At 71.3% G+C, this 57,671-nt stretch carries 33 protein-coding genes and 1 pseudogene (1 of these 34 running past the window's edge); 26 read left to right on the top strand and 8 right to left on the bottom strand.

Annotated features, from left to right (window positions below; genetic code table 11):
- The 3 genes from OV207_RS06820 to OV207_RS06830 form a co-directional block, all read left to right on the top strand.
- On the top strand, nt 1-442 hold a 442-nt coding region (locus OV207_RS06820), incomplete at its 5' end, for an aminotransferase class I/II-fold pyridoxal phosphate-dependent enzyme (protein WP_267553629.1).
- 19 nt (nt 443-461) lie between these two features.
- Nucleotides 462-1,190 (top strand): class I SAM-dependent methyltransferase, encoded by a 729-nt coding sequence (locus tag OV207_RS06825; RefSeq protein ID WP_267553632.1) that lies wholly within the window; start codon nt 462-464, stop codon nt 1,188-1,190.
- A 35-nt stretch (nt 1,191-1,225) separates the two neighbouring features.
- The gene (locus OV207_RS06830) at nt 1,226-2,200 is read left to right on the top strand and encodes a hydroxymethylglutaryl-CoA lyase (protein WP_193429669.1); all 975 of its coding nucleotides are present in this window, start codon (nt 1,226-1,228) and stop codon (nt 2,198-2,200) included.
- Between the two features lie 21 nt (nt 2,201-2,221).
- Here the strand turns inward: OV207_RS06830 and OV207_RS06835 are convergent, their stop codons facing one another.
- Complete coding sequence (locus OV207_RS06835; RefSeq protein ID WP_267553633.1) at nt 2,222-4,177, bottom strand: TIM44-like domain-containing protein; 1,956 nt, start codon at nt 4,175-4,177, stop codon at nt 2,222-2,224.
- A gap of 104 nt (nt 4,178-4,281) precedes the next feature.
- Between OV207_RS06835 and OV207_RS06840 the strand changes: the two genes are divergently transcribed.
- The gene (locus tag OV207_RS06840) at nt 4,282-5,058 is read left to right on the top strand and encodes an enoyl-CoA hydratase-related protein (RefSeq protein WP_193429671.1); all 777 of its coding nucleotides are present in this window, start codon (nt 4,282-4,284) and stop codon (nt 5,056-5,058) included.
- A gap of 122 nt (nt 5,059-5,180) precedes the next feature.
- Here OV207_RS06840 and OV207_RS06845 read toward each other — a convergent pair whose 3' ends face one another.
- Nucleotides 5,181-5,558: a YtxH domain-containing protein gene (locus tag OV207_RS06845; RefSeq protein WP_267553636.1), complete on the bottom strand. Its 378-nt coding sequence runs from the start codon at nt 5,556-5,558 to the stop codon at nt 5,181-5,183.
- Nucleotides 5,559-5,771: 213 nt separating this feature from the next.
- On the opposite strand from OV207_RS06845, the gene OV207_RS06850 reads away from it, so the two are divergent.
- The 14 genes from OV207_RS06850 (at nt 5,772) to OV207_RS06915 (ending at nt 19,479) form a co-directional block, all read left to right on the top strand.
- Nucleotides 5,772-7,301 (top strand): acyl-CoA carboxylase subunit beta, encoded by a 1,530-nt coding sequence (locus tag OV207_RS06850; RefSeq protein WP_193429673.1) that lies wholly within the window; start codon nt 5,772-5,774, stop codon nt 7,299-7,301.
- 35 nt (nt 7,302-7,336) lie between these two features.
- A complete protein-coding gene (locus tag OV207_RS06855; protein WP_193429674.1) occupies nt 7,337-8,482 on the top strand; it encodes an acyl-CoA dehydrogenase family protein in 1,146 nt (381 codons plus the stop codon).
- Nucleotides 8,482-9,345 (top strand): hypothetical protein, encoded by an 864-nt coding sequence (locus tag OV207_RS06860; RefSeq protein ID WP_267553638.1) that lies wholly within the window; start codon nt 8,482-8,484, stop codon nt 9,343-9,345. The genes OV207_RS06855 and OV207_RS06860 overlap by 1 nt, the downstream gene beginning before the upstream one ends.
- Before the next feature lie 16 nt (nt 9,346-9,361).
- A complete protein-coding gene (rnc, locus tag OV207_RS06865) occupies nt 9,362-10,162 on the top strand; it encodes a ribonuclease III (RefSeq protein WP_227027934.1) in 801 nt (266 codons plus the stop codon).
- A gap of 67 nt (nt 10,163-10,229) precedes the next feature.
- Nucleotides 10,230-10,970: a peptidylprolyl isomerase gene (locus tag OV207_RS06870; protein ID WP_267553640.1), complete on the top strand. Its 741-nt coding sequence runs from the start codon at nt 10,230-10,232 to the stop codon at nt 10,968-10,970.
- Nucleotides 10,967-11,521, top strand: a complete 555-nt coding sequence (locus OV207_RS06875) for a peptidylprolyl isomerase (protein ID WP_193429677.1) — start codon at nt 10,967-10,969, stop codon at nt 11,519-11,521. The genes OV207_RS06870 and OV207_RS06875 overlap by 4 nt, the downstream gene beginning before the upstream one ends.
- A gap of 91 nt (nt 11,522-11,612) precedes the next feature.
- A complete protein-coding gene (era, locus tag OV207_RS06880) occupies nt 11,613-12,566 on the top strand; it encodes a GTPase Era (RefSeq protein WP_120544187.1) in 954 nt (317 codons plus the stop codon).
- A gap of 73 nt (nt 12,567-12,639) precedes the next feature.
- Complete coding sequence (gene der / locus OV207_RS06885; protein WP_193429678.1) at nt 12,640-14,046, top strand: ribosome biogenesis GTPase Der; 1,407 nt, start codon at nt 12,640-12,642, stop codon at nt 14,044-14,046.
- Between the two features lie 93 nt (nt 14,047-14,139).
- The gene (locus OV207_RS06890; protein ID WP_415835325.1) at nt 14,140-14,946 is read left to right on the top strand and encodes a tetratricopeptide repeat protein; all 807 of its coding nucleotides are present in this window, start codon (nt 14,140-14,142) and stop codon (nt 14,944-14,946) included.
- Between the two features lie 48 nt (nt 14,947-14,994).
- Nucleotides 14,995-16,134, top strand: a complete 1,140-nt coding sequence (locus OV207_RS06895; protein WP_267553645.1) for a PQQ-binding-like beta-propeller repeat protein — start codon at nt 14,995-14,997, stop codon at nt 16,132-16,134.
- Entirely contained in the window at nt 16,131-16,580 is a 450-nt protein-coding gene (locus OV207_RS06900; RefSeq protein ID WP_267553648.1) for a (deoxy)nucleoside triphosphate pyrophosphohydrolase, read from the top strand. The genes OV207_RS06895 and OV207_RS06900 overlap by 4 nt, the downstream gene beginning before the upstream one ends.
- Nucleotides 16,580-17,455, top strand: a complete 876-nt coding sequence (locus tag OV207_RS06905; RefSeq protein WP_193429682.1) for a ribonuclease H-like domain-containing protein — start codon at nt 16,580-16,582, stop codon at nt 17,453-17,455. Before OV207_RS06900 ends, OV207_RS06905 begins: the two co-directional genes overlap by 1 nt.
- 8 nt (nt 17,456-17,463) lie before the next feature.
- A complete protein-coding gene (locus tag OV207_RS06910; protein WP_267553650.1) occupies nt 17,464-18,525 on the top strand; it encodes a hypothetical protein in 1,062 nt (353 codons plus the stop codon).
- Between the two features lie 69 nt (nt 18,526-18,594).
- On the top strand, nt 18,595-19,479 hold the full coding sequence (locus OV207_RS06915; protein WP_193429684.1) for a DUF3014 domain-containing protein: 885 nt from the start codon (nt 18,595-18,597) through the stop codon (nt 19,477-19,479).
- Between the two features lie 95 nt (nt 19,480-19,574).
- On the opposite strand, the pseudogene OV207_RS06920 reads toward OV207_RS06915, so the two are convergent.
- Nucleotides 19,575-20,365: pseudogene (locus OV207_RS06920) on the bottom strand (IS5 family transposase); the annotation flags it as partial.
- Nucleotides 20,366-20,410: 45 nt separating this feature from the next.
- On the bottom strand, nt 20,411-20,962 hold the full coding sequence (locus OV207_RS06925; RefSeq protein ID WP_193429685.1) for a hypothetical protein: 552 nt from the start codon (nt 20,960-20,962) through the stop codon (nt 20,411-20,413).
- Between the two features lie 236 nt (nt 20,963-21,198).
- Here OV207_RS06925 and OV207_RS37630 point away from each other — a divergent pair, with 236 nt between their 5' ends.
- The gene (locus OV207_RS37630; protein WP_324291503.1) at nt 21,199-21,447 is read left to right on the top strand and encodes a hypothetical protein; all 249 of its coding nucleotides are present in this window, start codon (nt 21,199-21,201) and stop codon (nt 21,445-21,447) included.
- A 373-nt stretch (nt 21,448-21,820) separates the two neighbouring features.
- On the top strand, nt 21,821-24,181 hold the full coding sequence (gene ppsA / locus OV207_RS06935) for a phosphoenolpyruvate synthase (protein ID WP_267553653.1): 2,361 nt from the start codon (nt 21,821-21,823) through the stop codon (nt 24,179-24,181).
- Here the strand turns inward: ppsA and OV207_RS06940 are convergent.
- A complete protein-coding gene (locus OV207_RS06940; RefSeq protein ID WP_267553654.1) occupies nt 24,126-26,678 on the bottom strand; it encodes a cation-translocating P-type ATPase in 2,553 nt (850 codons plus the stop codon). The two genes, ppsA and OV207_RS06940, sit on opposite strands and share 56 nt — an antisense overlap.
- Before the next feature lie 430 nt (nt 26,679-27,108).
- Here OV207_RS06940 and mgtA point away from each other — a divergent pair, with 430 nt between their 5' ends.
- Complete coding sequence (mgtA, locus tag OV207_RS06945) at nt 27,109-29,700, top strand: magnesium-translocating P-type ATPase (RefSeq protein WP_267553656.1); 2,592 nt, start codon at nt 27,109-27,111, stop codon at nt 29,698-29,700.
- 10 nt (nt 29,701-29,710) lie between these two features.
- Here the strand turns inward: mgtA and OV207_RS06950 are convergent, their stop codons facing one another.
- Nucleotides 29,711-31,147, bottom strand: coding sequence for a glycosyltransferase (locus OV207_RS06950; RefSeq protein ID WP_267553658.1), 1,437 nt, complete (start codon nt 31,145-31,147; stop codon nt 29,711-29,713).
- A gap of 414 nt (nt 31,148-31,561) precedes the next feature.
- Between OV207_RS06950 and OV207_RS06955 the strand changes: the two genes are divergently transcribed.
- Complete coding sequence (locus tag OV207_RS06955; RefSeq protein WP_193429688.1) at nt 31,562-33,655, top strand: S46 family peptidase; 2,094 nt, start codon at nt 31,562-31,564, stop codon at nt 33,653-33,655.
- A gap of 83 nt (nt 33,656-33,738) precedes the next feature.
- Nucleotides 33,739-34,518 (top strand): phytanoyl-CoA dioxygenase family protein, encoded by a 780-nt coding sequence (locus OV207_RS06960; protein ID WP_267553660.1) that lies wholly within the window; start codon nt 33,739-33,741, stop codon nt 34,516-34,518.
- A gap of 67 nt (nt 34,519-34,585) precedes the next feature.
- On the opposite strand, the gene guaA is transcribed toward OV207_RS06960, so the two are convergent.
- On the bottom strand, nt 34,586-36,145 hold the full coding sequence (guaA, locus tag OV207_RS06965; RefSeq protein WP_193429690.1) for a glutamine-hydrolyzing GMP synthase: 1,560 nt from the start codon (nt 36,143-36,145) through the stop codon (nt 34,586-34,588).
- 127 nt (nt 36,146-36,272) lie between these two features.
- Between guaA and OV207_RS06970 the strand changes: the two genes are divergently transcribed.
- The gene (locus OV207_RS06970) at nt 36,273-36,854 is read left to right on the top strand and encodes a hypothetical protein (RefSeq protein ID WP_267553662.1); all 582 of its coding nucleotides are present in this window, start codon (nt 36,273-36,275) and stop codon (nt 36,852-36,854) included.
- A gap of 60 nt (nt 36,855-36,914) precedes the next feature.
- Here OV207_RS06970 and guaB read toward each other — a convergent pair whose 3' ends face one another.
- Complete coding sequence (gene guaB / locus OV207_RS06975; RefSeq protein WP_267553663.1) at nt 36,915-38,372, bottom strand: IMP dehydrogenase; 1,458 nt, start codon at nt 38,370-38,372, stop codon at nt 36,915-36,917.
- A 160-nt stretch (nt 38,373-38,532) separates the two neighbouring features.
- On the opposite strand from guaB, the gene OV207_RS06980 reads away from it, so the two are divergent.
- Both OV207_RS06980 and OV207_RS06985 read left to right on the top strand, forming a co-directional pair.
- Entirely contained in the window at nt 38,533-40,809 is a 2,277-nt protein-coding gene (locus OV207_RS06980) for a TIGR02266 family protein (protein WP_267553665.1), read from the top strand.
- 143 nt (nt 40,810-40,952) lie between these two features.
- On the top strand, nt 40,953-57,671 hold part of the coding region annotated (locus OV207_RS06985) for a non-ribosomal peptide synthase/polyketide synthase (RefSeq protein ID WP_267553666.1) (this coding region is incomplete at its 3' end). The annotated region continues 9,746 nt past the right edge of the window; 16,719 of 26,465 annotated nt are visible.

Consider the following 57,671-nt stretch of genomic DNA (forward strand, 5'->3'; position numbering starts at 1 on the left):
GCCCCTGCGGGACGCCGTGCAGCGCGCGCACCAGTTCGTCACCTTCGCCACCGCGTCCCCGTTCCAGGCGGCCATGGCCGTGGCGCTGCGGATGCCGGACGCGTACTTCCAGGGGCTGACGGCGCTCTACACCGCGAAGCGTGAGCGGCTGCTCGCGGGCCTGCGCGCGGCGGGGCTCACCGCGCATTCCCCCGAGGGCAGCTACTTCATCCTCGCGGACATCGCGGGCTACGACTTCGAGGACGACGTGGCCTTCTGCCGGCACCTGGTGACGCAGGTGGGCGTGGCGGGCATCCCCCCCAGCGTCTTCTACGGCGCGGAGCACCGGCACCTGGGCCAGCGCTTCGCGCGCTTCGCCTTCTGCAAGACGGAAGGGGTGCTCGACGAGGCCGCGCGCCGGCTGCGCGAGAAGCTGCCCGCGCTCGCCGCGGCGAAGCGCTGAAGCCCCGCCCGGCGCGCCCGTGTCCGACGACTTCTTCGGGGAGCTGTACCTGCGCAGCACGCTGCCGTTCCTCTCCGAGGAGGTGACGGCCCGGGAAGCGGAGTACCTGGCCCGGGCGTTCGCGTCCGTGGACGGGCCCGTGGTGGACCTGGGCTGTGGCCACGGGCGTCATGCGGCGCGGCTCAACGCGGAGGGCGCGCTGGCCGGGCGGGTGGTGGGGCTGGAGCGGGATCCGCTGTCGCTGCGCCTGCGCCGGCCCGGCTTCCCGGTGGTGCGGGGCGACCTGCGGGCGCTGCCCTTCCAGGCCGGGTCGCTGGGGGGCGCCTACGCCTGGTATTCGACACTCTTCGCCTTCTCCGACGAGGAGCACGTCCAGGTGCTGCGCGAGGTGGCGCGGGTGCTCAGGCCCGGGGGGCTGCTCGTCTTCCAGACGGTGCCGTACGAGCGGCTGGCGCGATCCCCGGGCGCGGCGTTCCGGGAGCGGTTACCGGATGGGAGTCTCCTGGAGGAGGAGAGCCGCTTCGACGCGATGCGTGGGAGGGACGTGGGGCAGCGCCAATTGACGCTGCCGGAGGGACGCGTGCTGCGAGCGGCGTACGCCATTCGTTACTATCCTCTTGCGGAACTCAGGGGGCTGTTGGAAAGCACGGGCTTTTCGATGGCATGGGTGCACGGAGGCCTGGATGGCGGGCCGATGACACCCGACTCGACCGACCTCATCGTGGGAGCAGGGCTCCGGCAGGGCTGAACCAGGCCCGCGTACCGCGCCCAGGACACGTCCAAGTGGATCCGAAAGAACCAGCGCGAACGCGGGTCGGCCTGTTGGGGCAGCTGCCCCGCAAGGTCGACGTCTATGAGGTCGGTCCCCGCGACGGCCTCCAGAACGAACTGAGGACACTGCCCACCCGGGACAAGGCGCGGCTCATCAACGCGCTGGTCGCGGCGGGGGAGAAGCGCATCGAGGTGACGTCGTTCGTGTCACCCAAGTGGATCCCCCAGCTCGCGGACGCGGAGGAGCTGTTCAAGCTGGTGGGCCGCCGTCCGGGCGTCGTCTTCTCCGCGCTGGTGCCCAACCTCAAGGGCCTGGAGCGCGCGCAGGCGGCGGGCCTGGAGGAGGCCGCGGTGTTCATCTCCGCCTCGGAGGCCCACTCCAAGAAGAACATCAACAAGACCATCGCGGAGGCGCTGGCCGGCGCGAAGGAGGTCACCGCCGCCGCCCGCAAGGCCGGGATGCGCGTGCGCGGCTACCTGTCCACCGTCTGGGGCTGCCCCTACGAGGGCCACGTCCCGGTGGAGCGCGTGGTGGACATCTGCCGCCAGCTCGTGGACGCGGGCATCTACCAGCTCAGCCTGGGCGACACGATTGGCGTGGGCACCCCCCGGCAGACGGAGGAAATCCTGGGCGCCCTGCTGGCGCACATGCCGGTGGACACCCTGGCCCTGCACCTGCACGACACCCGGGGCACCGCGCTGGCCAACGCGCTGGTCGGCCTGTCCGCGGGCGTCACCACGTTCGACGCGAGCATCGGAGGGCTGGGCGGCTGTCCCTACGCCCCCGGGGCCGCGGGCAACCTGGCCTCCGAGGACGCCGTGTTCATGCTGCACGGCATGGGCGTGGACACCGGCATCGACCTGGACAAGCTGGTGGAGGCCGGGGAGATCGCCCAGGAGCTGATTGGCCGCAAGCTCGCGGGCAAGTACCTCCAGGCCGCGCTGGGCGAGCGGGAGAAGAAGTCCTCCCGCCGCGCGCAGACCTGAGCCCCCGGGGGACCGCGCTTCCTAGTGGTCCCCCAGCAGCTCCGGCAGGCGGGACTCGAGGCCCAGGTGCTGGGCCGCGATCTCCAGCATCTTGCGCTCCTTGCGGTCGATGCGGCCGTCGACGAGCGCCATCTCCACGATGTGGCGCAGGAACACCTCCGCCTCCGGGCTGCCGCGCGGCACCAGCCGCTCGAAGAGCTGGGGGCCGGCGTTGAGCGCCATCTCCACGTTGGCCCAGGACACGCTCCAGCGCTCCGCGCACAGCTTGAGCAGCTTGCGCTCGGCGTTGGAGACGTCGCCGTCGGACGCTGCGATGGAGGCCATCATGTAGAGCAGCCGCTCGCGCTCCTTCTGGTCCGTCATCACCCGGTCGCCGTCGGCCGGGGCCACCACCGCGCCGCGCTCCTCCGCGCGCGCCTGCTGGTGGCGGGCGGACGCGGCCGAGTGGCGCTGATCCTGCCGGACGTTCCAGGACTCGAAGGGGAGGGCGGACGCGAGCACCCAGTCCCGCTCGCCGTTGCCCAGCACGGTGCCGCAGAACTCGCAGGTGTTGGCGCCGGTGTTGGTGGTCGGCGCGTTGCACTGCGGGCAGCGGTCCGTGGACATGCCGGTGTCCGTGTTCGTCTTCGCGCCATGGCGGCGCACCAGCGTGAAGACCCAGCGCTGGGGCACGGTGGGGAGGCTCGGCGGCCGCTCGTTCACGGGCCCGATGCCCATGCGCGCGCTCCAGCGGATCTCCACCTGGGCCTCGTCGAACGAACCCGGGTGCACCTCCAGCGCGCGCACGTCCACCGCGCCCACCGCGCACTCCAGGAAGACGCGCCGGCGGCCCCGCTTGCCCAGCTCGTCCAGCTCCGACGACAGCCGGGTGATGGCCTCCGCGTTGGCGACCTTGGACAGGCGCTTCGTCTCGTTGCGGCTCTGCGCGTCGATCCACTTCCAGAACAGCAGCGACGCGCGGTCCTCCAGCATCTCCAGGTTGAGGGCCGGATCATCCGCGCGGGCCTGCATCAGGCCGTCCACCTGCTTGTGGTGGCGCACGTGCTCCACGCCCTGGGTGATCTCCGCCAGCGTCCAGTCGTAGTTGCCGGAGTTCACCACCGCGTCGCAGAAGCCGCAGGTGTTGGACGCGCCGCCCTTGTACGGGGCGCCGCAGTTGGGGCACTTGCCCTGGAACAGGTCCTCGCCGATGCGCGTCTGCGCCCCGGGCTTGCGCACGAAGGTCCACACCTCCGTGAAGGACTCCGCCGCGACCTTCTTCGCGGCGGCCATGGCCTGCGCGTCCGTCTGGTCCGCGGGCACGTCCGTGTCCCGGATGCTGGCGCGCACGCGGACGTGGATGCTGTCGTACCAGTTCGTCTGGTGCAGCCCGATGAGCTGCACGTCCTGCACGTCCATGTCCGCCAGCGCGTCGCGCACGCCCTGGGCGCGCATGAGCTCCAACTGCACGTTGAAGCGCTGCCACGTCGCGTCCGACAGGAAGGGGCGCACGGGCGTCATGTCGCGGCGGAACCACGACTTCTGCAGCTCCAGGAAGAGCCAGCGCACCTTGTCCAGCGTGGGCTGCAGCTCGAAGGACGGGTCCTTGAGCTTCAGCGCGTTGACCCAGCCCTGCACGTCGCGGCTGGACACCTCCGTGCGCACCTCCGCCTCGCGTTGATCCAACGCCCTCCGCGTGGTGGCCGTGGGGTGCAGGTTGCGCTTGTAGAGCCAGTACAGCCCGCCGCCCACCAGCAGCAGGGGCAGGGTGACCTTCGGGTACAGGAAGATCATCCGCACCAGGTCGAAGAGGAGCCAGAGGGGCAGGCCGTCGCCACCCCCGCCGCCACCACCCCGGTCACGCCCGGAGGTGTAGTGCTCGCCGCCGCCGCCGCGCGCCAGGGCCACCAGGGGGAGGGCCAGCACGAGCAGGGCGAGGACGGTGCGCAGTCCAGGCGACCATTGCCAGTGGCGTTTCGTCGGAGGGCACGAAGGCATGGGTGGAATCCTATCCGTTTACGGCTTGCCAGACTGGAGAACCGGTCGCAGGCTGCGCGCCATTCACGCGGGCCGCCCGACGCGGCCCGACACGGGGAGCGAAGATGCCGGAGTTCAAGGTCGACGCCCGCGGCGCCATCGAGATCTGGACCATCGACGGGGAGAGCCGCCGCAACGCCATCAGCCGCGCCATGCTCCAGGAGCTGGGCCAGCTCGTGGCCCGCGTGTCCTCCAGCCGCGACGTGCGCGCGGTCATCATCACGGGCGCGGGCGACAAGGCCTTCTGCGCGGGCGCGGACCTCAAGGAGCGCGCCGGCATGGCGGAGCCGGAGGTGCGCGCCTTCCTGGACGGCCTGCGCAGCACCTTCCGCGCCGTGGAGAAGAGCGACTGCGTCTTCATCGCCGCCATCAACGGCGCGGCCTTCGGCGGCGGCACGGAGCTGGCCCTGGCGTGCGACCTGCGCGTCGCCTCGCCCGCCACCGAGCTGGGCCTCACCGAGGTGAAGCTGGGCATCATCCCCGGCGGCGGCGGCACGCAGCGGCTGTCCCGGCTCATTGGCCCGGGGCGCGCCAAGGACCTCATCCTCACCGCCCGGCGCGTCAACGCGGCGGAGGCCTTCAGCATCGGCCTGGTCAACCGGCTGGCCCCGGAGGGGCACCTGCTCCAGGTCGCCTTCCAGCTGGCGGAGGCCGTCGTGGAGAACGCGCCCGTGGCGGTGGCCACGGCGAAGCACGCCATCGACGAGGGCACGGGCCTGGAGCTGGACGATGCGCTCGCCCTGGAGCTGAAGAAGTACGAGGAGGTGCTCAAGACGGAGGACCGGCTGGAAGGGCTCCGCGCGTTCGCGGAGAAGCGTCCCCCTGTCTATAAAGGCCGCTGAGCCGCGCGAAAGCGACAGGGGCGGCAAGCCCGCGGTCGCCCGCGGACCTTCCGCCCCTGACACCGCCCGTAAGGCGTCCTTCAGCGCGGGGTGACGGGTGCCTCACCCGTCACGGCGTGCGCTCAGGCGCTCGCGGTCTTCTCACCGCCGATGTTCACGCCCTGCTTGTTGATGTAGCCCATCGCCTTGTCCTTGACGGTGGTGCGCAGCTCGGTGCCCGGACGCGGCGCCAGCAGCAGGGCCACGACGCTGCCCGCGGCGGCGCCCAGCAGGAACGCGCCCAGGCCGCCCAGGCCCGTGCTCGCCGGCTTGTACGTCGTCAACCCCACATACCGCAGCGCGTCGTCGGGGTCGAAGTTGTCCCAGGACTTCCGGGCCCTCTTCGAGGCCTGTCCGGCGTACTCGGGAACCTGGTCAAGCAGCTGGTGCGCCAGGAACTGGCGGTAGATCTTGCTCTTGGCCAAAGCCTTCGCCTGCCACGTCTTCTTCGCTCCGAACATGGGTCCCTCCTGGGCCGGATGAATCACGGGTGGGGTGGCCCGCCTGGGTGCACCCCCCTCGTGCAACATCAAGGTAGGCAGGGAAGCCTCCGGTGCCAGCCCCCAGACGTGCTTCGTCGTAGCCCCATGCGTCGTCCGGTGGACGGCATGTCCGGTGGGACCCATGGCAAGAAGGCAGCCAGGCCAGGGGCTTTTTGGTATGTGGCCCGGGCCATGTCCTACGACCAGAAGCTGCTCGAGACGATCGCCCAGGTGGAGAAGGGTGGCGCGCCCAAGTACCACGCCAAGAACGCGGAGGCCGGCAAGCTCTTCGCCCGCGAGCGCATCCGCCTGCTGGTGGACGCGGACTCGTTCGTGGAGGACGGCAAGCTCGCCAACAACCTGGACGCGGATCTGCCCTCCGACGGCGTCATCACGGGGCTCGGGCGCATCGCCGGCCGCACCGTGGCCATCATGGCCAACGACTCCACGGTGAAGGCGGGAAGCTGGGGCGCCCGCACGGTGGAGAAGATCCTCCGCATCCAGGAGACGGCGAAGGCGTCCCGCTGTCCGCTGCTGTACCTGGTGGACTCCGCGGGCGCGCGCATCACCGACCAGGTGGACATGTTCCCCGGCCGCCGGGGCGCGGGCCGCATCTTCTACAACGAGGTGCACCTGTCGGGCGTGGTGCCGCAGATCTGCCTGCTCTTCGGACCGTCCGCCGCCGGCGGCGCGTACATCCCCGCGTTCTGTGACCTGGTCATCATGGTGGACGGCAACGCGTCCATGTACCTGGGCAGCCCGCGCATGGCGGAGATGGTCATCGGGGAGAAGGTCACGCTGGAGGAGATGGGCGGCGCGAAGATGCACTGCTCCGTGTCCGGCGTGGGCGACGTGCTGGTGAAGACGGAGCAGGAGGCCATCGCCGCGGCGAAGCGGTACCTGGCGTTCTTCCCGGAGAACTTCACGAAGCCGGCGCCGCGCGCGGAGCTGAAGGCCCCGAAGCACAGCGGCAAGCGCGTGGATGAGATCATCCCGCCGGATCAGAACAAGCCCTTCGACATGCACGCCCTCATCACGGAGCTCATCGACGAGGGCAGCTGGTTCGAGGTGAAGAAGCTCTTCGCCCAGGAGCTGATCACCGGCCTTGCGCGCATCGGCGGGCAGCCGGTGGGCATCGTGGCGAACCAGCCCAAGTACAAGGGCGGCGTGCTGTTCGTGGACAGCGCGGACAAGGCGGCCCGGTTCATCTGGCTGTGCGACGCGTTCAACATCCCGCTGCTGTACCTGGCGGACGTGCCGGGGTTCATGATCGGCACCAAGGTGGAGCGGGCGGGCATCATCCGCGCGGGCGCGAAGATGATCTCCGCGGTGTCGGAGGCCAGCGTGCCGCGCATCTGCGTGGTGGTGCGCAAGGCCTACGGCGCGGGCCTCTACGCAATGAGCGGCCCCGGCTTCGCCCCGGAGGCCACCCTGGCGCTGCCCCAGGCGATGATCGCCGTGATGGGCCCGGAGGCGGCGGTGAACGCCGTCTACTTCAACAAGATTCAAGAGCTGCCGGAAGCCGAGCGGCCGGCCTACGTCCAGAAGCTGCGCGACGAGTACAAAGAGGACGTGGACATCTACAAGCTGGCCAGCGAGCTCATCATCGACGCGGTCATCCCCGGGGATTCCCTGCGCGGGGAGCTGTTGCAGCGTTATGCGCTCTACGCGGAGCGCTTCCAGCCCCGCGCCGAAAAGAAGCACGGCGTCTATCCCGTTTGAGCCGTCCCCACCTGAGCTAGATTCCCGCCCCGACCATGGACTTCGAACTCCCCGACAGCCACCGCGCCCTCCAGGCCTCCCTCCGTGAATTCTGCGAACGCCGCGTGAAGCCCTATGCGCGCGAGTGGGACAAGGACGAGAAGTTCCCCATGGAGGTGGTGAAGGAGCTGGGCCAGCTGGGCGTGCTGGGCATGCTCGTCTCCGAGGAGTACGGCGGGGCGGCCATGGACTCGCTCGCCGTGGCGGTGGCGGTGGAGGAGATCGCCCGCTACGACGGCTCGCTCGCCCTCACGGTGGCCAGCCACAACGGCCTGGGCACCAGCCACGTCCGCGTCTTCGGAAACAAGGCGCAGCACCAGCGCTACCTGCCGAAGCTGGCCTCCGGCGAGTGGCTGGGCGCGTGGGGCCTCACCGAGCCGGGATCCGGTTCGGACGCGTCCGGCATGCGCACCACCGCGGTCCGCAAGGGCGACAAGTGGGTGCTCAACGGCGCCAAGATGTTCATCACCCAGGGCACGGTGGGTGACGTGTTCGTGGTGCTGGCGCTCACGTCGCCGGAGAAGCGCCAGAAGGGCATCACCGCCTTCGTGCTGGAGAAGGGCGTGCCGGGCTTCAGCCAGCGCGCCATCCACGGCAAGCTGGGCATGCGCTCCTCCGACACGGCGGAGCTCATCCTGGAGAACGTGGAGCTGGGCGACGACGCCATCGTGGGCGAGGTGGACCGGGGCTTCATCGACACGCTGAAGATCCTCGACAAGGGCCGAATCACCATCGGCGCGCTGTCGGTGGGCCTCCTGCGCGGGGCGCTGGAGGAGTCGGTGGCGTACTCGAAGGACCGCACCGCGTTCGGCCAGCCCATTGGCGAGTTCCAGGGCCTGCGCTGGATGATGGCGGACATGAAGACGGAGCTGGAGGCGGCGCGCCTCTTGGTGCACCGCGCGGCGCGGCTCGCGGACGCCGGCCAGCCCTATTCGGAGGAGGCCTCCATGGCGAAGCTGTTCGCCTCCGAGGCGGCCATGCGCGGCTGCAACAAGGCCGTGCAGATCCACGGCGGCTACGGCTACACGCGCGAGTTCCCCGTGGAGCGCTACCTGCGCGACGCCAAGCTCTGTGAGATTGGCGAGGGCACGAGCGAGATCCAGCGCACCATCATCGCCCGCGAAACGTTCAAAGGGGCCTGATGGACACCGCTCGGTTACGGGAGCTGGGGCTCCAGGTGCGGGAGGAGCCCTCCGGCATCGAGGTGATGCTGGACCTGGAGGCCGCGTCCCTGGTGAACCCCATCACCCGGGACTTCATCACCGAGGTGATCTTCCAGGTGGTGGGGGATCGGCTCATCCCCATCTCGCCCGCCGCCGTGGTGGGCATGACGCCCATCCTGCTGTCCGCCATCGACGCGGCGGAGGAGATGCAGGCGCTGCTGCTGGACACCTTCAGCGACCACGTCTTCCACCTGCAGCGCCGCTCGGAGGAGTTGCAGCTCCTAGGCCTGCCCGCGGACGTGGATCCCCAGTCCCTGGAGCTGTCCACGACGGTGAAGGAGGGCCACCTCGCGGTGAAGCTGGTGTCGGACCGGCAGGGCAACTTCCGCGTCGCGCAGGCGGTGCGCGGCGGTGAGGACCTGCCCACCGCGGCGGGCCACATCATCGAACTGTCGGAGTTCCGCGAGCGGGGCGCGCTGACGGGCTACCTGGCGGCGCTCTTCGGTGAGCCCACCCTCACCCGGACGCCGGTGACGGCGGGCGCGGGGCCGGTGCGCTTCGTGGAGATCGTGGAGAAGTTCGGCGCCCAGGCGCTGGTGCCGCCGCGCAGCAGCCTGGAGCTGCTGGCCCAGTTCCAGGTGGAGGGCAAGGCCTACCGCTTCGCCGCCGCGCGCATCGCCGGGCGCACCTTCCGGGGGATGCTGGCGGGCACGCAGGGCAAGGTGTGGGCGGGCCGCTTCGAACTGGACGAGTTCCCCGGCGTCGTGCGGATGGTCGCGGACCTGTTGAAGGTCGCCCCCGAGGCCGTGCGCCTCGTGGGCCCGGACGCCCCCCAGGAGTGAGACACCCGTGGAGAAGATGACCCTGGTGGAACGGGTGCAGGCGCTGGAGGGCCGGCTGGGCGTGACGTTCTCCCGGCGGGACCTGGCGCTGGAGGCCCTGACGCACAAGACGTACGCCAACGAGAACCGCGACCAGAACCTCAAGGACAACCAGCGCCTGGAGTTCCTGGGCGACGCGGTGGTGGACCTGGCGGTGAGCCACCGGCTCATGGACCGCTGCCCGGGCATGCCGGAGGGCGAGCTCACCAAGATGCGCGCCCGCATCGTCCACGAGGAGGGCCTGGCGCGCGTGGCGCGGGGCCTGCGCCTGGGCGACCTGCTGCTGCTGGGCCGGGGCGAGTCCCAGTCGGGCGGACGGGACAAGAACTCCATCCTCGCGGACGCCCTGGAGGCGGTGCTGGGCGCCGTGTACCTCAACGGTGGCCTGGAGCCGGCGCTGGCGCTGGTGGACCGCTGCTTCAGCGAGCCCCTGGAGGAGGTGGCCTCCGGCGCGGGCCGCCTGGACTACAAGACGCTGCTCCAGGAGATGTCCCACGAGCGGCTGAAGCTGTCGCCGCGCTACCGCGTGGTGGCGGAGTCCGGCCCGGAGCACTCCAAGGTCTTCGAGGTGGAGGTGTGCATTGGGGAGGTCGTGTACGCCCGCGCCTCCGGCCGCAACAAGAAGGAGGCCGAGCAGGCAGGCGCGCGCACCACGCTGGAGCGCCTGAAGACGGCGCCCGCGGCAGCCCCGGACACCGGGACAGACGTGCCACCCACGGTGGCGGTCGTCCCGGAGCTCCCGACGCCAGGGGTTCCCCCGGACGACCCTCCGGCGTGAAAGCCCTTGGAGGGGGAGGGGGGTGGGGGGTAGGGTCCGCGCCTTCGTGCCCTGGAGGGCGTTTCGTATGCACCGTCTTCTCGGTATCACCGTGGCCCTGTTCGCCGTGGGAGTCCTGGCCGCCGAGCCAGCCCCGGGCGCTTCCAGCGGCCCCTGGACCAGGAAGGTCCAGGCCGGCAAGGACCTCTACGCGACCCTGAAGACGAGCCAGGGCACGATCATCGTGCGGCTCTTCCCCAAGGAGGCGCCCAACACGGTGGCGAACTTCGTGGGGCTGGCGACGGGGGAGAAGGCCTGGACGGACCCCTCCACGGGCCAGCTGGTGACGAAGAAGCCCCTCTACGCGGGCACCGTCTTCCACCGCGTCATCCCGGGCTTCATGATCCAGGGCGGCGACCCCACCGGCACCGGCACGGGTGACCCGGGCTACCGCTTCGAGGACGAGTTCCAGGGCGGCCGCGGCTTCGACAAGCCGGGCATCCTGGCCATGGCCAACGCGGGCCGGAACACCAACGGCAGCCAGTTCTTCATCACCACCTCCACGCCCACGCACCTCACCGGCCGGCACACCATCTTCGGCGAGGTCGTCTCCGGCTATGACGTGGTGGAGAAGATCGGCAACGTGCCGCGCAGCGCGCAGGACCGGCCCCAGACGCCCGTCACGCTCGTCTCCGTCACGCTGAGCGACAAGGCGCCCAAGGGCGTCCCGGCGGCCAAGGCCCCGGCCGCCGCGAAGGACGCCGCGAAGGACGCCGTGAAGAAGAAGGTCCCCGCGGACGCCCCCGTCGCCCCGAGCCCCACGCCATGAGCTTCATGGCGCGGGCCCAGGCGGGCGAGGACCTGTACGGCACCCTGGATACAACGGAGGGTCGCATCGTCGTGCGCCTGTTCTCCCAGGACGCGCCGAAGACGGTGGAGAACTTCGTGGGGCTGGCGACGGGGGAGAAGGCCTGGACGCACCCCATCACCAGCCAGGCCATGCACGGCCGCCCGCTCTACGACGGCACGCTGCTCTTCCGGTGCATCAAGGACTTCATGATCCAGGGCGGGGACCCGACCAGCCGTGGCAACGGCGGCCCGGGCTTCCGGTTCGAGGATGAGTTCCAGGGCGGCCGGCGTTTCGACAAGAAGGGTGTCCTGGCCATGGGCAACACCGGCCCGAACACGAACGGCAGTCAGTTCTTCATCACCGCGGCTCCCACCCCCCACCTCAACAACCGACACACCATCTTCGGCGAGGTGGTGGAAGGGCAGGACGTGGTGGACCGCATCGCCAACGAGCTTCCCAAGGACTCGAACGACCGTCCCCGCCGGGACGTGCGCATCCAGACGTTGACCATCTCCACGGCGCGGCCCTAAGCAGCCCTCGTCGCCCCGTTCATCGCGGTACCGTCGTTTCCCCGGGGCCTTCCCGCAACTGTCGGAAGGCCCACTGATCATCTCCGGAAGTATGGCCTCCCAGTCCTCGCAGAAGAAAACCCGCGCCGGCTTCGCCGCGCTCATCGGCCGACCCAACGTGGGCAAGAGCACGCTGCTCAACGCGCTCACGGGCGAGAAGATCGCCATCGTCTCGCCCAAGCCGCAGACCACCCGCAACCGCATCCTGGGCGTGGTGACGCGTCCGGAGGGGCAGGTGGCCTTCCTCGACACGCCCGGCATCCACCAGGCCAAGGGGGAGCTCAACCGCTACATGGTGGAGGCCGCCCTCTCCGCGGCCGAGGAGGTGGACCTGGTCCTCTTCCTCATCGAGCCCCCCGCCGGGGAGACCATCGACGTGACGCCGGGCAACCGCGCCATCCTCGAGCGGCTGCAGAAGGTGGGCAAGCCCACCTTCCTGGTCATCAACAAGATCGACGCCATCCCGAAGGAGAAGCTCCTGCCGCTGATCTCGCTGTACGGCGAGCAGTTCCCCTTCGCGGAGGTGGTGCCCATCTCCGCCCGGGAGAAGGACGGCGTGGAGCACCTGTTCCAGGTGGTGCTGGGACACCTGCCGGAGGGTGAGCCGCTCTTCGCGGAGGACATGCTCACGGACCAGCAGGAGCGCGTGTTGGTGGCCGAGTACATCCGCGAGCAGGTGCTCCGGCACTGCCGGCAGGAGATTCCGTACTCCACCGCCGTGCTGGTGGACGTGTTCGACGAGTCCGAGCGCGAGCCGCGCCCCGGCACGCCCCCCGGGCAGCTGGGCGGCCTCATCCGCATCGCGGCGTCCATCTACGTGGAGCGCGACAGCCAGAAGGCCATCCTGATTGGCAAGCAGGGGCAGATGCTGAAGCTCATCGGTACGGACGCGCGCAAGTCGGTGCAGCGCCTGCTGGGCGCGCACGTCTACCTGGACCTGCGCGTGCGCGTGGAGGCCCGCTGGAGCGAGCGCGCCGCGGGCTTGAGGAAGCTGGGTTACGAGTGATGCGCCCGTCGTCGTCCGAGGGCTCGTCGTTCTTGTTGTCGCCGTCGTTGCCGTCGCTGTCGAAAGAGACTCCATGAAGCCGCTGGTCGCCATTGTCGGTCGCCCCAACGTGGGCAAGAGCACGCTGTTCAACCGCCTGGTGGGCCGCCGCGTCGCGCTCGTGCAGGACGAGCCGGGCGTCACCCGCGACCGGCACTACGCCGACGCGGACTGGGAAGGCCGGATCTTCACGCTCATCGACACGGGCGGCTTCGTGCCCGGTGAGAAGGACTCGCTGCTCAAGCAGGTGCGCGAGCAGGCGCAGTTCGCCGTGGAGGAGTGCGACGTCATCATCTTCGTCGTGGACGCCCGCGTGGGCATGTCCACGGCGGACGAGGCCGTCGCCAACTACCTGCGCAAGAGCGGCAAGCCGGTGGTCGTCGCGGCCAACAAGCTCGACAATGAGACGGGGCTGATGCAGTCGCTGGCGGGCGAGTTCTTCCGCCTGGGCCTGGGCGACGTGCAGGGCATCTCCGCCGAGCACAACCTGGGCATGGGCAGCCTGATGGACTCCGTCGTGGCGAAGCTCGCCCCGAAGGTGGAGGGCGAGGACGCCGAGGCGCCCCCCGACGACGGGAAGATCCGCGTCGCCATCATCGGCCGGCCCAACGTGGGCAAGAGCACCCTGGTCAACGCCATCCTCAAGGAGAAGCGCGTCGTCGTCAGTGAAGTCGCTGGCACCACGCGCGACCCCATCGACTCCGAGGTCACGTACAAGGGCAACGAGCTCATCCTCACGGACACCGCGGGCATCCGGCGCAAGAAGACCATCGCGCACCAGGTGGAGCAGTACTCCGTCATCGCCGCGCTCAAGGTGCTGGAGCGCAGCGACGTGGCGGTGCTCCTGATGGACGCCACCGAGCCGGCCGTGGATCAGGACGCGAAGCTGGCGGGCCTGTCCATGGACCGCGGCCGCGCGCTGGTCATCGTGGTGAACAAGTGGGATCTCATCGCGGAGGACAAGCGCAAGCAGGACGCGTTCCGCGACGACCTGAAGATCGCCCTGAAGTTCGTGGGCTACGCGCCGGTCATCTTCACGTCCGCCCTCCACGGCTCCAAGGTGGAGAAGGTGGTGGACGTGGCGGTGGAGCTGGCCAAGCAGTTCCGCTTCCGGGCGCCCACGCCGCAGCTCAACCGGCTGCTGGACTACATGGTGGACAACAACCCGGCGCCCATCGTGAAGAGCAAGCCGCTGCGCCTGTACTACATCGCCCAGGTGGCGGCGGCGCCGCCGACGTTCGCGCTCACGTGCAACGCGCCGGAAGGCGTGCCGGACATGTACAAGCGCTACATCACCAACCAGATCCGCAAGACGTTCGATCTGCGCGTGCCCATCCGGCTGCTCTTCCGCGAGCGTCCGGGCAAGGCCAAGCGCGAGGCGCGCAAGAACCCGAACCTGGCCAACAAGGGCAAGGGCGGGAAGCGGGCGGGGCGCGACTGACCGCGCTCGTTCGTTGACACTCCCAGCGGGCGCTCTTTACAGTGCGCCGCTTTCGCAAGCGAAGAGCACCGTCGAGCCGAGAGAGGTCCCCTCATCGTGGCCCAGCAGAAGACCGAGAAGATTCGCCAGCAGGAGCTTCGTCAGCCGGACGCCTTCCAGAAGGCGGGGGCGGACGCGCGCGACTGGCTGATGCAGCGCCAGAAGTTCCTCGCCATCGGTGCCGGTGTCCTGGTGCTGGGCGCGGTGGGCGTCGCCATCGCCAGCGAGGTCTCCAAGCGCGGCGAGGAGACGGCCTCCATGCAGTTCGGCCAGGCGCTCACCGTGCTGGATCGCCCCGTGACGGGCGTGGACCCGGCGGACCCCTCGTCCACGGAGCCCCCGTTCGCGACGGTGCAGGCCCGGGACGAGGAGATCGTCCGGTCGCTGGAGGCGTTCCGCAAGGAGTACGACGGCACGCGCGCGGCGACGACGGCGGCCCTGCCGCAGGCGAAGGCCGAGTTCCGGCTGGGCCGGTACGACGCCTCGCTGGCGTCCCTGGCCACGTTCCTCAAGGGCGTGCCGGAGAACGACGCCCTGCGCGCGGGCGCCCTGGAAGGCCAGGGCTACGCCTACGAGGCCAAGGGCGACTTCGCCAACGCCATCAGCTCCTTCGAGCAGATGGAGAAGGCGGACTCGGGCGAGTACCTGGCGGGCATGGGCCAGTACCACAAGGCGCGCATGCTCATCCTCCAGGGCAAGAAGGACGAGGCGGCCCAGGTCCTGTCGAAGATCCCCACGGACCACCCGAACAGCGCCGCGGCCCGTCAGGCCACGGAGCGCATGGCGGTGCTGGCCTCCGAAGGCGTGAAGGTGCCCACGCCGGCGCCGCCGCCGGCCGCCGCCACGCCGGATGCGGGGTAGCCGTCCGCTATGACCATGCGGCACGCTCGGTGGAAGCGGTGGGTGGGGATGTTGGCCGGGGTGGGGCTGGTGGCCGGCTGTGGCCGGGCGCAGCTCTACGGCAGCCCGGAGCTGCCCAGGGCTCCGCGTCAGCCGCCGGTGGAGTACTTCCGGGTGGACTGGTGGAAGGGGCTGGTCGACAAGGTCCCGCTGCTCGAGTACTCGCCGCGCGAGCCGGCCTCCCCGGTGTACGAGCCGGAGAGCCGCAACGTCATCGCGCAGACGCGCGACGGGTACATCCACGCGGTGGGCCCGGACGGCACCCTGTCCTGGTCCTTCCGCACCGGGGCCCGGGCGCTCGCGGGCGCCATGACGAGCGAGGGCGTCGTCTACGCGCCGGGCGGTGACGGGACGCTGTACGCGCTCGACGGCGCCACCGGGAAGGTGAAGTGGAAGTACCCGACCCAGGAGTCGCTGGCCACGGTGCCGGTGCTGGCGGACGGGCTGGTGCTGGTGGCCTCGGACACCGACACGGTGTTCGCGGTGAAGGCGTCGGACGGGACGTGGGTCTGGCAGTACCGGCGCGACCCTCCGTCGGGCTTCACCATCCGGGGCGCCTCCGCGCCGAAGGTGGACCAGGGCACCGCGTACGTCGGCTTCTCCGACGGCTTCCTCGTCGCGCTCAAGGTCGACGACGGCGGCGTCATCTGGGAGAAGGCCCTGTCGGGCACCGGGACGGAGTTCCTGGACGTGGACTCCACGCCGGCCATCGACTCGGCGGGGCGGCTCTACGTGGCCTCGTACAAGAACGGCCTCTACGCGCTGGAGGCGGACTCCGGCGCGGTGCTGTGGAACACCAGCGTGGGGGGCATGACGTCGGTGCTCGCCCGGGGTGAGGTGGTGTTCGCCGCCGGCGACAGTCGCGTGGACGCCTACCTGGGGGAGACGGGACGGCTCATCTGGTCGCTCCCCCTCAAGGACAAGACGGCCCTGGCTCCGGTGTTGGCTCGGGGAATGCTGCTGATCCCCAACCAGAACGCGCTGCTGTTCGTGGATCCGACGACGGGCAAGACGCGCATGGCGTGGAACCCGGGCCGGGGCATCTCCGCGCCGCCGTACGTCGTGGGCTCGCGGGTGTACGTGCTGTCCAACAACGCGTACCTGTACTCGCTGGACATGAACAACGTGGAGAAGGGGCCGCGCGGGTGACGCGCGCCGTGCCCCGGACGGTGCGGGTGGTGGCGGCGCTGATTCCCCAGCCCTTGAGGGACGGGGGCCCGGAGGAGGGTGGGCGCCGGTTCCTCGTCCAGCAGCGGCTCCCCGGAGGCAGCCGGGCGCTCCTCTGGGAGTTCCCCGGCGGCAAGGTGGAGGCCGGTGAGACGGACGAGGCCGCCCTGGCGCGCGAGTGCCGCGAGGAGCTGGACGTGGAGCTGTCCGTGGGCCGCCGCCTGTGGGAGGGCCGGCACGCGTATCCGGATCTCACCGTGGAGCTGGTGCTGTACGCGGCCACGCTGGTGTCGGGCGAACCGAAGCCCCTGGGCGCGCACACGCTGGCGTTCCACACGCCGCGGGAGATGCAGGCGCTGCCGTTCTGCGAAGCGGACGTGCCGCTCCTGGAGGACCTGCTGGCCGGAAGGATGGGTGCGCTCGATTGATGCTGCTGCACACGTTCCAGCACATTCCCGGCGTGGGTCCGTGGCGGGAGAAGGACCTGTGGTCCAAGGGCATCCGCACCTGGGATGACTTCCCGGACGGCGGCATCGTCATCAGCCGCAAGGCGGACGTGATTGCCCGCGAGCGCATCGCCGTGGCCCGCGAGGCGCTGGCCCGCAGGGACTTGAAGGAGCTGGCGCGGCTGGTGCCACCGCGCGAGCACTGGCGCCTGTTCCCGGAGTTCCAGGACGACGCCGTCTACTTCGACATCGAGACGGACGGCAGCCAGACGCAGGTGCCCACGGTGGTGAGCCTGTTCGACACCGCGGGCCTGCACGTCTTCGTCCAGGGCCGGAACATGGACGCGCTGCCGGAGGCCATGGCGGCGCGCCGGCTGTGGGTGACGTTCAACGGCTCCTGCTTCGACGTGCCGGTGCTGAAGGAGTACTTCGGCGAGAAGCGCTTCCCGGTGCCGGAGGCGCACATCGACCTGCGCTTCGTCACGCGGCGGCTGGGGTTGGGCGGCGGGCTGAAGGAGATTGAAGAGAAGCTGGGCGTGGGCCGGCCGCCGCACCTGAAGGGCGCCAACGGCTACGACGCGGTGCTGCTGTGGCGCGCGTACCTGCGCCGGGGGGACGTGGCGGCCCTGCGCTACCTGGTGGAGTACAACCTGTATGACTCGTTCCAGCTCCGGTCGCTGATGGACCTGGCCTACAACAAGGGCGCGGACGACCTGAACCTGGACGTGCCCCGGCTGAAGGTCTTCGAGCGCGGGGACCTGCTGTACGACGTGAGCCGACTGTTGTTGGAACTGGGGCCCACCCCAAGCGACGTGGACACGCTCGCTCGGGTGCGGGCCATGGAGCAGGATTCCTGAGCGGCCAGGTGGTCCCCTGGGTTGGCCGGCCGCGGCCCGGCGCCCCCTGGGGCATTCCCAGCCGCCGCGTGGAGCTCACCCGCGTCACCGCCTTGCCGGTGACGGACGCGGAGTGGGCCGGGGACGGCTTCGTCCTGAGTCCGGGCGGAGACGCGCTGGGGCTCGCGCTGAGTGCCCGCCGGCTCGCGGTGCTCCAGGCCGGCGAGGCGTGGCCACCCGAGCGTTCGCTGGAGCTGCCCCGGACCGCGCAGCTCGTCGCGCTGCACCCGTCGCTGAAGAGCGCGGCGGTGCTGGGGCCGGGGCGCATCGAGATGGTCGGCCTGGGGACGGACGGCGGCACCGCGGGCACGACGGCGCGCACCTGGACGCGGCCCACGCAGGCCATCGGGTTCGACAGCACCGGCCAGGGGCTGTGGACCAGCGATGTGGTGGACGGGCGGGCGTCCGTGCAGCTGGTGGACGCTCGGACGCTGTCCGACGTGGATGGGATGGACACGAGCCGCGACGCGCCGCTGGGCGAGGACGACGTGGACGGCCTGCACGAATGGATGCCGCACCCGAGCCTGCCGGTGATGGGCGCGGCGCTGAGCTGCGGCCAGGACGGCACGTGGCTGACGTTCCTGGAGCGCGGGGCGACGGGGCTCGTGCGGGGCGCGGAGGTGGCGTCGGCGGACGCGCCTTTCTACCCGGCGGGCTTCTTCCCGGATGGCGCGAGCTTCATCGGCGTGGGTGGCACCTGGGTGCGGCGCTGGTCCTACCCGGAAGGAACGATGGCGGCGGAGTTCATCCTGCCGGAGCAGGGAACGCTCGCGACGGGCTACACCGGGCTCGTGACGGCGCGCGCGGTGCTGGTGGCGGTGGAGGACCTGTTGGCGGTGGGGGAGTGGTACCTGCTCCAACTGGACCCGGTCACCCTCCGTCCGGTGTGCGCGTGGGAGCTGCCGTTGTCCACGGAGGCCGTCACGTCGCTGCACCTGTTGCCCGGGGGCTTCATCCTGTCGCCGGAGGATGGGCAGCTCTGGCGGTTGCCCGAGGAAGTGCTGGCCCCCGAGCCGGCTTCCGCCCGGTGAACACCGGTCGCGCGGATTGTTCACGCGCGCGTGGAATGGTCCCCGGGGCTGTCTGTAGGGTCCGGGACCATGAGCGATCCCAACTTCGTCAATCAGCCCCCGGGAGTCCCACCGCCACCGGACGCCGAGCCACCCAAGGCGCCGTCGCGGGGGAAGGTCCTGGGAATCCTGATCGCGGTGATGGTCCTGGGACTGGTGGGCTCGTATTTCGGGCTGAAGCGCCAGTCGGAGGCCGTGCCCGCGGCCGTGGTGCCCGCCGTGGCGGATGCGGGCGTGGCGGCGCCTGCGCCACCGGAAGTGTCGCTGCCGGAGAGCGACGGTCGGGTCCGGGAGCTGGCGCGCAAGCTGTCGGTGGATCCTGAGCTGGCGCGGTGGCTGGAGGAGCGCGACCTGACGCGCCGGTTCACGTCGTCCGTGAACAGCATCGCCGAGGGTGAGAGCCCCAGGCCGTCGCTGCTGTTCATGGCGCCGCCGGGAGGCTTCGAGGTGACCGCCCTGGGTTCCGAGGGCCGCACGGCGATCGCGCCCGCGAGCTACGCGCGCTACGACCTGGTGGCCCGGGTGCTGGGGTCGCTGGACGCCTCCGGCGCGGCGCTGGTGTACCGGGAGCTGAAGCCGCTCATCGACCAGGCGTACGGGGAGATCGCGCCGCCGGGACAGCGCTTCGAGGACACCTTCGGCCGGGCCGTCCAGCACCTGCTGGCGGTGCCGGTGTCGCCGGGGCCGGTGGAGGTGGAATCCAAGGGCGCGCTGTACGTGTACACGGCGCCGGAGTTGGAGGGCCTGAGCCGGGCCCAGAAGCACCTGTTGCGCATGGGCCCGGGGAACATCCGCATCATCCAGGCGAAGCTGCGGGAGATGCGCAAGGCGCTGGGGCTGCCCAGCCCGGAGCCCACGGCAGCGGAGCCGCTGCCGGATCAGGTGGTCCCGGGTGAGTCCCAGACCGGGCAGTAGCGGCTAGGCCGTGTCCGCAAACTAGAGCCAGAGGCGGATGGAGGCGATGTGGACCATCGCCAGATAGTTGGCGGCGCGCTTATGGAGGCGATGTGGACCATCGCCAGATAGTTGGCGGCGCGCTTTTCGTAGCGCGTCGCCACTCGCCGATTCTGCTTCAAACGGTTGAAGAGGCACTCGACGCGGCAGCGCTTGCGGTAGGCGGCACGCCGGAAGGTGCGTTGCCGGGGCTGGTTCGAGCGGGTCGGGATGATGGCCTGCACTCCGTGCTCGCGGCACCAGACGCGCAGGGTGTTGTAGCTGTAGCCCTTGTCGCCCACGAGCGCGTCGGGCAGGCGGCGCGGCGCACCCGGCGAGTGCGCACGCGGGACGCTTCCGCCCGTCATCAACGCTTCGAAGGCCTGCGTCTCGTGGCGCTGGCCCGCCGTCAGTGCGAAGACGAGCGGCCGGCCCTCTCCCTCCGCCCGGACGTGCAGCTTGGTAGAGAAGCCCCCCTGGCTGCGGCCAAGCGCTTCAGCTTCCCCCCTTTTGACGGCGTGCCTCGCGCGCCGGCCGCGTGCTGGTGGGCCCGAATGACGCTGGCGTCCATGAAGTGCAACGCCCAGTCCAAGTGCCCGTCCTCGTGCGCTTCGGCTTGCAACTGCCGCAGCACGCGGGCCCAGATTCCTGCCTCCTGCCACCGGTAGAATCGGCTGCTGAGCGTCTTCCAACTGCCGAATTGCTCCCGCGGCACGTCGCGCCATGGCGCGCCCGTGCGCAGCACCCAGAGGATGCCGTTGAGCACTTCCCGGTGGTCCTTGTTCGGGCGCCCCCTGGCTGGCTGCTGCGGTGGCAGCAGCCCGGCCAGTCGCTCCCATTGGGCGTCGGTCAACTCTCCTCGACTCATGCCCTCCTAACAACCGCACCCGCTCGAACTATTTGCGGACACGGCCTAGTTGCGCTTCTTCTTGCCGCCCTTGGCGGGGGGCGGCTTGGGCTTCTCTTTTTCGCCGGCGATCTGGAACGCGGCGCGGAGGTCCTCGACGTCGCGGCCGCGCGAGTCCTGGAACGCCGTGCCGGTCTGGGAGTCCACGACCAGCGTGTATGAGAAGCCCGTCTTGAGCGGCTGCGGCAGGTGGATGCGGTAGACGAGCCCGTCCTCGTTTTCGGTCACGGTGTCGTCGGAGACCATGGCCCGGTCGGCTTCGTCCATGAGCCGGACCCGGTAGTTCTTCAACAGCAGCGTGCTGCGCAGCTCCAGGTCGGAGGTCTGTTCGACGAGCGGCTTTTCCTCCAGGGCCAGCGGGATGAGCGCGAGGCCCGCGTCCGGCGCCTGGTACTGGAGCGTGAAGACCACCGTGTCCGGGGCCGCATCCGGGGTCACCGAGGTGCCGGTGACGCCGCCATCCAGGGGGGCCTCGGACGTCTTGTCGGGGCAGCCGGTGAGCAGGGCCGCGGTGAGGCCGCAGAGCACGGCGATGCCGGTTCGTCGGAAGAAGCGCATGGGGCGGCAACGTATGTGCCGGACGCGGACTCGGGAAGCCCGTGAACACGGGCCAGGGATCCCAAGGTCACTGGCGGACGGTCATCTGGAGGCCCATTCGTGGCGCACAGGGGACATCCAGGGGGCCTCAGGACCCGGAATCGAACCACCAGAATCCCTCAGGAACCCCTGGTCATGACGTCTGATAAGAAGCGTTATGTAAACTAACCGACCAATCTGCCCGGAAGACGCCCCCCTTGGGTGTTCGGTTAACCGGCCAATCCACCCCCGCTGCCGTCGCCGCCCCGCTGCTCTGGGCGTGGTCGTCGCTCAACTGGGTGGTGGGGCCGGTGCTGATGTTCGCGTTGGCGTGGCTCTTCCTGCCGGACCTGCCGCACTACCACAACGGCCTGGTGCTCATCGGCCTGGCCCGCTGCATCGCCGCCCGCGTCCTGGAACTGCTGACGCGCGAGGGCTGGGCCCGGTGGTGCCGAGTATGGGCCTGATGCTCCTCAGGACCCGTGCCCCCGCATTGAAGAAGATGATCTCCTGGGCATCGTTGGTGGCGATGATGGCATCGGCTACCTGAGAGACGATGTCGGCAATCCAGGCCTCGGGTACTGGCGGCTTCTTCATCACGTTCCCCCCCTGTTGCAATCAAAGCCTAGCGACTTGCCACGGCGTTGACAGCTTCCTCCCGGAAGCACGTCCTGCATCTGACCCCCGCTCTCCCTGGAAGACCGTGAACCGGCTGGGGCCGCAGGACACCTCGCCTGGCATGCCATGCCCCGTCTCCCTGAGGTGGTGCTGGCACGCCATGGCCGCTTCATGCGTCCGGCCCCAGGTTTCCGGGAGGACACCTCTGCCGGAGTTGAAATCATGGACCCCTCCCCCCACACCGAAAAGCCTGCCGAGATGCCGTCTCCGGTGCGGGCGAGTCCTCCATCCATCCTCTGGTTCGAGGCCCTGTCGCGCGAGGATGTGGCCTGGGCCGGGGGCAAGGGCGCGAACCTGGGGGAGCTGACGCGCGCCGGGTTGCCCGTGCCTCCCGGCTTCGTCATCACCGCCTCCGCCTTCCATGACGCCATGCGGCCGGTGCGCTCCCAACTGAGCGCGCTGTGGCGGCGCGTGGAGCCAGACGATGCCCGCTCGCTCGCCGAAGTCACGAAGGAGATGCAGAGCGTGGTGCTCAAGGCGCCCCTGCCTGATTGGCTGAGCACCGCCGTGCTCGCCGCGTACCACCAACTGCGGGAATGCACCGCTGTCGCCGTGCGCTCCTCGGCCACGGCCGAGGACACTGCGGCCACCTCCTTCGCGGGCATGCACGAGTCCTTCACCAACGTGGCGGGCGAGGAAGCGCTGTTCGACCGGCTGCGGGCGTGCTGGGCCTCCGCCTACGGACAGCGGGTGGTGGCCTATCGGAAGGCCCAGGGGCTCACGGATGAGCCAGAGATCGCCGTGGTGGTTCAAGCCATGGTGGACTCGACGCGCTCGGGCGTCATGTTCACCGCGGACCCCGCCACCGGCGACACGGGCCACCTCGTCATCGAGGCGGCCTTTGGCCTGGGCGAGGTCGTCGTGGGTGGACAGGTGGAGCCCGACACGTACCTGGTGGATCGGATGGGACCGCGCGTGCTGGAGACGCGCGTGGGGCAGAAGGCCTTCCGCCTGGTGCGCGACGGCGTGGGCCACGAGAAGCGTGAGACGCTCTCACCTGAAGAGGCCCGGCGGCGCGTGCTTGACGACGTGGAGGTCCTGGAGCTGGCGCGGCTGGGCCTGCGCGTGGAGCGACACTACGGCGCCCCCCAGGACATCGAGTGGGCGGAGGCGGACGGCCGGTTCTACCTCGTGCAGTCCCGGCCGGTGACGACCGGCCATGTCGCCACCCCCAATCCGCCCGCGCCCGTCGGGGCTCCGGAGCGACCGCGCGTGTCCGGCCTGGGTGCATCCCCGGGCCTCGCGACGGGCCGGGTGCGCGTGCTGCGCGACGCAAGCGAGGCAGCGCGGCTGGAGCCTGGGGAAATCCTCGTCGCGCCGATGACGTCTCCGGACTGGGTGCCCACGCTGCGGCGCGCGGCGGCGGTCGTCACCGACAGCGGCGGCATGACGTGCCACGCGGCCATCGTCAGCCGCGAACTGCGCAAGCCCTGCGTGGTGGGGACGCGCACCGCCACCCGGGTGCTCCATGACGGCGAGGAGGTCACCGTGGATGGTGGCGCGGGCACCGTGTGGCCGGGCCGTGTTCCGGACGCTTCCCCCAGCGTGGCGGTGGCCAGCCCCTCGGAGGCGTCCGCCACCGCTCGCACGGGCGAGGTGATGGCCCATCCCCACGAAGTGCTCGGCACGCGGCTCTACGTGAACCTGGCCCTTCCCGGCCAGGCCCGCGAGGCCGCGGCCCTCCCGGTGGACGGCGTGGGCCTGCTGCGGGCGGAGTTCATGCTCACCGAGGCGCTGGGCGGGGCGCACCCCCGAAAGCTCATCGCCGAGGGGCGCCAGCGTGAGTTCATCGAGCGGATGTCCGGCGCGCTGCTGGCCATCACCCACGCCTTCCGCGGGCGCCCGGTGGTGTACCGCACCACGGACTTCCGCACGAACGAGTTCCGGAATCTTCAGGGCGGAGCGGACTTCGAGTCCCCCGAGGCCAACCCGATGCTCGGCTTCCGCGGCTGCTACCGCTACCTGCGCGAGCCGGAGGTGTTCCGGCTGGAACTGGAGGTGCTCGCCCGGGTGCGGGAGCAGACGCCCAACCTCCACCTGATGCTGCCCTTCGTGCGCACGGCGTGGGAGCTGGAGGCGTGCCTGGAGGCCGTGGACGCAAGCCCGCTGGGACACCAGCGCGGGATGGAGCGGTGGGTGATGGCGGAGGTGCCCTCCGTCGTCTACCGCATCCCCGAGTACGCGCGCATGGGCATCACGGGCGTGTCCATCGGCTCCAACGACCTGACGCAGCTCATGCTAGGCGTGGATCGGGACTCGGAGCAGTGCGCGGAGCTCTTCGACGAGGAGGACGCGGCGGTGCTGGACGCCATCGTGCGTATCATCCGGGCCAGCCACGAGGCGGGCATCACGTCGTCGCTGTGCGGCCAGGCGCCGTCCAACCGCCCGGGCTTCGCGGAGCACCTGGTGCGCGCGGGCATCACCTCCATCTCCGTGGACCCCGGGGCCGTGGACGCCGCCCGGAGCGTCATCGCGGCGGCGGAGCGCCGGTTGCTGCTGGATGCGGCCCGGCCCCTTGCGTGACGGCCCCGGAAGGCCGGGGGGCGCGCGTTGCCGGGCGGTCCACGCGCGCGAGCGCCAGGAGCGTCAACGCGACGGCCACGCTCGCGAGGACGCGCACCCAGTCGTGCACGTGGAGCGGATGCAGCCCCACGCGCGTCGCCAGGGGCGGCCACTGGAGGAGCAGCACCGAAAACGCGAGCGTCAGCGCGCAGACCCAGCGCGACGTGCGCGTGCGCAGCCGGGTGAGCACGGCCGCGAAGCCGGCGCTCGAAAGCGACAGCGACGCCAGCGCCACCGCCCTGGCGTGCGCCACGTCGTGGCCGGCGCTCAGGCTCCGGTCATACGCCCAGACGAGCCCCACCGCCGTCAGCCCGCCCACCAGCAGGAGCGTGGCCCACTCGGACCGGGCGAAGAAGCGGGCGGGGACCCGGCCGCGCACGGGGGCCAGCCGCCCCGGCCGCGCGGACTCCTGGAAGGCCAGCATCGCGGTGGGATGGATGAGCAGCTCCAGCCAGACGATGTGGATGGGCAGGTACAGCAGCGGGTAGCCCGCCAGCGGCAGCAGCGCCGCGGTGCTCACCAGCGGCAGGTGGACGAGCAGCAGGTAGAGGAAGCAGTGCTGGAGGTTCTGGAAGAGCTGGCGGCCCTCCGCGATGGCGCGCACCAGCGTGCCGAAGTCGTCGTCGAGCAGCACGATGGAGGCCGCCTCGCGGGCACTGCGGGTTCCCCGCCCACCCATGGCGATGCCCACGTCCGCAGCCTGGAGCGCCGGGACGTCGTTCACGCCGTCGCCCGTGACGGCCACCACCTCGCCCTCGCGGCGCAGCGCCTTCACCAGCGCGTACTTCTGCGCCGGCACCGCGCGGGCCACCACGTCCACGGGCGGCACACGGCCTGCGTCGTCCAGTCGCGCCACCAGCGCATCCCCCGTGAGCACCCGGGGCGCCGTGCCCCCCAGTCCCAGGCGACGGGCCACCGCCAGCGCCGTGCGAGGGTGGTCCCCTGTCACCATCACCGTGCGCAGGCCCGCGTCGCGACACTCGCGCACCGCCGCCTCCGCCCCGGCGCGCACCGGATCCTCGCACGCCACGAGCCCCAGGAAGTGGAAGCCCCGCTCCGGCTCCCCGCCGCGCCAGTCCGCGGCGTCCAGCGTCTGGCTCGCGCATGCGATGACCTTGCGCCCCTCGCTCGCGAGCGCCGTCACGCGCCGCTCCCACTCCTCGCGCTCGCCGGCCGCCAGCGCGCACAGGTCCAGCACGCGCTCCGGCGCGCCCTTCACGCTGGCCATCAAGAGGCCGGCCCCCTCGCGCACCACGGACGTCTCGCGCTGGCGCTCCTCGGTGAAGGGGAACGTGGCCTCGCGCGCGCCGCCGGCCTCCGGTGAAGGGGCGCTCGCGGCCGCCTCCAGCAGCGCCGCGTCCAGCGGATCACCTCCCTCCTCCCGCGAAGCCCGCGCCGCGGCGCGCAGCAGCTCCCCGGTGGACACCTCCGGCGCGGGCAGCAGGCGCGCCACCTGGAGGCGGCCCTCCGTCAGCGTGCCCGTCTTGTCGGAGCAGATGCAGGTGACGCGGCCGATGTTCTCCACGGAGACGGCATGCCGCACCAGGGCCTGCCGCCGGGCCAGGCGGTAGACGCCCGCGCCCAGGAAGAAGGTGAGCGCCATCGGGAACTCCTCCGGCAGGGCCGCCACGCCCAGCGTGGCCGCGCTCAGCAGCGCGTCCATCCCCCCGAAGCCCTGGCGCCACCGCACGAACGCGAGCACCGCGCACAGCAGGGCGGCCACGCCCACGAGCACCGCCACCAGGTGGGCCACCGCCTGCTGCAGCGGCGTGCGCGCGCGGGCCTCTCCCCGCGCCGACCGGACGATGCCTCCGTACAGCGTGTCCTGACCGGTGAAGACGACGCGCATCCAGGCCGTCCCGGTGAGCAGGCGCGTCCCGGACAGGCCCCAGTGCCTGCCGTCCACGGCCGGCTCCTCTCCAGGAGGAAGGCGTTCCAGCGGACGCTTTCGCACGGGCAGTGACTCACCGGTGAGCGAGGACTCCTCCGCCTGCAGATCCTCGCCATGCACCAGCAAGCCGTCCGCCGGGAAGTGCTCTCCGGCGGCCACGCGCGCCAGGTCCCCCACCACCACGTCCTCCGCGGGCACGTCCACCTCGCGCCCGTCGCGCAGCAGAATCGCGCGGGCGGCCAGCCGGCTGCGCAGGCCCTGCGTGGACGCCTGGGTCCGGTGGTGCAGGAAGGCGTCCATGCCCAGCAGTGGGATGACCGCCAGCAGCATCCCCCACCCATTCGTGCGCTCGCCCAGGGCGAAGTAGAGCGTGCTGGTGCCCAGGAGGAACCAGAGCATGGGGTCCCCCAGCGCCTCGCGCAGCGTGTGGAGCGCCGGGCGGCGGGACGTGCCGCGCACGTCATTGCGGCCGTAGCGCTCGCGCCGCGCCAGGACCTCGTCCGCACCCAACCCCGTCACCGCGTCGAGGGCGCCAGACAGGCGACGGGTGGGAACAGGGATTCGCATGGGGCACGCACCAGGGGAACGCTGGAAGCAGGTGCCGCGAAAGGCAACCGGGCGCGGCGGCCGTGGGGAGCGCTCGACCGGGAGGGCCTTGCCCGCGCCGGGCGCGCTGCCCACGCATTGTCTGGCAGTGCCATCCCCCGAGGTCCGCCATGCGCGTCCTGATCACCTATGGTTCGAAGCGGGGCGGCACCGAGGAGATTGCCCGGTGGCTCGCACAGGCCCTCCGCGAAGAAGGGCTGGACGCGGAAGCAGCACGCTGGGGACTGGCGCGACATGGCGCAGATCCGGCGCTGGGCCGCGAGCCTGGCCGAGGCGCTGGCGTTGTCGGGCGACGTCGGCCCCGCGACGCGTGAATCGGAGCCCCTCCTCCCCTTCTGAAGCGGTCCGGACCGAACTCAACAGGGGCATGGCCCATGAGGAGTGCAACGCCATGGTGCCATCGCCCACGTCTCCCCATCCCCCGCCATTGTTTCCTCGCGCGACGTGGCGGCACCGGCGGCAGGCGGAGGCGGCGCGGGCGCCCGTCCCGCAGCGGTACTGGAGCCGTCCCCTGCCGGCCCTGCTCACGGCCCTGGCAACGACCCCAGGCGGACTGACGGACGCGGAGGCCGCGCGGAGGCTGGCGCGGGACGGCGCGAACGAGTTGGAGGCGTCCAGGGCCCCTTCCCGTCTGCGCGTCCTGTGGGCCCAGCTCAAGAGCCCGCTGGTCCTCCTGCTCGTCGTCGCGGCCGTAATCTCCGCGTTCACGGGTGAGTGGACCGACGCGGTCATCGTCCTGGCCATCGTGCTGTGCAGCGTCCTGCTGGGCTATTCGCGCGAATACAAGGCGCAGGTCACCATCGCGCGGCTGCGCGAGCGCGTCACCACCAGCGTCAGGGCTCTCCGCTCGGGCCGGGTGGCCACCGTTCCCCTCTCGCAGGTCGTTGCGGGGGACATCGTGCTCCTGTCCGCGGGGAGCATGGTGCCCGCGGACGCGCGCGTGCTGGAGGCGACGGACCTGTTCGTCAGCCAGGCGGTGCTCACGGGCGAAAGCTTCCCCATGGAGAAGCGACCCGGGGTGGCCGCCCCGGACGCGACGCTCGGCGAGCGTGACAACTGCGTCTTCCGGGGCACCCACGTCCGCAACGGCGCCGGCCGGTGCGTCGTGGTGGCCACGGGTCGCGACACGTCCTTCGGGGGCATCGCCCGGCGCCTGACGCTGCGCCCGCCGGAGACGGAGTTCGACCGAGGCATCCGGCATTTCGGCTACATGCTGCTCACCACGATGGCGGTCATGGTGGTGGGTGTCATCGCCGTCAACGGGCTGTTGCACCGGCCCCCCCTGGAGTCACTCCTGTTCGCCCTGGCGCTTGCCGTGGGGCTTAGCCCGGAGTTGCTCCCCGCCATCCTCAGCGTGAACCTCTCGGCCGGCTCCCAGTCGATGGCCGCCAAGGGCGTGCTGGTGCGCCGGCTGAGCGCCATTGAGAACCTGGGCAGCATGGACGTTCTGTGCACCGACAAGACGGGCACCCTGACTGAAGGGGTCGTCAGCCTCGCGGGCGCCCATGCTCCGGACGGTGGGCCTTCCGCCACCGTACTGGATCTGGCGGTCCTCAACGCCACCCACCAGACTGGCCTGTCCAACCCGCTCGACGAAGCCCTCCTCCGGGCGGGCCCGCCCCCCGCCGCGCAAAAGCTGGGGGAGATTCCCTACGACTTCGTCCGCAAGCGCCTGTCAGTCGTCGTCCGCCAGGGCACCGACGTCCGGCTCATCACCAAGGGCGCCTTCGCACAGGTCATGGAGGCGTGCACCCGGGGGCCGGGCGGGATGCCCCTGGACGCCGGGCTGCGGGCCCGGCTCCAGGACCGGGTGGACGCCTGGGGCCAGCAGGGCCTCCGCGTCCTGGCTGTGGCGACCCGTCCCATCGACGTCCGGGAGCAGTACACCCGGGAGGACGAGCAAGCGCTGACGTTCGAGGGGTTCCTGTCCTTCATGGACCGGCCGAAGGAGGGCGCGCGCGAAGCCATCCAGGAACTGGAGCGCCAGGGCGTGGCCATCAAGCTCATCACCGGCGACAGCCGGCAGGTCGCCGAACACGTCGCCCGCCAGGTGGGCCTGGCCACGTCGCGGGTGCTCACGGGCCGACAACTCCTGCGGATGCGGGACGAGGCGCTGTGGCACCAGGCTGAGAAAGCGGAGCTCTTCGTCGAGGTGGATCCCACACAGAAGGAGCGCATCCTGCTGGCGCTGAAGAAGCAGGGGCACGTGGTGGGCTTCCTGGGGGACGGGGTGAACGACGCGCCGGCCATGCACGCGGCCGACGCCAGCCTCTGCGTGGAGGGCGCCGCGGACGTGGCCCGCGAGGCCGCGGACTTCGTCCTCCTGGAGCGCCACCTGGACGTCGTCCGACGCGGCATCGAAGAGGGGCGCAGGATGTTCGCCAACACGCTCAAGTACATCCTCACCACGACGAGCGCGAACCTGGGCAACATGCTCAGCATGGCGGCGGCCACGCTGCTGCTGCCCTTTCTCCCCCTGCTCGCGGGGCAGATCCTCCTCAACAACTTCCTCTCCGACATCCCCGCCGTGGGGCTGGCCGGTGACAGCGTGGACCCGGAACTGGTGGACCGCCCCCGGCGCTGGAGCATGCGCTTCCTCACGCGCTTCATGGTGACCTTCGGCCTGTTGAGCGCCATCTTCGACGCTTTCACGTTCGGCGCGCTCCTGTGGTTGTTCCATGCGGGTCCGGAGCGCTTTCGCACGGGCTGGTTCGTCGAGTCCCTGCTCACGGAGCTGGTGGTCGCGCTGGTGGTGCGCACGCGCCGGCCCTTCTACCGGAGCCGCCCCGGAACGTTGCTGCTTGTCTCCACGTGCGCGGTCGTGGTGCTCACCCTCCTGCTGCCCTTCCTCCCCTTCGCCCGTGCCTTCGGGCTCGTTCCACTCCCCGGAGCACTGCTGCTGGGGATCGCCGTCATCACCGGCCTCTACGTCGCCGCAGTGGAGGCGGCGAAACGCGTCTTCTACCGCCGCGTCCCGGGGTGAAGCCCACGCATCAGCCGCGCGCGTCCAGTCGCTCGATGAGGTGCACGAAGTCCGTGAGGTGGCGGGCGGCGGTGAAATGGGCGCGGACGTGCTCGTGGGCCCGGCGGCCCAGGCGGGCGGCCCGTTCCGGATCCTCCAGGAGCGAGCGCACCGCGCCCGCGAACTCCGCCGGGTCCCCGGGGTCGCGCACGAGCAGGCCGTTCACGCCGTGGATCACCTGGTCCTGGAGCCCGCCCACTGCGCTCGCCACCACGGGGCGGCCCTTCCACATGGCCTCGGTGATGGTGAGCCCGAAGCCCTCCTGGAGGCTCTTCTGGACGACTACGGCCGCGTGGCGCTGGAGGGCGTTGACGATGGCGGCGTTCTCCTCCAGGTCGCTCATGGGCAGGCACGCCAGGTGGACGCGCCGGCGCACGAAGTGAGGCTGCTGCCGCCACAGGGAGATGACGTCCTGGAGCGTCGCCGCCGCTTCCGGATCGTCCGCCACGGACGTGACGGCCGGACCGGCGAGCACCAGCTCCGCGCGCAGGTCGGGTGACTGCCGCAGCAACAGCGCGAACCCATTCAGCACGCCCGCCGGGTCCTTCAGCGGATCCCACCGCGACACCTGCACCACCAGGGGCGTGTCAGGCTCGGGCTCGGCGCCGAGCCGCACGATGTCCGCGCCCCGCGACACGCGCGCGGGCACCCCGTCCGAGCGGGTGAAGACGGGCTCGGGCGCGTCCGGCGTCCCGCGTAGCAGGCCGGTACGGGCGAGGATGGCGCGGGCGACCTCGGGCGACAGGGGCCGGTTCTTCACCGCGAAGATGTCGATGGAGGGCTGGATGACGAGCGCCCGGTCCGCGCACTGGGGCGGCACGTAGGCGGCCCGGCTGAAGACGGTGAGCCGGGCGGCAGTCAGGCCCGGCGCGAGGAACTCCCACGCCCGCGCCACCTCGGCGTTGGGGGTATCCCGGCCCACGTGACAGCGCCAGGCCACGCGGGCACCCGCCGCCGCCAGCGCGGGTGCCAGCCCCACGGTCTGTGGGTCGTGCAGGAGCACCACGTCCCCCGGCCGCACCAGGACGAGCAGCTCCTCCAGGTTGTCGCGGAGCACCTCGTCGTACCGGGCATGCTCGGCCGCGCCCAGGGGCGACCCGTCCCCGCTCGAGCCATGCAGCGCGTGATGCAGCCGCTTGGTGATGTGGAAGAACTCCTGGGTGCCGCTCAGCACCAGCCAGCGCGCGTCCACGCCCGCCCCGCGCGCATAGGCGACCAGCCGGGGAACCATCTCCGCCACGCCGCCCCCCTGCGCCGTGGAGCTCACGTTCCAGAACGCGAGGCCTGCCATGAGCGCCCGGGCCTTCGCGGCCTCTTCCTGGAGCGCGCTCCAGGCGGCCGCGTCCAGCTCGGACTCGAAGTGCGTCAGAGGTTCGGCCTGGACGTGCACCTCGAAGGGCTTGAGCATTTCACCTCTCGCTCGGAAGCGCGGCGCCCCTTTCACGGGCGGATGGCGGCCTCTCCAGGCGGTGACGCCTTGAAAGTAGTCATCGTGTAGGAGCGCGCCCTCCAGGGGTTCCGCAGGGCCAAGGCGCACGGCCGGCACCACGCCAGGGCATGGCGGCGCGGGACCCGGATTCCCTGATCCACCCTGCCCGCCCTTTCGGACGCAATGCGTCGGACTCTGGCGACGGACCGGATCCACCCCCACGGGAGGAAATCCGCATGCCTGGCCGGTCACCTCAGGAATCGTTCAGGCGCTCATGCGTTCAGCGTCTTGCGTGGGCGTTTTCCCAGCTTGACCGTCGCCGGGCCTTCCCTCACAAACGCCCCGTCCCCGCTGCTGGCCTTCCCGTCCAGCGGCCCGAAAGGATCCCGACTCATGAAGCGATTGGTCGTCATCGCCGCCCTCGTGGGGGCCGCTCCGGCGCTCGCCGATGAAGGCATGTGGACGTACAACAACTTCCCCGCCGCCAAGGTGAAGGAGAAGTACGGCTTCGAGCCGTCCCAGCAGTGGCTGGAGAAGCTTCGCCTGGGCGCGGTGCGTCTGGCCGGTGGCTGCTCCGCCAGCTTCGTGTCGCCGGACGGCCTGGTGATGACGAACCACCACTGCGCGCGCGGCTGCATCGAGCAGCTGTCCACCGCGAAGCAGGACTACCTGGCCAACGGCTTCTACGCGAAGTCCCAGGCCGAGGAGAAGCAGTGCCCGGCGATGGAGGTGAACCAGCTCGTCGAGATCACCGACGTCACCGAAACGCTGAACAAGGCCACCCAGTCCCTGTCCGGCAAGCAGTACTCGGACACGCTGAAGTCGGAGATGGCCAAGGTGGAGAAGGCCTGCTCCGCCGGCGACGACAAGGTGCGCTGTGACGTCGTCACGCTGTACCAGGGCGGCAAGTACAACCTCTACAAGTACCGCCGCTTCCAGGACGTTCGCCTGGTGTTCGCCCCGGAGCACGCCATCGCGTTCTTCGGCGGTGACCCGGACAACTTCGAGTTCCCCCGCTACGACCTGGACGTCACGTTCGTGCGCGTCTACCAGGACAAGCAGCCGGCGAAGACGCCGGACTACTTCAAGTGGTCCAAGGGCGGCGCCAAGGAGAACGAGCTCACGTTCATCCCCGGCAACCCGGGCCGCACGTCGCGCGCGCTGACCATGGCGGAGCTGGAATACACCCGCGATGTGTCCATGCCCAAGACGCTCATGTACCTGTCCGAGCTGCGCGGCATGCTCACCGAGTTCCAGAAGCGCGGCCCCGAGCAGAAGCGCGTCTCCAGCAACCTGCTGTTCGGCGTGGAGAACGCGCTGAAGGCGTCCAAGGGCCGCCACGAGGCGCTGCTGGACAAGAAGTTCTTCGGGTCCAAGGTCGCCGCGGAGCAGGAGCTGCGCAAGAAGGTCGACGCCAACCCCGAGCTGAAGAAGAAGTACGCCGGTGCCTGGGAGGAGATCGCCAAGGCCGAGGTGCAGCTGGGCAACCTGCGCGAGGAGCTCATCTACATCGAGCAGGGCAGCGGCCTGTCCTCGACGATGTACAGCATCGCCAAGACGCTGGTGCGCGCCAGCGACGAGCTGCCCAAGGAGAACGGCCAGCGGCTGCGTGAGTTCAACGACGCGAACCAGCCCGCCCTCAAGGCGAACCTCTTCAGCCCCGCGCCCATCTACCCGGAGCTGGAGATCGCCCGCCTGACGTTCAGCCTCACCAAGCTGCGCGAGGACCTGGGCACCAAGCACCCGTTCGTGAAGAAGGTGCTGGGCAAGGAGTCCCCGGAGCAGGTCGCCACCCGCGTGGTGAAGGGCAGCAAGCTGCGGGACGTGAAGGCGCGCCAGGCGCTCTTCGAGGGCGGCAAGAAGGCCGTGGAGGCCTCCAAGGATCCGATGATCCAGCTGGCGGCGCTCGTGGACCCGGACGCCCGCGCCATCCGCAAGAAGTTCGAGGAGGAGGTGGAGTCGGTCATCAAGAAGAACAGCGAGCTCGTCGCCAAGGCGAAGTTCGACATCTACGGCACCAGCCAGTACCCGGACGCGACCTTCTCCCCGCGCGTGTCGTTCGGCGCGGTGAAGGGCTACACGGAGAACGGCCAGAAGGTGGCGCCGTTCACCCAGATGGCCGGCACGTTCGAGCACGCCACCGGCCAGGAGCCGTTCGCCCTGCCGAAGTCGTGGCTGAAGTCGGAGAAGGTCATCACCGGCACCACGCCGATGAACTTCGTCACCACCAACGACATCATCGGCGGCAACTCCGGCTCGCCCGTCGTCAACCAGAACCACGAGGTGGTGGGCCTGGTGTTCGACGGCAACATCCAGTCGCTGGGCGGCGAGTACGGCTTCGACGAGTCCGTGAACCGCGCCGTGTCCGTCCACTCGGAGGCCATCATCGAGTCGCTCCAGAAGATCTACGGCGCCAACCGCGTCCTGGAGGAGCTGCGCCCCGGCAGCACCAAGCTGCCGCCCGTGAAGGCCAACCCGGCCGGGTAGTCAGACTTCACCGTCGCTGGACGTAGAACGAGGCTGCCCGGTTCGCTCCGGGCAGCCTTTTTTCGTGAATGGGAGGCCAGCACATGGTCGATGACGCGCAGGTCGAACAGTTCATCCGGGACGGCTTCGTGAGGATCGATGACGCCTTTCCCCGTGAGGTCGCGGACGCGGCGCGGGAGCTCCTCTGGCGGGACACGGGCTGTGACCCCACCCTGCCCTCCACCTGGACCCGGCCGGTCATCCGGCTGGGCATGTATTCGCAGCCGCCCTTCGTCCAGGCCGCCAACACCCCCGTCCTGCACGCGGCGTTCGACCGCCTCGTCGGTGCCGGCCGGTGGCTGCCGTGCCGGGCCATGGGCACGTTCCCGGTGCGCTTCCCTTCGGCCGTGGATCCAGGGGACGCCGGGTGGCACGTCGACGTGAGCTTCGACCATGAGAAGCCGGACTTCTTCGACTGGCGCGCCAACGTCACCTCGAAGGGACGGGCGTTGCTGATGTTGTTCCTGTTCTCGGACGTCGGCGAGGACGATGCCCCCACCCGCATCCGGGTGGGCTCGCACCAGGACATCGCCCGGCGGCTGGCCCCGGCTGGAGAGGCCGGCATGACGCTGAGGGAGCTGGCGGCGGACGGCTTCGCGGTGTCCCTGGACCGGTCCCAGGCGCTGGCCACCGGACAGGCAGGCACCGTCTACCTGTGCCACCCCTTCCTGGTCCATTCAGCCCAGCCGCACCACGGCGCCCGGCCGCGCTTCATGGCCCAGCCGCCGCTCCTGCCCCGCGAACCGCTCAGCCTGACGCGGGCGCCCTCCGACACGTCGCCGGTCGAAGCGGCCATCCGTCAGGCCCTGGCCTCCATCGGATAGCGCCGGAACGCGAAACGGCGACCCGCTGTCCGCCGGGTCGCCGCTCTGCTTCACACGTCCTTTTAGCTCACTCCCACTCGATGGTGGCGGGCGGCTTGGAGGAGATGTCGTAGACGACGCGGTTGATGCCGCGCACCTCGTTGGTGATGCGCGAGGAGATCTTCTCCAGGATAGGGAACGGGATCCGCGCCCAGTCCGCCGTCATGCCGTCCACGCTGGTGACGGCGCGCAGCACGCAGGTGGACTCGTAGGTGCGCTCGTCGCCCATCACGCCCACGCTCTGCACCGGCAGCAGCACCGCGAAGGCCTGCCACACCTCACCGTACAGGCCGGCCTTGTGGATCTCCTCCTGCACGATGGCGTCCGCGCGGCGCACCAGGTCCAGGCGCGGCTCGTTCACCTCGCCCAGCACGCGGATGGCCAGGCCGGGGCCCGGGAACGGCTGGCGGCCGACCATCTCCGGCGGCAGGCCCAGCTCGCGGCCCAGGACGCGCACCTCGTCCTTGAACAGCTCGCGCAGGGGCTCCACCAGCTTGAGCTTCATGTGCTCGGGGAGGCCGCCCACGTTGTGGTGGCTCTTGATGGTGACGGACGGGCCCTTCCAGGACACGGACTCGATGACGTCCGGGTACAGCGTGCCCTGCGCCAGGAAGCCCGCGTCCTGCACGTCGCGGGAGGCCTCCTCGAACACGGCGATGAACTCCCGGCCAATGATCTTCCGCTTCTGCTCCGGGTCCGTGACGCCGGCCAGCTTCGACAGGAAGCGCTCCCGGGCATCCACTGTCTTCAGCGGGACGTGGAAGCGGTCCACGAAGAGCGCCTCCACCTGGGCGCGCTCCCCCTGCCTCAGGACGCCGTTGTCCACGAAGATGCACTGGAGGCGCGGGCCGATGGCCCGGTGCAGGAGCAGCGCCGCCACGGAGCTGTCCACGCCGCCGGACAGCCCGCAGATGACCCGGCCCTCCTCACCCACCTGCTTGCGGATGGTCTCCACGGCTTCGTCGATGAAGCCCTTCATCGTCCAGGAGCCCGTCACCTTGCAGTCGTTGAAGAGGAAGGCGCGCAGCATGGCCTTGCCCTGGGGCGTGTGGACCACCTCCGGGTGGAACTGGAGGCCGTACCAGGGCTTCGTCGCGTGGGCGGCCGCCGCGAAGGGCGAATTGCCGCTGCGGCCAATGGCCTCGAAGCCGGGCGGCAGCACGTCCACCCGGTCGCCGTGGCTCATCCACACCTGCACCTGGTCCCCCGGGCGGAACTCCGCGAACGGGCCCCGGGCGGTGAGCACCTCCACGGCCGCGCTGCCGAACTCCCGGTGCGCCCCCCGGTCGATGCGGCCTCCCAGCAGCTTGGCGGTCAGTTGCAGCCCGTAGCAGATGCCCAGCACCGGCACGCCCGCCTCGAAGACGAAGGGGTCGCAACGCGGTGAGCCAGGGGCCTCCACGGACGCCGGCCCCCCGGAGAGGATGATGCCGCGGGGGGCGTACTTGCGGATGTCGTCCGCGGGCAGGTCCGGGCGGTGGATCTCGCAGTAGACGCCCAGTTCACGCACCCGGCGGGCGATGAGCTGGGTGTACTGGCTCCCGAAATCAAGGATGAGGATCTTCTCGGAGTGCAGGTCCACCGGCATTTCTCCCAGGGGGCGTCGTTGACGGGTGGGGGCCCTTATCGCTACAAACTTCGGGAAATCAACGCTGAAAGGCCGTCAATTGTTCGAGGTTCGGATGCGCCGCCTGACCGCTTCCAGTGCAGCAGCCATGCTTCTCCTGTCCACCGCGGGGTGCGTGAAGGAGATCTCCTCGGACGAGCGTCTGGAGCGAGACACGCGCAGTGTCGCCGTCAAGGACACTCCCGGAATCGCCGAGCTTTCCAAGGTCACCTGTGACGACACCACCGAACCCCTGACCAAGGCGCGCAACGTGAACCGCCCGGAGTCGGACCGGCTGGTGGACTACGTGCAGCTCTACTCCTCCCTGAAGGACCGCACCCACACCTTCGAGGACGCGATGGCCCGGAATCCGGACCTGAGCTACCGCGAGGGCAGCCAGGCCCTGGTCTCCGCCAAGGACACCTGCATCCAGCAGACGGCCGACGTGCGGGTGGAGTTCGAGACCTACCTGCGCGAGCTGGTGGACGTGCCCACCGTGCAGGAGATCAAGGGCGGCAACACCGTCACGGTGGCCCGCCTGGACTTCGCCACCCTGCGCAAGGCCATCGAGACGCTGGACCCGGACGACCGCGAGAGCCTCATGCAGCGCGTGGGCGCGGCGGAGAAGCGCGTCTCCACGGCGCCGACGGCCGCGGACGACACGGCGGGCGGCAAGCGTCGCACCAAGTAGTCGGCTGCCCGCGCCCCCCATGGATTCCCAGGGGGCGGGGGTTGCTCGGGTCGAAGCGCCCTACTCCATCCGGTAGTTGGGCGCTTCCTCGGTGATGATGACGTCGTGCACGTGGCTCTCCTTGAGCCCGGCGGACGTGATGCGCGTGAACATCGCCTTCGTGCGCAGCTCCTCGATGGTGGCGCACCCCACGTAGCCCATGCCGCTGCGGATGCCGCCCAGCATCTGGTGCACGTTCATGGCCAGGGTGCCCTTGTACGGGACGCGGCCCTCGATGCCTTCGGGCACCAGCTTCACCGCGTCCACGTCGGACTGGAAGTAGCGGTCCTTGGCGCCCTGCTTCATCGCGCCCAGGCTGCCCATGCCCCGGTAGCTCTTGTAGCTGCGGCCCTGGTACAGGATGACGTCGCCGGGGGACTCCTCGGTGCCGGCGAACAGCGAGCCGATCATCACGGAGCTGGCCCCCGCCGCGAGCGCCTTGACGATGTCGCCCGAGTACTTGATGCCGCCGTCGGAGATGATGGGGATGCCGTGCTTGTCCGCTTCGCGGGCGCAGTCATCCACCGCCGTCACCTGGGGCACGCCCACGCCGGCCACCACACGGGTGGTGCAGATGGAGCCCGGGCCGATGCCCACCTTCACCGCGTCCACGCCCGCCTGGATGAGCGCGCGCGTGCCCTCCGCGGTGGCGACGTTGCCGGCGATGAGGTCGAACCCGTGGAAGTTCTTGCGCGTGTCGCGCACGCCCTCGAGCACGCCCAGGGAGTGGCCGTGCGCGGTGTCCACGACGATGACGTCCACGCCCGCCTTCACCAGCGCGTCGATGCGGGCCTCGCGGTCCGACGACACGCCCACGGCGGCGGCGCACAGCAGGCGGCCCTTGGCGTCCTTGGCCGCGTGCGGGTGCGTGCGGCGCTTCTCGATGTCCTTGATGGTGATGAGGCCCTTCAGCTCATAGGCCTCGTTCACGACGAGCAGCTTCTCGATGCGGTGCTCGTGGAGGAGCTTCTGGGCCTCCTCCTGGATGATGCCCTCGCGGCCGGTGACGAGCTTCGTCGTCATCACGTCCTCGACCTTCTGGGTGAAGTTCTTCTCGAAGCGCACGTCGCGGCTGGTGACGATGCCCACCAGGCGCTTGCCCTGCACCACGGGCACGCCGGACACGCCGTGGATCTTCATCAGCTCCAGCGCGCGGGAGAGCGGCGCCTTCGGTTCGATGGTGACGGGGTCCACCACCATGCCGCTCTCGAACTTCTTGACCTTGAGGACCTCCAGGGCCTGCTGCTCGGGCGTCATGTTCTTGTGGATGACACCGATGCCGCCCTCCTGGGCCATGGCGATGGCGGTCCGGGACTCCGTCACGGTGTCCATCGCGGCGGAGAGCAGCGGCACGTTGAGCCGGATGTTGCGCGTCAGGCGGGTCGTCAGGTCGGCATCACGCGGAGTGACGGCGCTCTCACCGGGCAGCAGGAGCACGTCGTCGAAGGTGAGGGCCAGCCGGATATCGGGGTTCAACATGGGGGCTCCCGGAGGCCCCGCGGGGCACCAGCGCCCGGCGGGTGCGGTTCCATACGAGTAACGCGACAGGTGCGCAACGGAAGAAGGTTTTTTGCCGCCCGGTCCCAGGCGTTCAGGTGATACTCGGCGCTACACACACATTGGGATCTGGGACCGGGCCTTGGCGGATTCGAATCTAGGGGGGGCGGTCGGGCTGGTGGTGAAGCTGCCCTTCGCCACTCCCGAGGAGTTCCTCGCGAAATACGGGGGCAACATCACCCGGGGCGGCATCTATTTGCGCGCCAAGGCCGTGCGCCCTCCGGGCACGGCTGTCACCCTGGACCTCCGGCTGGCAGGCGGCGACCGGCTCCTCTACACGGCCGCGGTGGTGCACTTCGTCACCGGGCAGCAGGGCCAGGGCATCTCCGGCATGGGGCTGCGGTTCCTGGAAGCGGACGCGGCGACGCGCCGGTTCCTGGACACCTCCGTCGCCGTCCTCCCGCACGCCCAGTTGGACGTGCCGCCCGTGCCCAACGGCGTGGGCCCCGCCGACCACGCCGTGCCCGCGCCCGCCGCCGCCCCTGCCCTGCCCCCGGCCGCGCCCGCGGACCCGGGCTCCGCATCCTCCGCCCGGGGCAATGGGCCAGGTGCCGCTCCCGCCGCGCCCGCGCCCGCGCTGGAGATGGTGACCGCGGAGACGCTGGGGCTGAACACCGAGGAGCCGCCCCGGACGGGCCCGGTGATCGGCATCGACCTGGGGACGACGAACTCGTGCGCCGCGTTCGTGCGGGGCAACAAGCCCGGGGTGCTGCCCAGCCGCGAGGGCCACAACACGGTGCCCTCCATCCTCGCCTTCAACCAGCGCGGCAAGCTGGTGGTGGGCCACCCCGCCAAGGGGCAGATGCTCACCAACCCGCGCCAGACGGTGTACGGCGCCAAGCGCCTGGTGGGCCGCCCCTACGCGTCGCCCATCGTCGAGCAGATCAAGGACCGCTTCCACTATGAGATCGCGGCCGGTCAGGCTGGCGAGGCGGCGGTGCGCTTGGGCGACCGCATCTATTCGCTCCAGCAGATCTCCGCGCTGATCCTCCGCGAGGTGCGCGAGGTGGCCCAGAACCAGCTGGGGCAGCCCATCTCGCGGGCGGTCATCACGGTGCCCGCCTACTACAACGACAACCAGCGGCAGGCGGTGCGCGAGGCGGGCAAGCTCGCGGGCCTGTACGTGGAGCGCATCCTCAACGAGCCCACGGCGGCGGCGCTGGCGTACGGCTACGGGCGCAAGCTCAACCAGCGGGTGCTGGTGTACGACCTGGGCGGCGGCACCTTCGACGCGTCGGTGCTGGAGCTGCACGACACCGTCTACGAGGTCATCTCCACGGGCGGTGACACGTTCCTGGGCGGCATCGACTTCGACAGCGCCATCGTCGAGTACCTCCTGGAGGAGTTCCGGCAGCAGACGGGCCGGGCCTTCCAGGGGGACCGCGTGGCCCTGCAGCGCATCAACGACGCGGCGGAGCGGGCCAAGTGCGCCCTGTCCGAGCGCTCGGAGATGCGGGTGCACGTGGCCTTCGTGACGATGATCGACAACAAGCCGTACGACCTGGACGTCACGCTCACGCGCCAGAAGCTGATCGCGCTGACGGAGAAGCTGGTCGACCGCACCGTACAGGTCTGTGACGAGGTGTTGCAGGCCAAGGGGCTGAAGGCGCAGGACATCGACGAGGTGATCCTCGTCGGCGGGCAGAGCCGCTTCCCGCTGGTGCACGAGAAGATCACGAAGTTCTTCGGACGGCCGCCCAGCAAGGGCGTGCACCCGGACGAGGCCGTGGCGCTGGGCGCGGCGCTGCTGGCGCACAGCCTGGGGCAGCTGGAAGGCGTGGTGCTCATCGACGTGCTGCCCATGGCCATTGGCGTGGGGCTGCCGGGTGGGCGCTTCAAGCCCGTGCTGGAGCGCAACGTGTCGCTGCCGGCCTCCAAGGTCTACACCCTCTCCACGCACCGGGACGACCAGACGGAGCTGGAGCTCTCCGTGTTCCAGGGCGACGCCGAACGGGCCCCGGACAACGAATACCTGGGCACGCTCCGGCTCGCGGGGTTGCCCAAGCGGCCTCGCGGCGCGGTGCAGGTGACGGTCACCTTCGAGGTGAGCAACGAGTCGCTGTTGAAGGTGATCGCGCGCGAGGCCACGACGGGCCGTGAGGTGGTCAGCACGTTCACCACCCGCGACACGCCGGAGGCCGTGAAGGCGCGGCTGGCGCAGTCGGAGGCCGAGTCCGGTCCCGCGGCTCCGACGCTTGCTCAGGGAGCAGGCAACAGTGCCGCGGGAGGGACTGTCAGCGCGGGGAGGAACGTGGCCACGGCCGCGCCTGTCGCACCCGTGCTGACACCCGACGCGGTGGTGGTGTCGAAGCAGAAGGGTTTCATGGGCTGGCTGAAGGGACTCTTCGGCCGCGCCTGATTTTCGCGTCGCCAACCCCTGCTCCCCGAGTGGGCTGGCGACAACAGGTACGTAGCAGTGACGGGCACCGCGAGTGCCTGCGGGATCGCGAGCAAGGGCTGATAAGAAGTGTCGACAGTTTTCGACACTTCGGATGGCTCACCGTGCCTGACTTCTCGCGAACCCTTCCTGGCGTCCTGTTGAACCTCGCGGTGGGGCCTTCCGCCCACGCGCCGCTGTACACCTTCCTGGGAGAGGTAGACGGCGACGAGACGTCGCTCAGCGCGTTCGACCTGGACGCGCGAGCGCGGCGCATCGCGGCGGCGTTGCAGGCACGGGGCGCGGTGGGCGAACGCGTGTTGCTGCTGTACCCGCCGGGGCTGGACTACGTGGCGGGCTTCTTCGGGTGCCTGTACGCGGGCGCGGTGGCGGTGCCCGCGTATCCGCCGGATCCGATGCGGCTGGAGCGCACCCTGCCCCGGCTGCGGGCCATCATCCAGGACGCGCAGGCGTCGGTGGTGCTCACGACGTCGGGCATCCTGGAGCTGTCGGACTTCGTCTTCGAGCAGGCGCCGGACTTCCGCGCGCTGCACTGGATGGCGACGGACGCGCTGGCGGAGGGCGGCGAGCGGGACTGGCGTACGCCAGGGGACGTGGGCGCGGAGTCGCTGGCGTTCCTCCAGTACACGTCCGGGAGCACCGGCACGCCCAAGGGCGTGATGCTCACGCACGCGAACCTGCTGCACAACCTGGGGCTCATCTCCGGCGCGTTCCAGGTGCGGCGCGACAGCGTGGGTGTCATCTGGCTGCCGCCGTACCACGACATGGGCCTCATCGGCGGCATCCTCCAGCCGCTGTACGCGGGCTTCCCGGTGGCGCTGATGTCGCCCATGGCGTTCCTGCAGAAGCCGCTGCGGTGGCTGCAGGCGGTGAGCCGCTTCCGGGGCACCATCAGCGGCGGGCCCAACTTCGCGTTCGAGTTGTGCGCGCGTCGCGCGACGCCGGAGGACGTGGCGTCGCTGGACCTGTCGTCGTGGGAGGTGGCGTTCTGCGGCGCGGAGCCCATCCGCGCGGCCACGCTGAAGCGCTTCGCGGAGGTGTTCGCGCCCAGCGGCTTCCGGCCGGAGGCGTTCTACCCGTGCTACGGCCTGGCGGAAGGGACGCTCATCGTCACCGGCGAAGTGAAGGGCCGGGGCGTGCGCGCCCATCCGCTGGAGGACGCGGCGCTGTCGCGGGGGCTCGCGGTGACGGGGGCCGAGGACGCGGCGGGCGTGCGGGCGCACATCGGCTGCGGGACGACGCTGGCGGAGCAGCGGGTGCTGGTCGTGGACCCGGACTCGCTCGTCCCCCGCGCCCCCGGGCAGGTGGGGGAGATCTGGGTGTCCGGCGCGAGCGTGGCGCAGGGGTACTGGCGCAAGCCGGAGCTGAGCGAGGCCACGTTCCATGCCCGCCCCTCGGGCGTGGTGGAGGGGCCGCAGTACCTGCGCACGGGAGATCTGGGCGTGCTGCGCGAGGACGGGCAGCTGCTCGTCACGGGGCGGCGCAAGGACCTGATCATCCTGCGCGGCCGCAACCTGTACCCCCAGGACGTGGAGGGCGTCATCGAGCGCACGGACCCGCGCGTGCGCGCCGGAAGCGTGGCGGCGTTCTCCGTGGAGACGACGGCCGGTGAGGCGCTGGCCGTGGTGGCGGAGGTGGGCCGCGACCTGGCCGAGTCCGCGGACCCGACGGTGCTGGCGGCGGTGGCGAACGGACTGCGGCAGGCGCTCGCGCGTGAGCTGGAGGTCCAGACGCACACGGTGGTGCTGCTGCCTCCGGGCGCGGTGCCCAAGACGTCCAGCGGGAAGATCCAGCGCTTCGCGTGCCGGGCCGCGCTCGTGTCCGGTGAGTTCACGGAGCTGTGGCGCAGCGAGGCGGCGGGGGCGGAGCCGCTGGTGCGGACGCCGGTGGCGCCCGTGACGGATGCGGCGACGGTGGCGGGTGAGGCCGCCGAAGCCACGGCTTCTACAAGCGGGACGGCGAGCCACGCCGGTGGGCAGACGGAGGCCGCCCCGGTCGCGGCCTCCCCTGCCCGCTCCGTGGAGGAGCTGGAGCGCATCCTCCGTGAGGAGCTGACCGCCGTGCTCGGAGCGGAGGCGGGCCAGCAGGCCTCGGACGTTCCGCTCACGCAGCTGGGCATGGACTCGCTCGCGGCGGCGGACCTCCAGGCCCGCATCGAGAAGCGGCTGGGCACGCGTGTCTCCGCGGCCACCCTGCTCCAGGACGTGACGCTCCAGGCGCTCGCGGCATCGCTGGCCCAGGGCCGCACCGCGACGGGCCTGGCGGCGCTGCCCCCCGTCCAGCGTCGTCCGGCTTCGGCCGCGCTGACGCCAGCTTCGTTCTCCCAGCAGCGCCTGTGGTTCCTCCAGCAGCTCGCGCCGGAGTCCACCGCCTACCACGTCCCCGTCTCGCTCTCGCTCCGGGGGCCGCTGGTCCCGGAGACGCTGTCGCGCTCGCTAACCGAACTGGGCCGCCGTCACGAGTCCCTGCGCACGACCTTCGTCGCCCGGGATGGCGTGCTGTTCCAGCAGGTCCACGCGCCCTCGCCCGTGGCGCTGACGGTGGAGGATGTCGTCAGCCACGAGTCCGTGTCGCGCGCGGCCCTGCTGGACGCGTGGGCCGTCCGCGATGCCCAGGACCCGATGGACATGTTCACCGGGCCGCTGCTGCGCTTCGTGCTGCTGCGCTTCGCTCCCGATGACCACGTGCTGCTCGTCTTCGTGCACCACCTGATCGCGGACGGCTGGTCCGTGGGCGTGCTCTCCCGCGAGCTGGCCGCGCTCTACGGGGCCTTCACGGATCAGCGCCCCTCCCCCCTCCCGGAGCCCGCGCTCCAGTACGGCGACTTCGCGGCGTGGCAGCAGGCGCACCTGACGCCCCAGGCCCTGGCCCCGGAGCTGGCGTGGTGGAAGCAGACGCTCTCCGGCGCGCCTTCACTGCTGTCCCTGGCCACCGACAAGCTCCGGCCCCAGCGGCTGTCCCCCCAGGGCGCCCGCCGGCTGCGCGTGCTGCCCGCGCCCCTGATGGCGAAGCTGAACGCGCTGGGCCGCCGCGAGGGCGCCACGCCCTTCATGATGCTGGTGTCCGCGCTGGGCACCGTGCTGCACCGGTGGAGCGGCCAGTCGGACTTCGTCCTCGGCTCCGCGACGTCCGGGCGGGATGTGCCGGGCACGCGCTCCCTCGTCGGTGACTGCACCAACTTCCTCCCGCTGCGCCTGCGCCTCCCCGCCGACACCACCGTGTCGGGGCTGCTCGCCAGCGTGAAGCAGACGACGCTGGACGCGCTGGCCCACGGCTACGTGCCCTATGACCACGTGCTCGCGGTCGCGCAGCCCGGCTCGCAGCGGCGCGAGCTGTACAACGTCGCCTTCGTCCTGGACGACTACGCCATCCCGCGCGCCCAGCCCGTGGGCGGTGGCCTGACGCTCGACGTGGGGCTGCTGGACAACCGCACCACCGAGCTGGACATGACCTTCGAGGCCGCCCCCGGCCCCGACGGACTGCTCGTCGGCTGCAAGTACGCCACCGACCTCTTCGAGCCGGAGACCATCGACCGGCTCCTCTCCCACCTGGAGGTCGTGGTCGGCGGCATGGTGTCCGCCCCGGAGACGAAGCTCTCCGAGCTGCCCGTGATGACCGAGGCCGAGCGCCACCAGGTCCTCCACGGCTGGAACCCGCCCGTCGAACCGTTCCCCGCCGGCACGCTGGTGGAGCGCTTCGAGGCGCAGGTGGACCGCACCCCGGACGCCGTCGCCGTCACCTTCGAGCTGCGCCAGCTCACCTACCGGGAGCTGGACGCCCGGGCGAACCGGCTGGCCCAGGTCCTCCATGCGCGCGGCGTGGGCCCGGAAGTGCTCGTGGGCGTGTGCCTGGAGCGCGGCGTGGAGCTGGTCGTCGCACTGCTGGGCATCCTCAAGGCCGGAGGCGCGTACCTGCCCCTGGACTCCGCCCACCCGCGCGAACACCTGGCGTTCCTGCTGGAGGACGCGCGCTCGCCGCTCGTCATCACCCAGGCGTCGCTGGAGGACCGCGTGCCGACGGTGGACGGCACCGCTGTGCTCACCTTCGAGGCGGCGATGGCCTCCGGGGCCTCGTCCGCGCGGCTGGAGCACCGGGCCGCGCCCGGGGACCTCGCGTACGTCATCTACACCTCCGGCTCCACCGGCCGTCCCAAGGGCGTGATGGTGCAGCACGACCACGTCACGCGGCTGTTCAGCGCGACGGACGCGAAGTTCCACTTCGGGCCCACGGACGTGTGGACGCTGTTCCACTCGTACGCGTTCGACTTCTCCGTCTGGGAACTGTGGGGCGCGCTGCTGTACGGCGGCCGGCTGGTGGTGGTGCCGTACTTCGTCAGCCGCTCGCCGCAGGCCTTCCTGCTCCTGCTGGCCGACGAGGGCGTCACCGTCCTCAACCAGACGCCCACCGCCTTCCGTCAGCTCCTCCACGTCGAACAGCAGGCCGCGTCCCAGGGCGAAGCCCCGGCCCTGGCGCTGCGCTACGTCATCTTCGGCGGTGAGGCGCTGGACCTCGCGTCGCTGCGCCCCTGGTTCGAGCGTCACGGCGACGCGCGGCCCCAGCTCGTGAACATGTACGGCATCACCGAGACCACGGTGCACGTCACCTGGCGTCCGGTGGGGCTCGTGGACCTGGAGCGTCCCGGGAGCAGCGTCATCGGTCAGCCCCTCCCCGACCTCCAGCTCTACCTGCTGGACGCGGCGGGACAGCCGGTACCCCTCGGCGTGCCGGGGGAGATCCACGTCGGTGGCGCGGGCGTAGCCCGGGGCTACCTGCGCCGGCCGGAGCTCACCGCGGCGCGCTTCGTGGATGATCGCTTCGGCCCCGTGCCGGGCCGCAAGCTGTACCGCGCGGGAGACCTGGCGCGGCGCCTGCCCTCCGGGGACCTGGAGTACCTGGGCCGCATCGACCACCAGGTGAAGCTCCGGGGCTTCCGCATCGAGCTGGGCGAGATTGAATCCTCGCTCAGCACGCACCCCGCCGTCCGCGAGACGGTCGTCATCGTGCGCGAGGACGTGCCCGGCGATCAGCGCCTCGTGGCCTACGTCGTCCCCGCCACCGTGGACGCCAGCGCCCTGCGCGAGCACCTGCGCGCGCGGCTGCCCGAGTACATGGTCCCCGCCGCCTTCGTCGGCCTGGACGCCCTGCCCCTCACCACCAACGGGAAGGTGGACCGGCGCGAGCTGCCCGCCCCCACCGCCGCCACGTCCTCCCGCGAGGACGACGCGCCCCTGACGCCGCTCCAGGAGCAGCTGGCGTCCCTGTTCCGCGAGGTGCTGCGCGTGGAGCGCGTGGGCGCGCACGACGACTTCTTCGACCTGGGCGGCCACTCGCTGCTGGCCACGCAGCTCGTCACCCGGGTGGGCGCACGGTTCGGCGTGGACCTGCCCCTGCGCGCGCTGTTCGAGGCGCCCACGCTGGTCCTGCTCTCGGAGCGCATCCAGGCGCTGCCGTCGCGCGCCGTCACGCCCCCGATTCCCACCGTGCCTCGGGACGGGGACCTGCCGCTGTCGTTCGCGCAGCAGCGCATGTGGCTCCTGGAGCAGCTGGAGCCGGGACAGGCGCTCTACAACATCCCCCTGGCCCTGCGGCTCACCGGCGCCCTGGACGTGGACGTGCTGCGCCGCACCTTCGCGGAGGTCGTCCGCCGGCATGAGCCGCTGCGCACCACGTTCCTGGAGCGCGACGGCCAGCCGCTCCAGCGCATCCACGCCGCGCCCGCCGAATGGCCGCTGCCGGTGGAGGTGCTCCCCGAAGGCGCCGCGCGCGAGGACACCCTGCGCCGCCGCATGCGGGACGAAGCAGCCCTGCCGTTCGACCTGGGCACCGGCCCGCTCCTGCGCACGCGCCTGCTGAGGCTCGCTGGCGAGGAGCACGTGCTGCTGCTGAACATGCACCACATCGTTTCCGACGGTTGGTCCATGGGCGTGCTCGTGCACGAGGTGGGCAGCCTCTACGCGGCGTTCGCGGAGGGCCGTCCGTCTCCACTGCCGGCGCTGGAGATCCAGGCCGCCGACTTCGCCGTGTGGCAGCACCAGGAGGGCGACTCCGAAGGCGTGCGGGCGCACCTGGAGGCGCTGCGCGAGTCGCTGAGGGACGTGCCCACGCTGGCGCTGCCCTCCGAGCACGGCCTGCCCGCGACGCGGACCCTGCGCGGCGCGAGCCACGTCTTCACGCTGCCGGCGTCGCTGGTGCGCTCGCTGGAGCAGGTGGCCCGGGACCGGGACGCCACGCTGTTCATGGTGCTGCTGGCCGGGTACGAAACGCTGTTGGCGCGCTACTCGGGGCAGGACGACTTCGCGGTGGGCAGCCCCGTGGCCCACCGCACCCGGCCGGAGCTGGAGCCGCTCATCGGCGTGTTCCTCAACACGCTGGTGCTGCGCGCCCGCCTGGACGGGGACCCCCGCTTCACGGAGCTGCTGGACCGCGTGCGCGAATCCTCGCTGGCCGCGTACGCGCACCAGGACGTGCCGTTCGAGCGGCTGGTGGAGGCCCTGGGGGCCGAGCGCGGCGCGGACCGGGCGTCGCTGTTCCAGGTGATGTTCGCGCTGCACAACGCGCCCGTGCCGCCGCCCGCGCTGCCCGGCGTGCGGGTGGAGCTGCTGCCCACCGCGCCGGACACGTCCCGCTTCGACGTGAGCCTGTCGATGATGGCGCGCGACGGCGGGCTGGACGGGACGCTCGAATACAGCCTGGACGTCTTCACCCCCACCACCGCCGCGCGGCTGGCGTCGCAGCTGCGCGTGCTGCTGGAGGCCGTGGCGCAGGACGCGACGGTGCCCGTCAGCCGCCTGCCGCTGATGGACGCGGAGGAGCGCTCCTGGGTGCTGGTGGACTGGAACGCCGCGGCCACCCTGCCCTTCACGGAGGACACCCTCCCCCGCCTCTTCGAATCCCACGCCCGCCGCGCGCCCGACGCCGTGGCCGTGGAGCACGAGGGCCGGACGCTCACGTACGGCGCGCTGGATGCGCGGGCCAACCAGCTCGCGCGTCACCTGCTGTCGCTGGGCCTGCGTCCGGAGGGCCGCGTGGGCCTGTGCCTGGAGCGCGGCCTGGACCTGGTGGTGGGCATGCTGGGCGTGCTCAAGGCCGGCGGCTGCTACGTGCCGTTGGATCCCACCTACCCGCAGCAGCGCCTGACGTTCATGTTCCAGGACGCGGGCCTGTCCGCGGTGGTGACGGAGCGCTCGCTGCTGCCGTCCCTGCTGGAGCAGTCCTGGCCCACCGTGTGCCTGGACGCCGAACCGGACGCGCTGGCGCTCCATGACACCTCGGCGCCCGTCGGGGTGCCGGTGCTGCCCGGACAGCTCGCATACGTGCTCTACACGTCGGGGTCCACCGGGACGCCGAAGGGCGCGGGCGTGGAGCACCGCTCCATCGTCCACCTGGTGCGGGACACGAACTTCGTGCGCCTGACGCCGGAGGACCGCGTCGCCCAGGTGTCCACGCCGTCCTTCGACGCGGCCACCTTCGAAGTCTGGGGCGCGCTGCTCAACGGCGCGCGGCTGATCATCATCCCCCGCGACGTCACCCTGTCCCCGCCGCACCTGGCCCGGAAGCTGCGCGACGTGGGCGCCACCACGGCGCTGCTCACCACCGCCCTCTTCCATGAGATGGCGCGCGAGGAGCCCGGGGCCCTGGCGGCCCTGCGCAACGCCTTCTTCGGCGGCGACCGCGCGGACCCTCGCGCCGTGCGCAACGTGCTCGCGGCGGGCCCCCGGGGGCAGCTCACCAACCTGTACGGCCCCACCGAGGCCACCGTCTGCGCGACCTTCCACGCCGTGGACGCGCTGGCGCCGGACGCCACCGGCGTGCCCATTGGCCGGCCCGTGGCCCATGCCCGGCTGTACCTGCTGGACGCGCACGGGGAGCCCGTGGCGCCCGGCGTGCCGGGTGAGGTGTTCATCGGCGGCGCGGGCGTGGGCCGTGGCTATCCCGGCCACCCCGCGACGACGGCGCAGCGCTTCGTGCCGGACGCCTTCAGCGGCGTGCCCGGCGCGCGGCTGTACCGCACGGGAGACCGCGCGCGGTGGCGGGCGGATGGGTCGCTCGACTTCGTGGGCCGCGTGGATGCGCAGGTGAAGGTGCGGGGCTTCCGCATCGAACCGGGTGAGGTGGAGTCCGCCCTGCACGCCCACCCGTCCGTGCGCGAGGCGGTCGTCGTCGTGCGCGAGGACGCGCCCGGCGACAAGCGGCTGGTGGCCTACGTCGTGGGCCACCCCACGCTGGACGCCGCCGTGCTGCGCGCCTTCCTCACCGAACGGCTTCCCGCGCACCTGGTGCCCTCCGCGTTCGTGCCCATGACGGCGCTGCCGCTGACGCCCGGGGGCAAGCTGGATCGCAAGGCCCTGCCCGTCCCGGAGCAGTCCGCCGCGGCCCTGGTCCCCGTCGCCCCGGAGCACCTGACGCCCTTCCAGCAGCGGGTCGCCGGCCTGTTCCGCGACGTGCTGCACGTGGAGCGCGTGGGCCTGCACGACGACTTCTTCGCCCTGGGTGGCCACTCGCTGCTGGCCACGCAGCTCATCTCCCGCCTGCGCGCCACGTTCCAGGTGGAGCTGCCCCTGCGCGGCCTCTTCACCGCGTCCACCGTCGCCCGCGTCACGGAGCTGGTGGAGGAGCAGTTGCTGGTGCGCTCGGACGGGCCGCGCGTGCCCGCCCTCCGGCGCGTGTCGCGCGACGGCGCGCTGCCCCTGTCCTTCTCCCAGCAGCGGCTGTGGGTGCTGGATCAGCTCCAGCCCGGGGCCACGCCCTACGTCCTGCTCGGGGCCGTGCGACTGGAGGGCGCGCTGGACGCGGAGGCCCTGCGCCGCGCGCTGGAGCTGCTGGTCGACCGCCATGAGGCCCTGCGCACCACGTTCGCGCTGAAGGGCAGCGACCCCGTGCAGCTCATCCAGCCCACGCCCGCGTGGACGCTGCCGCTGACGGACCTGGGCACCCTGCCCCCCGAGGACGCCGAGGCGGCCGTGCACCGGCTGGCGCTGGAGGAGACGGTCCGGCCCTTCGACCTGGGCCAGGGCCCGCTGTTGCGCTCACGGCTGTTGCGGCTGGCCCCGGAGCACCACGTCCTGGTGCTGGCCATGCACCACATCGTCTCCGACGGCTGGTCCGTGGGCGTGATGGTGCGCGAGGTGGCGGCGGCCTACGCGGCGTTCGCCTCCGGGACGACGCCCCACCTGCCGGCCCTGCCGGTGCAGTACGCCGACTTCGCCTCCTGGCAGCGCGGCTGGCTCCAGGGGGACGTGCTGGCGAAGCAGGTGGCGTGGTGGAAGGACCAGCTCGCGGGCGCCCCGCACGTCCTGGAGCTGCCCACCGACAAGCCGCGCCCCACGCAGCGCTCGCCTCGCGGCGCGCTCCTGCCCCTGCACCTGCCCCGCGTCCTGGCCGAGCGGCTGGGCGCGCTGGCGCGGCAGGAAGGCGCCACGTCGTTCATGGCGCTGCTGTCCGTGTGGCAGGTGCTGCTGTCGCGCTACAGCCGGCAGCAGGACCTGCTGGTGGGCTCGCCCATCGCGGGCCGCAACCAGGGGGAGCTGGAGGGCCTGGTCGGCTTCTTCGTCAACACGCTGGTGCTGCGCGCCCGCATCAACCCGGACGCGTCCTTCCGCTCGCTGCTCGCGCGGGTGCGGGACACGACGTTCGCGGCCTACGAGCACCAGGACCTGCCGTTCGAGAAGCTGGTGGAGGAGCTCCAGGTGCAGCGCGACCTGGGCCGCACGCCCCTGGTGCAGGTCATCTTCGCGCTCCAGAACGCACCGGGCGGGACGCTCCAGGCGCCGGGCCTCACGCTGCGCATGCTGGACGTGGACAGCGCCACGGCGCGCTTCGACCTGGGCCTGCTGCTCACGGAGACGCCGGACGGCCTGCACGGCGCCATCGAGTACAGCACCGACCTCTTCGAGCGCGACACCGTGGCCCGCATGGCCGGCCACCTGCGCACGCTGATGGAGGCCGCCGTCTCCGGACCGGACCTGCCGCTGGCCTCGCTGCCGTGGCTCACCCCGGCGGAGCGGCAGCAGGTGCTCGTCGACTTCAACGACACCGCCCACCCCTACGCCTCCGACGCCACCGTCGTGTCCCAGTTCGCGCTCCAGGTGGCGCGGCATCCGGACGCCGTCGCGCTGGAGGACGAGGACGAGCGGCTGACCTACACGCAGCTCGACGCCCGGGCCAACCAGCTCGCGCATGAGCTGGTGGCCCGGGGCGTGGGACCGGACCGGCTGGTGGCGCTGTGCATGGAGCGCTCGGTGGCCTTCGCCGTCTGCGCGCTGGCCACGCTCAAGGCGGGCGGCGCGTACCTGCCGATGGATGTCACGTACCCCGCGCAGCGGCTGAACTTCATGCTGGAGGATGGCCGACCCCAGGTGCTGCTCACCCGGCGTGACCTGCGCGATCGGTTCCAGTCTGTCGAAAGGGCCACGTCCATCCTCTTCGTGGAGGAGCTGTCGCTCGACGCGCATCCCGTCACCGCGCCCCAGGTGGACGTGAACCCCCGCAACCTGGCCTACGTCATCTTCACGTCCGGCAGCACCGGCCGGCCCAAGGGCGTGAGCATCGAACATCGCAGCCTGCTGCGGCTGATCCAGTCGAAGCGCTTCGGTGTCTACGACGTCGGCGACACGATGCTGTTCCTGGCACCCATCTCCTTCGACGTCTCCGTCCTGGAGCTGTGGCTCGCCCTGTTGCAGGGCAGCCGGCTGGTCGTCTTCTCGGGCAAGTACCTGACCACCGACCTGGAGACGATCACCCGCATCGTGACGCAGCACGGCGTCACCTGCGCCCACATCCCGACCGGGCTCTTCTCGCAGATCGTGGATCACCAGCCGGCCATCCTCGAGCGGCTGCGCGAGGTGCACGTGGGCGGGGACATCCTCTCCGCGCCCCACACGCGCAAGGCCGTCGCGTCCGGGACGACCAGCGTCACCAACATCTACGGCCCCACCGAGTGCACGGTCGCCTCCAACACCTTCCATGTGTCGCGGCCCGAGCAGGTGGGCAGCCCGGTGCCCATCGGCCCGATGCTGTCCAACACCACGGGCTACGTGCTGGATGCGTGGATGCACCCGGTGCCGGTGGGCGTGCCGGGCGAGCTGTACCTGGGCGGTGACGGCCTGTCGCGCGGCTACGTGTCGCGGCCCGAACTCACCGCGGAGCGCTTCGTCCCGGATTCGCAGGGCACCACGCCCGGCGAGCGGCTGTACCGCACGGGCGATCTGGTGCGCTGGCGCGCGGATGGCGTGGTGGAGTTCCTGGGCCGCATCGACCACCAGGTGAAGGTGCGCGGCTTCCGCATCGAGCTGGCGGAGGTGGAGACCGCCCTGCGCGACCTGCCCTCCGTGCAGCAGGTCGTCGTGGTGGTGCGTGAGGACATGCCCGGCGACAAGCGGCTCGTGGCCTATGTGGCGCCTCGTGAGGGCGAGGTGCTGGACGCCGCGACCCTGCGGGCGGGCCTGCGGCAGCGGCTGGCCGAGTACATGGTGCCGTCGACGTTCGTGATCATGGCCGCCCTGCCCCTGAGCCCCAGCAACAAGGTGGACAGGAAGGCGCTGCCCGCGCCGGATGCCTGGTCCACCGGCCGTCAGGGCCGCTTCGTGGAGCCCACCGACGCGACGGAGCAGCGGATGGCGGCCGTCTTCGCCCGCGAGCTGGGCGCCGACCGCGTGGGCGTCCATGACAACCTCTTCGAGGACCTGGGCGGCACGTCGCTGTCCGTGGTGCGCATCGCCGCGCGCCTGCGCGAGGAGCTCCAGCGCCACGTGCCCGTGGTGTGGCTCTTCGAGCACCCCACCGTGAACGAGTTGGCCCGGCGCATGGAGCGCGAGTCGGGAGGCCCCCCGGCCTCCGCCGCCCCCGTGGCCCCCGCCCCCGCGCCGCGTCCTCGCGAGGCGCCGAAGGCGGACGGTTCCTCCGGCGCCATCGCCATCATCGGCCTGGCCGGGCGCTTCCCGGGCGCCATGTCCGTGCAGGAGTTCTGGAGCAACCTGCGCGGCGGCGTGGAGTCCATCCGCCGCTTCACGCCGGAGGAGCTGGAGCACCTGCCCGGGCTGCCGGAGGGGCTGGAGCTGTGGCACCACCCGGCCTTCGTCGCGGCGGGCGGCGTCATCGAAGGCGTGGAGAAGTTCGACCATGCCTTCTTCGACATGCCCCTGCGCGAGGCCCAGTTCACGGACCCGCAGCAGCGGCTGTTCCTCCAGACGGCCTGGGCGGCGCTGGAGGACGCGGGCGTGGATCCGGACCGCTTCCCGGGCGCCATCTCGCTCTACGCGGGCGCCACCAGCTCCGGCTACGCGGAGGCCGTGCGCCAGGCGATGCCGCTGGACGCGGCCTCCTTCATGGAGCTGCACGGCACCGCCACGCACGAGAGCATGGCGACGAAGACGTCCTTCAAGCTGGGCCTGACGGGTGAGAGCACGCTCATCTACACCGCGTGCTCCACGGGCCTCGTCGCGGTGCACCTGGCCTGCCAGAGCCTCCAGGTGGGCCAGTCCGACATCGCCCTCGCGGGCGCGACGCGCCTGTCCGTCCCCCAGCGCACGGGCTACGTGCACCAGGAGGGGCTCATCTTCTCCCCGGACGGCCACTGCCGCGCGTTCGACGAGAAGGCCCAGGGCACGCTCGCGGCCAACGGCGTGGGCGCGGTGGTGCTCAAGCGCCTGGAGGACGCCGTGCGGGACGGCGACGCCATCTACGCCGTCATCCGGGGCTCGGCCATCAACAACGATGGCCGGCACAAGTCCGGCTTCACCGCGCCCAGCGTGCAGGGGCAGGCGGCGGTCGTCACGCAGGCGCTGACGAAGGCCGGCGTGTCACCGGAGTCCATCGGCTACGTGGAGACCCACGGCACCGCGACGCCGCTGGGGGACCCGATTGAAGTGGCGGCGCTGACGCGCGCGTACGGGCTGGGGCCGGAGCACCAGGGCACCATCGCGCTGGCGTCGCTGAAGACGAACATCGGCCACCTGGACACGGTGGCGGGCCTCGCGGGCCTCATCAAGGCCGCGCTGTCGCTGCACCACGGGGAGATCCCGCCCAGCCTCCACTTCGAGCGACCCAACCCGCAGATCGACTTCGCGGCGGGCCCGTTCTTCGTCAACACCCATCTGCGTTCGTGGCCCCGGGGTGAGACGCCCCGCTTCGCCGCGGTCAGCTCGTTCGGCATTGGTGGCACCAATGCCCACGCCATCCTCGAGGAAGCTCCCATGCGGCAGAGTGGTTTCACCACCCGTTCCCACCAGCTCGTCCTGCTGTCCGCGCGCACGCCCGAGTCGCTGGAGGCGGCGTCCCGCCAGCTCGACGCGCACGCGCAGGCCGGTGGGGCCGGCCTGTCGCTGGCGGACCTGGCGTTCACGCACGCGGTGGGCCGCAAGGTCTTCGAGTTCCGGCGCGCGCTGGTCGTGAAGGACGCGGCGGACCTGGCCAGGCAGCTCCAGAAGCCCGCGTCCGCGGCGAAGGGGACGAGCCGCGCGCCCCGCGTGGCGTTCGTGTTCTCCGGCCAGGGGGCGCAGCAGGTGGGCATGGGGCGCGAGCTGGCGGAGGCCTCGCCGCTGTTCCGCGCGCACCTGGACGCGTGCCTTGCGTTGATGGACGCGCCGCTGCGGGAGCGCGTGTCGGCGCTGCTGCGGCCGGCGGAGGGCGCGGACGTCACGGCGAGCCTCGCGGACACGCGCGTGGCGCTGCCCGCGCTGTTCAGCGTGCAGGTGTCGCTGGCGCGCCTGTGGAGCGACCTGGGCGTGGCGCCGCACGCGGTGCTGGGCCACAGCTTCGGGGAGTACGCGGCGGCGTGCGTCGCGGGCGTGCTGTCCCTGGAGGACGCCATGCGCCTCGCGGTGGCGCGCGGGGAGCTGATGCACCGCATGCCGCCGGGGGCGATGCTCGCGGTGGCGCTGCCGGAGACGCAGGTGGTGCCGCTGCTGACCGGGCGGCTGACGCTCGCGGCGGTGAACGCCCCGGACCGGTGCGTGGTGTCCGGGCCGGTGGAGGAGGTGGAGCGGCTGAAGGAGGAGCTGGAGCGCCGCAAGGCGGGCGCGGTGCGCATGCCCGCGCCGCACGCGTTCCACTCGGCGGACGTGGAGCCGCTGATGCCGGAGCTGGCGCGGGTGGTGGCTTCGCTCCACCGCTCCGAGCCGACGGTGCGCTACGCGTCCAGCCTCACGGGGACGTTCGCGCGGCCGGGGCAGCTCACGGCGCCGGGCTACTGGACGGAGCAGATGCGGCAGCCGGTGCGCTTCACCGACGCGGTGGGCGCCCTGCTGGAAGAGGGCTGCGGGGTGCTGCTGGAGGTGGGGCCCGGACAGGACCTCACGCCGCTGGTGCGCGCGAGCCTGGGCCAGGACCGCGACCGCGTGCGCGCGCTGGCCACGCTGCGCCGGGGCGGGACGACGACCGAACAGCAGGGCTGGCTCCAGGGCGTGGGCGAGCTGTGGACCGCCGGTGTCTCCGTGGACTGGAGCGCGTTCTACGCGCACGAGCAGCGGCTGCGGCTGCACCTGCCGACGTACGCCTTCCAGGAGAAGGACGTCTGGGTCCAGGCGCGGGCCCGCGCCCTGCCCTCTTCGTTCATGCCGCCGGGCGCGCCCGTGAGCGCGCCCCGGACCGTCTCCCCGGCGACCGCGACGGCTCCGTCGTCGGCGCTCGGCGCGGACTCCGGTGAGGCGCCTGCTTCCGCGCCGTTCGCGGGCCGTGCCCCCGCCATCCAGTCCGGCCAGGGCGCGCTGGCGCCCACGGGCCGCATGGCCACGGTGACACTGTCTCCCACGGAAGCCCCCGCGCACGCGGGCCCGTCGTCTCCGTCCCCGTCGGCTGGCGACGCGCAACCGGTCGCCACCACGCCACCGCCCGTGTCCGTGCCCAGCATCGCGCAGTCGCTGCATGACGGCGCGTTCCACCCCGCGCACGCGGCGCCTGACACCTCGCACTCCGCCGCGCGTTCCCTGCTCCCGGGCCTCTCCGCGCACACGGCTTCCGAAGCCCTGGCTCCCGCCGCCGTGCCCATGGGGCGCGAGGACGCTCCGCGAGGCGACGTCGAGGAGCGCGTGGCCGCGCTGTGGCGCGAGCGCCTGGGCCTGGACTTCGTGGGCCGCGAGGAGAACTTCCTCGAAATCGGCGGCAACTCGCTGACCGCCGCCCAGCTCCTCAACCAGGTGCGTGACACCTTCGGCGTGCAGTTGCCGCTGGCCGCGCTCTTCGAGGCCCCCACCGTCGCGGGCATCGCCCAGCGCCTGGAGCCGCTGCTGCTCCAGGCCCCCCAGGCCCAGGTGTCCGTGGAGCTTCCGCTGGTGCCGCTCGCGCGCACGCGGGAGCTGGCCCTGTCCTTCGTGCAGGAGCGCGTCTGGCGCCTGGAGCAGCACCTGCCCGGCCTGTCCGCGTACAACATCCCGTTCGTGCTGCGGCTCAAAGGGGTCGTGGAGGCGGACGTCCTGGAGCGCGGCATCCAGGAAATCGTCCACCGGCACGAAGCCCTGCGCACCACGTACGAGGTGGTGGACGGCCGCCCCGTGCAGCGCTTCCACGCCCACGTCCGCATCCCGCTGGTCCGCGTGGAGCTGCGGGGCCCGCTGGAGACCCGTCAGGCGGAGGCCCTGCGCCTCGCCCGCGAGGACGCCGCCGCGCCGTTCGATCTCGTCAAGGGACCGGTGATGCGCTCCACGCTCGTGCGCCTGGACACGCACGAGCACATGCTGATGGTCTGCATCCACCACGTCGTCTGCGACACGCTGTCCGTGGCCCTCTTCGTCCAGGAGCTGGGCCAGCTCTACGACGCCTTCCTCCAGGGGCGCCCCTCTCCCCTGCCCCCGCTGCCCCTCCAGTACGCGGACTTCGGCCAGTGGCAGCGCCAGAGCATCGCGGAAGGGCACCTGCCCGAACAGGAGCAGTGGTGGCGTCAGCGGCTGGCCGGCATGCCCCGGCAGATTGATCTGCCCACGGACCGGCCCCGCACCGCGCACAGCACCACGCTCGACTCCGCGCGCATGACCATGGAGATGCCTGCCGCGCTCGCCCGGGAGCTGTCCGCCTTCTCCCGGCGTGAGGGCTTCACCGCGTACATGATCGTCCTCGCGGCGTGGCAGACGCTGCTGCACCGCTACAGCGGCCAGACGGACCTCATCGTCGGCACGCCCATCGCGAACCGCACCCGGCCGGAGCTGTTCCCGCTCATCGGCTACGTGGCGCACTCGGCCGCCTTCCGCACCCGCTTCGTGGGCGAGCCGACCTTCCGCGACATGCTCGCCCAGATTCGCGAAGAGGTGAACGACGCCCAGGCGCGGCCGGACGTGCCCTTCGAGTACCTGGTCGAAGCGCTCATCCCGGGCAAGGACATCGGAAGGGGCCGCATGGCCGACTCCGTGTTCATCTTCCACTCCGGCGTCAGCGCCGGTGGGATGACGCTGGAGCTCAAGGGCATGCGCGGCTCGCTGGTGGAGGTCCCCGGCACCCCCGTGCAGTGGGGCTCCACCCTGGCCGACCTGACGCTGGTGCTCTCCGAGTCTCCGGGCCGCCTCCACGGCGTGCTGGAGTACGCGACGGAGCTGTTCGACGCCGCGTTCGCCGAGCGCTTCATGGCGCACTTCCAGGTGCTGCTGTCGGCCGCCATCTCCAAGCCCGACACGCAGGTCTCCCGCCTGCCCCTGTCCACCGAAGCCGAGCGCCGCGCGTGGCCGAGCCCCCGCACCGTGGCCGGCTTCACCTCCGTGCCCGCGCTCCTCGCGGATCGCCGCGCCCGTCAGGCGGACGCCGTCGCCGTGTCGCGCGGCGACGAGCACTGGACCTGGGCGCACCTGGGCACCCAGGCGCGGACCCTGGCCGCGCGGCTGCGCTCGCTCGGGGTGAAGGAC

This window comes from Corallococcus sp. BB11-1, from assembly GCF_026626625.1.
Lineage (GTDB): Bacteria > Myxococcota > Myxococcia > Myxococcales > Myxococcaceae > Corallococcus > Corallococcus soli.

Bases quoted from the DNA above. Each gene is read 5' to 3' on its own strand.
- OV207_RS06905 (WP_193429682.1), top strand. From the start codon at position 16,580: ATGCTGCTGCACACGTTCCAGCACATTCCCGGCGTGGGTCCGTGGCGG.
- guaA (WP_193429690.1), bottom strand. From the start codon at position 36,145: ATGCCGGTGGACCTGCACTCCGAGAAGATCCTCATCCTTGATTTCGGG.
- der (WP_193429678.1), top strand. From the start codon at position 12,640: ATGAAGCCGCTGGTCGCCATTGTCGGTCGCCCCAACGTGGGCAAGAGC.
- ppsA (WP_267553653.1), top strand. From the start codon at position 21,821: ATGGACCCCTCCCCCCACACCGAAAAGCCTGCCGAGATGCCGTCTCCG.
- rnc (WP_227027934.1), top strand. From the start codon at position 9,362: ATGACCCTGGTGGAACGGGTGCAGGCGCTGGAGGGCCGGCTGGGCGTG.
- OV207_RS06895 (WP_267553645.1), top strand. From the start codon at position 14,995: ATGTTGGCCGGGGTGGGGCTGGTGGCCGGCTGTGGCCGGGCGCAGCTC.
- OV207_RS06955 (WP_193429688.1), top strand. From the start codon at position 31,562: ATGAAGCGATTGGTCGTCATCGCCGCCCTCGTGGGGGCCGCTCCGGCG.
- OV207_RS06875 (WP_193429677.1), top strand. From the start codon at position 10,967: ATGAGCTTCATGGCGCGGGCCCAGGCGGGCGAGGACCTGTACGGCACC.
- OV207_RS06855 (WP_193429674.1), top strand. From the start codon at position 7,337: ATGGACTTCGAACTCCCCGACAGCCACCGCGCCCTCCAGGCCTCCCTC.
- OV207_RS06835 (WP_267553633.1), bottom strand. From the start codon at position 4,177: ATGCCTTCGTGCCCTCCGACGAAACGCCACTGGCAATGGTCGCCTGGA.
- OV207_RS06840 (WP_193429671.1), top strand. From the start codon at position 4,282: ATGCCGGAGTTCAAGGTCGACGCCCGCGGCGCCATCGAGATCTGGACC.
- OV207_RS06870 (WP_267553640.1), top strand. From the start codon at position 10,230: ATGCACCGTCTTCTCGGTATCACCGTGGCCCTGTTCGCCGTGGGAGTC.
- OV207_RS06845 (WP_267553636.1), bottom strand. From the start codon at position 5,558: ATGTTCGGAGCGAAGAAGACGTGGCAGGCGAAGGCTTTGGCCAAGAGC.
- OV207_RS06915 (WP_193429684.1), top strand. From the start codon at position 18,595: ATGAGCGATCCCAACTTCGTCAATCAGCCCCCGGGAGTCCCACCGCCA.
- era (WP_120544187.1), top strand. From the start codon at position 11,613: ATGGCCTCCCAGTCCTCGCAGAAGAAAACCCGCGCCGGCTTCGCCGCG.
- OV207_RS06925 (WP_193429685.1), bottom strand. From the start codon at position 20,962: ATGCGCTTCTTCCGACGAACCGGCATCGCCGTGCTCTGCGGCCTCACC.
- OV207_RS06960 (WP_267553660.1), top strand. From the start codon at position 33,739: ATGGTCGATGACGCGCAGGTCGAACAGTTCATCCGGGACGGCTTCGTG.
- OV207_RS06970 (WP_267553662.1), top strand. From the start codon at position 36,273: ATGCTTCTCCTGTCCACCGCGGGGTGCGTGAAGGAGATCTCCTCGGAC.
- OV207_RS06850 (WP_193429673.1), top strand. From the start codon at position 5,772: ATGTCCTACGACCAGAAGCTGCTCGAGACGATCGCCCAGGTGGAGAAG.
- OV207_RS06940 (WP_267553654.1), bottom strand. From the start codon at position 26,678: ATGCGAATCCCTGTTCCCACCCGTCGCCTGTCTGGCGCCCTCGACGCG.
- mgtA (WP_267553656.1), top strand. From the start codon at position 27,109: ATGGTGCCATCGCCCACGTCTCCCCATCCCCCGCCATTGTTTCCTCGC.
- OV207_RS06950 (WP_267553658.1), bottom strand. From the start codon at position 31,147: ATGCTCAAGCCCTTCGAGGTGCACGTCCAGGCCGAACCTCTGACGCAC.
- OV207_RS06860 (WP_267553638.1), top strand. From the start codon at position 8,482: ATGGACACCGCTCGGTTACGGGAGCTGGGGCTCCAGGTGCGGGAGGAG.
- guaB (WP_267553663.1), bottom strand. From the start codon at position 38,372: ATGTTGAACCCCGATATCCGGCTGGCCCTCACCTTCGACGACGTGCTC.